Raw genomic sequence first — 56,363 nt, 5'->3', positions numbered from 1 at the left:
CGCTGCCCGCGTAGCCCGGTTCGACCGAAGTCACAGCCGCATTGCGCTGGCTGATGCGCGGCGCATCGAGCGCCTGGTCCATCGGCATGCCGAAGTCGACGTGGTTGACGATGGTCTGCAACACCGTGGTGATGATGGTCGAGCCGCCCGGGCTGCCGATGCTGAAGGCCGGCTTGCCGTCCTTGAGCGCGATGGTGGGCGCCATGCTCGAGCGTGGCCGCTTGCCGGCTTCGGGCACATTCGGGTGCGGGCCGCTGGCGTCGAAATCGAAGTCGGTGAGTTCGTTATTGAGCAGGAAGCCGTAGCCCGGCACCACGATCCCGCTGCCGCCCCAGGATTCGATGGTGAAGGTGTACGCCACCACATTGCCGTCCTTGTCCGACACCGTCAGGTGGGTGGTGTGCGCGCTCTCGGGCGCCAGCTTGATGGTGGCGGCCGGCTGGGTGCGCAGGGGGATGCTCGGATCGTTCTGGTAGCGGTAGGGGTCGCCCGCCGCCACCGCGCCCGGCGCGGCTTTCCGCGTATCGATCAACGCGCGGCGCTCGGCCGCATACTTTTTCGAGAGCAGGCCGGCGAGCGGCGCATCGACGTATTCCGGATCGGCCAGGTAGGCATTGCGGTCGGCGAATGCCAGGCGGCTGGCTTCGATATAGAGATGCTCGGCCTGGGCGCGCGGCAGCGATGCCAGGTCAAAGCCTTCGAGGATGTTGAGCGCATGCGCCACCGTCGGGCCGCCGCTGCTGGGCAGGGGCATGCCATACAGCTCGTAGCCGCGGTAGCTGCTGCGCAGGGCGGGGCGGATGCGCGCCTCGTAGTTGGCGAGATCCGCCATGGTTATCGCGCCGGGACGTACGGCATACCCTTTCGCGACCGGCGGCCGGTTGACGCTCTCGACGATCGCGCGCGCGATCGGCCCTTCATAGAATGCCTTCACGCCGCCTTGCGCGATCTCGCGGTAGGCGCGCGCCATGCCGGGATTGCGCAGCAGCGTGCCGGCGGGGAGTGCCTTGCCCTTGTGCAGGTACAGCTCGCTCGTCGGCGCGAACTGGCGGAATTTCTTTTCGTTCTGTCCCACCAGTTGGCTGAAATTGGCGTTGACCCGAAAACCCTTGTCGGCCACCGCGATGGCCGGCGCCAGCACTTGCGAAAAGCGCATGCTGCCGTAGCGTTCGAGCGCCTCATGCCAGCCGCGCACGGTGCCGGGCACGCCAACCGCCGCGCCGCTGGCCACCGCCGTCTCGAAGTCGAGCGGCTTGCCGTCGTGCTGGAACAGTTGCGGGCCCACGCTGGCAGGCGCCGTCTCGCGGTGGTCGATGGTGATCACGCGTTTGTCCCTGGCCAGGTAGATCACCATGAAGCCGCCGCCGCCGATGCCGCAGCTGAAGGGATCGGTGACGCCCAGCGTGGCGGCTGCGGCCACTGCCGCATCGACCGCATTGCCGCCCGCGTTCAGGATGGCCAGCGCCGACTGCGAAGCCTGTGCGCTGATCGTGGCGACGGCGCCGCCGGTGCCGGTCGCGACCGGCGCAGCCGCAACGCCGTGAAGGGAAACAGCAAGGACCAGGCCGCACGCCAGTGCGGCCCGCGGCAGGCGGCCCGGCGCCATCAGGTGCCGTACATATTGAAGACCACCGGATACGAGGCCGGTTTCTCTTCGGCCATGCCGCGCGGCGGCGGCACGAACGAGGGATCGAGTTCGACGCGCGCGCCGCGCAGGCCCGGCGAGGTAAAGCCAGGTTTTCCCTGCACCAGCCAGAAGCCCTGCGCCACATTGTTGGTGCGCAGGGTGAAGCGGTAGGCCAGCTGGCCGGCCCACATGCAGCGCGCATTGTCCGGGCAGCGGCTGTCGTCGGCGCCCTCGTAGGTGAGGGTCAGGCGCGAGTCCACCGGCAGCTGCGGCAGGTTCAGGGTCTGGCGCTCGCTCAGCGTGTACTGGGCGTCGGGCAGGTGGTCGGGCGTGGCGCAGGCCGACAGCAGGCCGGCGGCGGCGATGGAGAGGACGCAGGGCAGGGTGCGCATCGGTGTCATCCAGGGTTTGACGGGAAACCCATGATAGCAAAACCGCAAGCGGCCAGTCGCGTGACATCGAAAAGACAGGGGATGGTCAAGTCATAAACAGGTCATATTCGGCAGCTATTCTTTTTCCTGTAGTCCAAAACATACCCCTTAACCAAAGTTAGGAATAACAATGCTCAAGAAGATCCTCGCCGGCGCTGCCGCCACGCTCGTGATGACGACCTCGTTCGCCGCCGACATTACCGGCGCGGGCGCGACCTTCCCGTACCCGATCTACGCCAAGTGGGCTGAGAGCTACAAGGCCGCCACCGGCACCGGCCTGAACTACCAGTCGGTTGGCTCGGGCGCCGGCATCAAGCAGATCAAGGCGAAGACCGTGGACTTCGGCGCGTCGGACATGCCGCTGAAAGCGGAAGAGCTGGACAAGGAAGGCCTGATGCAGTTCCCGGCCATCATGGGCGGCGTGGTTGCCGTGGTCAACGTCGAAGGCGTGACCCCAGGCCAGCTGAAGATGACCGGTCCACTGCTGGCCGACATCTACATGGGCAAGATCACCAAGTGGAACGCAGCTGAAATCGCCGCCCTGAACCCAGGCGTGAAACTGCCGGCCGCCGACATCACCGTCGTGCACCGCGCCGACAGCTCGGGCACCTCGTTCCTGTTCACCGACTTCCTGGCCAAGACCAGCCCGGCATGGAGAGAGTCGATCGGCTCCGGCACCACCGTGAAGTGGGCCGTGGGCGTGGGCGGCAAGGGCAACGAAGGCGTCGCCGCCAACGTGCAGCGTATCAAGGGCGCGATCGGCTACGTCGAGTGGGCCTATGCCAAGAAGAACAAGCTGTCGCATACCCAGCTGCGCAACAAGGAAGGCGTTGACCTGCAACCGTCGGACGACGTGTTCAAGGCCGCTGCCGCCAATGCCGAGTGGACCAAGGCCCCAGGCTTCGGCGTGGTGCTGACCGACGGCGCCGGCAAGCAAAGCTGGCCGATCACCGGCGTGTCGTACATCCTGATGCACAAGACCCAGGCCGACGCCAATAAAGGCCAGGAAGTCGTGAAGTTCTTCGACTGGTCGTTCAAGAACGGCGCTCCTGCAGCCGCCGAACTGGACTACGTGCCGATGCCTGCCAGCGTCGTCAAGCAAGTCCAGGACGCCTGGAAAGCCAACCTGAAGGATGCTTCGGGCAAGGCCATCATGTAAGACGCCTGTGTGGCGACCAATCCGGCAGCCAGGCTGCCGGATTTTCTTTGGTGCGGTCGCGGCACCGCTGACCGCACCAATGTAGTTCCTCTTTTTGGGCATCCCATGACAACGGCGAACACGATCGTCCTGGTGATCGACGACAAGCCGGCCATTGCCGAGCTGCTCAAGTTCTCGCTGCACGAGGACGAGTGGGTCTGGCATGACGTGCCGAGCCTGGCGCAAGCCTGGGACTTCATCGGGCGCGAGCGCCCGGAACTATTGCTGCAGGAATCGATGCTGCGCAACGAAGGGGGCATGCGCCTGCTGGCGCGCCTGCGCGGCGACCGCCGCCTGCGCGAGCAGCCGGTGATCCTGCTGGCGGCGCAATGCGCCGAAGGCGAGCGTCCCGCCAGCCTCCCGGCGCCCATCCCCCATCCCGAATTCATTCCCCAGGCGCCGGCCGACCAGGTGCGCGAACTGTCGCCTGAATCGCGCCTGTTGCGCTCGGGCCGCCTGGTGCTCGATCCGCTCAGCTGCAGCGTGCGGGTGGGCAACCACAAGGTCGAGGTCAGGCATGCCGAATACCGGCTGCTGCGCTTTTTGCTGTGCCATCCGGGCCAGGTGTTTTCGCGCAGCCAGCTGCTGGAACAGCTGTGGGAAGCCCACGCCTCGCTCGACCAGCGTACGGTGGACGTGCACGTGCTGCGCCTGCGCAAGGCGCTGGGACGGGCCAAGTCGCTGATCAAGACCGTGCGCGGCGCCGGCTACATGCTGTCGCCGACCTGAACGGCGCTGGGGCCCGCCGTAGCGGGCCTCAGGAAAAATTACGCATGTCACAACGCTGACATGTTTGCTATCTAGACTTGCGGCAACTAGTCCTGATTGTCCGCAATGAGCAAACCTCCCGGCCTCGCCCCCTATCTGGATCCGGCACGCAGCAACCGCTTCCTGGTCCTGCTGTGGCCGCTGTTGGCCGTGCTGTTGTGCGCCGCGCTGTGGGCAGCGACCCTGCTGCGGGTGGAAGCCGAGCAGGAGGGCGTGGCCACCCAGGCGCGCAAGGACGTGGCGGCCTACGCCGAAGCCTACGAGCAGTACATCACGCGCTCGGTGGCGCAGATGGACCAGATCACGATGCAGCTGAAGTTCAGCTGGGAGAATTCGCGCCAGGCGGGCCTGCTCGACGAGATGCGGCGCGACGGCATGTTCACCGACAGCGCCTTCCACGTGGTGGCGGTGCTCGACCGCGGCGGCATCGTGCGCTCCAGCACGCGCGCCGGCCTGATCGGCGCCGACCTGGCCTCGGGCGCCTATTTCAACCACCACCGCGACAATAATTCGACCGCCCTGCGGGTCGGCACCGCGCCGACCCAGTTCGGCAGCGCCGACGACGTGGTGCTGTTTACGCGCCGCCTCGAAACCCGGGAGGAGGAATTCGACGGCCTGGTGCTGATGGCGATCGACGCCCGCTACTTCACGTCCTTCGTCAGCCCGGCCACCATCGGCGCCGGCGGCATCGTGGCGCTGGCCGGTAGCGAAGGGCGCTTGCGGGTCGAGCAGCGCAGCAACGGCGCATCGTTCGTGGACGCGGTCGCGCTGCCGCGCCGCGGCGCCGTCTGGTCGGGCGAGCAGGGCGTGCGCCTGGTCGAGGGCGTCGACGGCTTTGCCGATGGCCAGTTGCGCGTGCTGGGCTGGCGCCAGTCGACCGTGTATCCGCTGGTGGCCCTGGTCGGCTTGCCGCAGCACGATGCGCTGGCGGCCAACAACGGCTACTGGATCGAAAGCCGCGACCGCGCCATCGTCGCCACCCTGTGCCTGCTGCTGCTGGGCGCGGTCGGGGCGGTGCTGGCGCGGCGCGCCGTGGCGCGCGACAAGGAACAGGACGAAGTGCGGCGCGCCTACCGCACCGCCACCGAGAGCGGCAACGATGGCTTCTACATGGCCTCGGCGGTGCGCGCGCGCGACGGCCAGATCACGGATTTCCGCATCGTCGACTGCAACGAGCGCGGCGCCTTCTTCTACGGCGTGACGCGCGACGCGCTGGTCGGGAAAAGCCTGACCGAGATCGACAGCGGCCTGTTCGGCGAAGAACTGCTGTCGACCTACCGCAAGGCGATGGACAGCGGCTTTTATGAGGACGACCGCAAGATGCCGAGCGATAACCGGCTCAACATCAGCTGGGGCCGCCGGCGCCTGGTACGGGTCGGCAACGGCCTGGCGGTGACCCTGCAGGACATCAGCGAGCGCAAGGCCCACGAAGACCAGCTCGAGCGCCTGGCCAACGAAGATACGCTGACCGGCCTGGCCACCCGCCACGCCTTTTTGGAGTGCATGCCGGCCATGCTGGCCGGGGCCCAGGGCGCAAACACCCACGCCGCGCTGCTGTTCATCGACCTCGACGAATTCAAGTATGTGAACGACACCCACGGCCACGCCACCGGCGACCAGCTGCTCAAGGCCGCCGCCGGCCGCCTGCTGTCCCTGCTGCGGCCGAGCGATCAGGTGGCGCGCTTCGGTGGCGATGAATTCGTGGTCTTGCTGTCGCCCTGCGACGGCGAGCGCCAGGCCGCTTCGGTGGCTTCGCGCATCGTGGAAGCCTTCGGCGTGCCGTTCCTGATCGGCGACGAGCTGCACGCCGTGGGTTCTTCGATCGGCATCAGCATGTACCCGCGCGACGGGCTGGATGCCGAGACCCTGGTCAAGCACAGCGACATCGCCATGTACGTCGGCAAGAACGAAGGCAAGGGGCAGTATCGTTTCTTCGATCCCTCGCTGTCGTCGACCCTCAATTCGCGTGCGCGCCTGAAGCAGAACATGCTCGAAGCGCTGGAGGCCGACCAGTTCGTGCTGCACTACCAGCCGCGCGTGGATGCCCGCAGCGGAGAATTGCTGAGCATGGAAGCGCTGGTGCGCTGGCGCCATCCGACCCTGGGCATGGTGGCGCCGGGCGAATTCATCCCGCTGGCCGAAGCCACCGGGCTGATCGTGCGCATCGGCGAGACCGTGATCGACAAGGCCTGCGCCCAGCTGGCCGCCTGGCGCGAGGCCGGCGTGGCGCTGGTGCCGGTCTCGATCAACGTCTCGCCCAAGCAATTCCTGCGCGGCGGCGTGCAGCGCCAGCTGAGCGCGGCGCTGGTGAGGCACCGGGTGCCGGCCAGCCTGATCGAGGTCGAGATCACCGAGTCGGCGATGATGGGCGACCAGGACGACATCCTGGCCGAACTGGCGGCCCTGCGTGCACTGGGCGTGAAGCTGCATGTGGACGATTTCGGCACCGGCTACTCGTCGCTGTCGCAGCTGCAGCGATTGAAGATGGACGTGCTGAAGGTCGACCGCGCCTTCACCACCGAGCTGGCCAACTCGAAAGAGGGCAAGGTGTTCTTCCAGGCCATCGTGTCGATGGCGCACGCGCTGGGCATGTCGGTGGTCGCCGAGGGCGTCGAGACCGCGGAGCAGCTGGCGATATTGCGCCACCTCGATTGCAACGAGGTGCAGGGCTATTACATTGCGCGCCCGGTGCCGGCGGACGAGATGGCGGCGATGATGCAGCGGCGCTATCTGCTCGATGCCGCGGTAGCGTAGTTTAGTAAAGCGCCTAAACTGCGCCTCTTTCGGGCCGGTTGGCGCAATGGTGCAGGCAGCTTGTGCTTAACTTGTCACGGTATCCACTTTCCCGCCCCTGGACCATGAAGATCGTCTTGTCACTTTTCACCGCGCTCGCCGTCCTGTTCGGCAGCGCCGCCGCCGCCCCGATGAACGTCGCCAGCTTCAACCTGCGCTACAACAATCCCCAGGATGGCCCCAATGCCTGGCCGGCGCGCAAGGAGCTGGTCAAGGCGCTGATCCGCCATCATGAGTTCGACATCGTCGGCACGCAGGAGGGACTCGCCGGCCAGGTCGCGGACCTGGCGCAGATGGAAGAATTCGACCACGTCGGCGTCGGCCGCGACGATGGCAAGCAGGCCGGCGAGCATTCGGCCATCTTCTATCGCAAGAGCCGCTTCGCGCTGCTGGACAAGGGCGACTTCTGGCTCAGCGAAACGCCCGAGCGCCCATCGCTCGGCTGGGACGCCACCTGCTGCAACCGCATCGTGTCATGGGCCAAGCTGCGCGAGCGCGGCAATGGCCGCGTGTTCTACGTCTTTTCGGCGCACTTCGACCACGAGGGCGTCGTCGCGCGCCGTGCCTCGGCTGACCTGCTGCTGCGCAAGATCGCGGAAATCAGCCGCGGCGAAGCGGCGATCTGCGTGGGCGACTTTAATTCGACGCCCGATACGCCGCAGATGCAGGTGATGGCGAAAGCCATGCGCGACGCCTTCCAGGTGAGCCAGACGCCGCCGTACGGCCCGGTGGGCACCTACCACGGCTTCCGCTTCGACGCGCCCATGCTCGATCGCATCGACTACGTCTACGTCGACACGCATTTCGAGGTGCTCAAATACGCGGCCCTGAGCGATTCGCTCCACGGACGCTTTCCGTCGGACCACCATCCGGTGGTCGCGCGCGTCGAATTCCGGTAAGTCGCTCAGTCGAGGTCGGCCGCGGCGTGCCGCTCGTGCACCTGGTCGGCCTCCGGGCCGAATGAACGGTTGACCTTGCGTCCGCGGATGACGGCGGGCCGCGCGGCGATCTCGTCGGCCCAGCGTTTCACGTGCTTGTATTCGTGCACCGACAGGAATTCCGCCGCATCGTACAACTGGCCCAGCACCAGGCCGCCATACCAGGGCCAGATCGCCATGTCGGCGATCGTGTATTCCTCGCCCGCAACGAAGCGCTTGTCGGCCAGGTGGCGGTCGAGCACGTCGAGCTGGCGCTTGGCTTCCATCGCATAGCGGTCGATCGGGTACTGCAGCTTTTCCGGCGCATAGGCATAGAAGTGACCGAAACCGCCGCCGACAAAAGGAGCCGAACCCATCTGCCAGAACAGCCAGTTCATGGTCTCTGCACGGGCCACGCCGTCCTTGGGCAGGAAGGCGCCGAATTTTTCGGCCAGGTAGACCAGGATCGAGCCGGATTCGAACACACGCACCGGTTCGGCGCCACTGCGGTCGACCAGGGCCGGAATCTTCGAATTCGGATTGGCCTCGACGAAACCGCTCGAGAACTGCATGCCTTCGTTGATGCGGATGAGCCAGGCATCGTATTCCGCGCCGCTGTGGCCGGCCGCCAGCAGTTCTTCCAGCAGGATCGTCACCTTCACGCCGTTCGGCGTGGCCAGCGAATACAGCTGCAGCGGATGCTTGCCGACCGGGAGTTCCTTGTCGTGGGTCGGGCCTGCGACCGGGCGGTTGATGCTGGCGAAGGCGCCTCCCGACGAGGCGGGTGGGGTCCAGACTTTCGGTGGGACGTAGGATGCTTGGTCAGCCATGTGCTCTCCTTGAACTTGCCGTGACAAAGAATTCATTCTAGCCAAAGGAAGAAAAATCCGTTGGAGAGGCCGCGAAAAGGGCGGGTTGCCCTGCCACTTGCTACAAGATTCGTACAACTTTCCGCATTTACATGGGGAAAAGTCGGCTACCGCTGGCGTCGGCACGGGCGATTTCCTATCCTGTCCGGTCTACCACGAGAAAGACCAGGACATGACGAACCCTTCGCGTCGCGACGCCTTCAAGATCCTGCTGGCCGGCGCCAGCCTGCCGGCGCTGCCCGCGGCGGCGGCATCATCGACCGACTGCCAGGCTGGCGGCCAGGCCTGGCGCCGCGGCATCGAAGGCCAGCGCCAGGCCGACCAGGGCGGCGGCACCTATCTGAACCCCATCCTCGCCGGCGACCATCCCGATCCCACCGTCCTCAAGGACGGCAAGGATTACTACCTGACGTATTCCTCGTTCTATTCCTACCCGGGCCTGGTGATCTGGCACTCGACCGACCTGGTCAACTGGCGCCCGGTCGCGCCGGCGCTGAAGCAACCCCTGGGGACGATATGGGCCGTCGACCTGTGCAAGCACGACGGCCGCTATTTCATCTATATCCCGGCCGCGCCGGACGGCAAGCCGTGGTCGATCTACGCAATCTGGGCCGACCGCATCGAGGGGCCGTGGAGCGACCCGGTCGACCTCAAGATCGCGGACTGCATCGATCCGGGCCACGTGGTGGGAGAGGACGGCAAGCGCTACCTGTTCGTCAACGGCATCCGCAAGATCCGGCTGACCGACGACGGCCTGGCCACTGACGGCAAGCTGGAAAAAGCCTATGAACCGTGGCGTTATCCGGCCGACTGGGTGGTCGAGAACTTCGCGCCCGAAGGCCCCAAGCTGCTGCGGCGCGGCAAATGGTTCTATCTGGTGACGGCGGTCGGCGGCACCGCCGGTCCGGTCACCGGCCATATGGTGATCGCGGCGCGTTCGACCTCGGTCCACGGGCCATGGGAACACTGCCCGCACAATCCGCTGGTGCGTTCGCTGAGCACCGCCGAGCCGTGGTGGTCGCGCGGTCATGCGACGCTGATCGAAGGGCCGGCCGGCGACTGGTGGATGATTTATCACGGCTACGAAAACGGCTACCGCACGCTGGGGCGGCAAACCCTGCTCGAACCGATGGAGTGGACCGACGATGGCTGGTTCCGCGCGCTGGGCGGCGACCTGTCCAGGCCCCTGCCCATGCCCAAGGGCGGCAGGAAGGGTGCAGCCGGTTTCGCCCTGTCCGACGATTTCAGGCGCGATCGTTTCGGTGTCCAATGGAGTTTCCACGATCCGGCGCCGGACGAGATGACGCGCGTACGCTTCACGCAGGATGGCCTGCGCATCGCGGGGCGCGGAAAGTCGCCGGCCGACAGCCGCCCGCTGACTTGTTCCGCCGGCGACCGCGCCTATGAGGTAGAGGTGGATCTCACCCTGGAGGGAGAGGCCGAGGCCGGCCTGCTGCTGTTCTACAGCCAAAAAGCCTTCGTCGGCATCGGTTTCACGCGCGACGAGGTCAAGACCTTCCAGTACGCCGAAGAGCAGGGCTGGGCCCGGGGCAAGCGCAAGACCTCTTCGGTGCGGGTTCGGATGACGAACGACGATCACGTCGTCACCTGGCGCTATTCCCACGACGGCGGCAAGACCTGGACCCTGCACGGCACGCGGATGGAGGTCTCCGGCATCCACCACAATGTGTTCGGCGGCTTCCTGAGCCTGAAAGTGGGCATCTACAGCGCGGGCAAGGGCGCGGTCACGCTGGGCGACTTCCGCTACCGGGCGCTGCCGGCGTAACGACTTGACCTGCCGGATCGGGCGGCCATACTATAGCTGACCTCGTCGTATCCACGGCGGGTAACGCCCATCCAGCACAAATGAACTTGCCTCTCACGCCAGCGGCGCCGCGCCAGGCGCGCCTTGTCCTGTTCGTCGGCTTCCCCGGCATGTGCATGCTCGACATCGCCGGGCCGCAGACCGTGTTCTGGTGCGCGTCGAAAGTGATGCAAGAGCGCGGCCTGCCGGGCTATGTGCGGCACACGGTCAGCCTCGACGGCGGCCTGGTGCAGACCCTGGAAGGCGTCGCGATGCAGACCGAGCGGCTGGACGGTTTCGCGCCCACCGAGGTCGATACCGTGGTCGTGCCCGGCTCGGCGGACATCGTCACCGCGGTGCGCGAACAGCAGGCGCTGGTCGCCTGGCTGCAGCGCCATGCGGGCGAGATGCGCCGCATGTCCTCGGTGTGCACCGGCGCCTTCGTGCTCGCCGCCGCTGGCCTGCTCGACGGCAAACGCGCCGCCACCCACTGGCTGACTTATGACCTGCTGCGCGACACCTATCCGCTGGTCGAGGTGGATCGCGAAGCGATCTTCGTCCAGCATGGCGACACCTGGACCTCGGGCGGCGTCACCGCCGGCATCGACCTGGCGCTGGCGATGGTCGAAGCCGATTGCGGCCGCGAGGTGGCGCTGGCCGTCGCGCGCGAGCTGGTGGTGTTCGTCAAGCGCCCCAGCAAGCAGCCCCAGCTCAGCCGGATGCTGCAGGCCCAGGCCGGCGACGGTCCGCTGTTCGACGAGCTGCATATGTGGATCCTGGCCAATCTCGAACGGACCGACCTGAGCGTCGAGGTGCTGGCCGCGCAGATGCGCATGAGTCCACGCAACTTCAGCCGCGTGTACAAGGACAAGACCGGCCAGACGCCGGCCCGGGCGGTCGAACGCTTCCGCCTGGAGACGGCGTGCCGGCTGCTCGAGGATTCCGGACGTCACCTCGACGGGATCGCCCAGCTGTGCGGATTCAGCGACGAGGGGCGCATGCGCAAGACCTTCCAGCGCCATCTGCACACCTCTCCGAGCGCCTACCGCCAGCGGCTGGCGCCAGTCCCTAGCGTGCCGCCTGCGCCTTGAGCCAGTCGTCGACCTTCACCGTGCCCAGGCGCGCACCGGGACCCGGCACCAGCGTGTCTTCCTGCAGCAGGGCGCCGAAGTAGCGCGCCTGGTCGTCGGCCACGACCTTGCGCTGATCTCCCTTGGCTTGCAGGTAGTGCTGGACCAGGTCGGCCAGGCGCACGCGCTCGGGGCCGGCGATCTCGACCACGCCATTGCGCGGCGCGCCGAGGGTGTAGTCGGCCATGGCCAGCGCCACGTCGTCCGACGAAATGGCCTGGATGTTGGCGGGCGACAGGCGGATTGCATCGCCCTCCGTGCCGGACGCCGCGATCCCGCCCAGGAACTCGAAGAACTGGGTCGAGTGCACGATGGTGTAGGGCAGGCCGGACTCGCGGATCAGCGCCTCTTGCGCGATCTTGCCGCGGAAGTAGCCGCTCTCGGCCAGGCGGTCGGTGCCGACCACCGACAGCGCGACGTGGTGCTTGATGCCGGCCTTCTTCGCCGCGCCCAGCAGGTTGCGGCCCGAGGTGGTGAAGAAGTCCATCACCGCGTCGTCGGCGAACGAGGGCGAGTTGGCCACGTCCACCACGATGTCGGCGCCGGCAAGCGCTTCGTCCAGGCCCTTGCCGCTCATGGTGTCGACGCCGGTGTTCGGGGAGGCGGCCACGGCCTCGTGGCCGCGCTGCTTGAGGATGGCGACCAGTTTGCTGCCGATCAGGCCGGTGCCGCCGATGACGATGATGTTCATGATGTCCTTTCAGATCCCAGAGCGGCTGGGCGCCGTGTGCGACGATTCGCCTCGGTATCGAGTGTAGGAGCGTGCCTGACGCGGCGGTAGGCCCATCCGGGGCGGCACGCTGGTGCATGCCAGGCACCAATCATCGGCCTGCCTTCAGCGCACCAGCGCCACCACGCACACGATGCCCTGGCGCGCCATCTTGGCATAGGGGCAGATGCGCTCGGTATTGCGGATGAGTTCCTCGGCGGTCGCGCGCGGCACCCGCGGCAGGTCGATGCGGATCTCGGCCATCAGGGTGTACAGGCCGTCGACCGGGTCGCGGCCGAAGGTGACCGCGGCGTCGACGGTGGCGTCCTCGAGGGCGATGCCGGCGCGCGTCGCCAGCAGGTTGAGCGCGCCATGGAAACAGGCGGCAAAACCGGCGGCGAACAGCTGCTCGGGATTGGTGCCGCCGCCGGGACCGCCCAGCGCGGACGGCAGGCGCAGGGCCAGTTCGAGGTTGCCGTCGTCGGAACGGGCGATGCCGGAAGCGCGTCCGTGCGCCGCCTCGCCGCCGCTAACCCGCACCGTGGTCGAGTACAGCGGATGGAAATCGTCGCCGACGTATTTGTCGAGCAGGGTGATGGGCGGGGGCGCCAGCCGTTTTTTCAACGCGGTCTCCTGTATTGGTTTTGGCCAGTGTAGGAAGGCGCGGCGCCGGCTGCTAGCGCCGCGCCGGTCACTGTGGTGTATCCCGTCGCGCAACAATCGCGCCGGGCATCAGGCGCCCAAGCCGGTCAGGCAGTGCAGGTCGAGCGCGCGGATGCGCGGGGTGATGTAGTCGATGAAGACCCGGGTGCGCAGCGGCAAGTGGTGCCGGCTCAGGTAGCAGATGTAGTGGCCGCGGTCGTCCGGCGCGTGCTGGGGCAGGCAGGCGACCAGGCGGCCCGCGCGCAGGTGCTCGCACACCTGGTAGCCGGCCATCTGCGCCAGGCCGGCGCCGTCCAGCACTGCCTGCAGCACCAGCTCGGCGTCGTTGAAGCTGTGGTTCGCCATGGGCAGCAGCGTGCGGCGCCGGCCGTTTTCCTTGAATTCCCATTCGCATACCTGGCCCGAGGGCAGGCGCAGGTTGACGCAGCGGTGCCGCGCCACGTCGTCGATCGTCTGCGGCAGGCCATGCGCGCTTGCATAGGCGGGCGACGCGCACACCAGCATCTGCATCGGGATCAGCTGGCGCGCGACCAGCTGGCTGTCGTCCAGGCGGCCGTTGCGGAACGACACGTCGATGCGGTCGGCGATGAAGTCGAGCGGGCTGTCGTCGAGGATCAGGTCGAGCCGGATGTCCGGATAGCCGGCGTGGAAGCCGCGCAGCAGCGGCGCCACGATCTTGCGGCCGAAGTCGCTCGCCGCGTGCAGGCGCAGCTGGCCGCGCGGCACGCCGCAGCGCAGCTCGCGCATCTCTTCCACCGATTGCACGATCCGCTCGACCCCCGGTTTGCAATTGGCGTAGAACAGTTCGCCTTCGCTGGTGAGCGAGGTGCTGCGCGTGGTGCGCAGGAACAGGCGGGTATCGAGCTGCGTTTCCAGTTTCTGCACGCTGCGGCTGACGGCGGAGCGGCCGATGCCGAGGCGCTCGGCGGCGCGGGCGAACGAGCCTTCGTGGACCACGGCGATGAAGGCGAGCACGCCGGCATAGGTGGTGGAAAAGCTCGAGGCCAGCCCATCCATTTCAGGCGCGGCCGGCATCGTTGGGGATGACGGCTGGATGAATTCACCGATCGCGAAGCGTTCGCTCTTCATGGCTTTCTCTCAGGCGCTACTTAGTTGCTCATGTGACTTCCGTCATGGTAGTTGTGGGTGATCTTTTTCGTAAATGACAAATAACAGCCGAATCCCGCCAAGGCTTTGCGAACGGCGCGTGGCGCGGATTGTTGCGTTTGAGGCAGCAGCATGGGGACCGGCGCACGCCTGTTGCGCCCGCAGCATGCGCCCTACACTGGCTCCATATTCACCCATGTACTGAAGGAGAGACCATGTCACGCCTGAGAAAATTCGCCGGCGCCGCCGGCCTGTTGATGACCCTGCCGCTGGCGGCGCCCGTCTGGGCCGCGGCGCTGGACCCCGTCGTCAACGAGCTGTTCAGCAAGGCGCTGGACGACCATCCCGGCAAGGAGGTCCTGATGATCACCGTCGTCTATCCACCGGGCGGCGGCGACCCCGTCCACCGCCACGATGCGCATGGCTTCATCTATGTGCTGGAAGGGACGATCGTGATGGGCGTGAAGGGCGGGAAGGAGCACACGCTGGGGCCAGGCGAGACCTTCTATGAGAATCCGCGCGACCTGCACACGGTGGGGCGCAATGCGAGCAAGACCAAGCCGGCCAAGTTCCTCGTCTTCCTGCTCAAGGACAAGAACAAGCCGTTCTTCATGCCGGTGCATTGAGGCGCAGGCAACAAACAGTTGGCCCAAAAACGTCGTCCCCGTGGAGGCGGGGACCCAAGTACTGCATGCGTAGACTGAACGCTTGCAACCTTGGGTCCCCGCCTGCGCGGGGACGACGGTGGCTGGAGCTGGGTGGCTTAGACGTAAGCCGCCAGCGCGCCTTTCATCTTCTTGAGCGCGGCCGATTCGATCTGGCGGATGCGCTCGGCCGACACGCTGAACTCTTCGGCCAGCGTATGCAGCGTGGCGCCCGAGCCGTCGTCGTTGGCCAGCCAGCGCGCCTCGATGATGCGGCGCGAACGCGGGTCGAGCTTGCCCAGCGCCGTTTCCAGGCCCTCGGACTGCAGGCGGGTGACCTGCTCGGCCTCGAGCACCTTGGTCGGTTCCTGCTGGTCCGACGACAGGTAGGCGATCGGCGAGAACTTGTCGTCTTCGTCGTCGGTCGGCGACTCCAGCGCGATGTCGCGGCCCGACAGACGGGTTTCCATCTCGATCACTTCTTCGCGCTTGACGCCCAGCAGCTTGGCCAGGTCGTCGACCTGAGTCGGCGACATCGCATCCAGGCCGGTCTTGTTGCTGCGCAGGTTGAAGAACAGCTTGCGCTGGGCCTTGGTCGTGGCGACCTTTACGAGACGCCAGTTCTTGAGGATGTATTCATGCATCTCGGCCTTGATCCAGTGCATGGCGTACGACACCAGGCGCACGCCCTGGTTCGGGTCGAAGCGCTTGACTGCCTTCATCAGGCCGATATTGCCTTCCTGGATCAGGTCGGCGTGCGGCAGGCCATAGCCCAGATAGCCGCGCGCGATCGATACCACCAGGCGCAGGTGCGACAGCACCAGTTTTTGCGCCGCGTCGAGATCATGGTCGTCGCGCAGCCGCTTCGCCAGCGAAACCTCTTCTTCGTGCGTGAGCATCGGCAGGCGGTTGACGGCCGAGATATAGGCGTCGATATTGCCCAGATTGCCGGTGAAACCCAGTCCCAGAGCACGACTGCCGGTCGGAACCAATGCGGATTGTGCGGACATATTCATTTCCCTCGTAGTAATCTTGCTGCATCCTTAATGTGCCATAACTTATTGCCTTGTGGCACTAATGTTACGGCTTGTTACCTGGACGCGTGACTTGAATTTCGATTGCCTTGGACCATATATTAGCACTCCCCCGGGGAGAGTGCTAGAAGTGGTCCCGGCGCTTAAGATTGTTCAAAGTATTGCTCTCGGGAATTAAATTGCCGACGGTTCCACTGTAGAGCAGCTCTTGCATGTTCAGTTGATTCGGCTCAAAAGTGAGCCAGGAATGACTGGAATAACGTTAGACACAGCTTACGGCCGGTGAGGCCCGTATTCTGTTGAATGGCGCACGTAGCCACGGCGCAGCCTGTAGGACTTTTGCGCGTGGAAGCGTAGGGGATGGCAGCTAGGCCGTAGGATTCATTGCGGTGTCAAGCGACGTGGTCTTGTCCAGTAGAGGGGCAGGCAGCCACACAGGAGGGCCGCCTCGCCCTGTCAGCAGAGATGGTGATGCTTATTGCGTTTTCAATACCGTCTCGACTATTTTTTCACTGCAACTCTGTAGGACCGCCGTTCAACGCTGGCGCGCCAGGTGACGCCGCACCGACAGCAGGGCGCCGACCAGTCCCAGCCCGGCGCTGACCGCCAGCAGGCCGGCAATCTCCAGTTCACCCAGCGCCGTCAGCTGGAAATTCGAGCCGTACAGGCGGGCGAATTCCCCGATCGCGCCGTTCAGCGGGCGCAGCGCCAGGGTCACCACGCCCAACGCCACCGCGCCAGCGCACAGGCCGAGCAGGGCGCCGGTATAGAAGAACGGACGGTGGATGAAATCGTTGGTCGCGCCCAGCAGTTGCGAGACCGAGATTTCTTCTTTCTGGGTCAGCACCTGCAGGCGGATCGTGTTGAACACGACCGCGATCACGACGATGCCCAAGGTGGCCGCCAGCAGCAGCAGCGCCAGGCGCAGGATGGCTAGCATCGCGGCCAGGCGCTTGACCCAGGCCGAATCGACCTGCACCGTCTCCACGCCCGGCAGTTCGGCCAGGCGTTCGGTGATCAGGTCCACCTGGCCGGCGGCGCCGGCGCTGGCGAAGCCGCCCAGCTTCATCACATAGCTGTCGGGCAGGGGATTGTCGCCCAGGGTTTCCAGCACGTCGCCCAGGCCGCTGCGCTCCTTGAGCGAAGCGAGCGCCTGCTCGCGTGGCACGAAGGCGATCTCCGCCTCGCCCTTGCCCTGTTGTGCGACGAGCTGGCGGATGCGCGGCGCCAGCGCCTCGGCATCGGCGCGGCTGGCGTCGTCGCGCATGAACAGGCTGATCTCGGGATCGACCGACAGTTGCTCGGACAGGGGACGTACATTGTCGAGCAGGGTGATGCCCGCGAACGGCAGGGTCAGCGCGAGCGCGACCACCAGCACGTTGAACAGGAAGCTGCCGGGCGACTTGCGCACCGTCGACAGTGCGGCCCCGAGGGCGAAGCGGTGCTGGCGCAGCCACGGGCTCATGCCGCACCTCCGACCAGTTGGCCTTGTTCGAGGCGGATCACCCGCGCGGCGCTGTCCAGCACTTGCTCGTCGTGGGTCGAAATGACGCAGGTGACGCCGGCGGCGTGGAAGGCGCGCAGCGCGTCCAGCACCTTGTCGGCCGCCACGCGGTCGAGATTGGCGGTTGGTTCGTCGGCCAGGATGATCTGCGGCCGGTTGACGATCGCGCGCGCGACCGCCACCCGCTGCTGTTCGCCGCCCGACAGTTCGAGCGGCATCGCCCTGGCGCGGTCGAGCAGGCCGACCCGGTCGAGCGCGGCGCGGGCGCGCTGCGCTGCGTCCGCGGTGCGTGCGCCCGTCACCAGCAGTGGCAGCATGGTGTTGGCCAGGATGTTGCGGTCATTGAGCAGGCGCTGCTGCTGGAAGATGATGCCGATATTCCGGCGCAGGAAGGGAATCCCGGCCGGCTTGATGCGGCCGATGTCCTGGCCGTTGACGATCACCTTGCCGCTGCTGGGACGCTCGACCGCCGCCACCATCTTCATGAGGGTCGACTTGCCGGCGCCCGACGGGCCGGCCAGGTAGACCAGCTCGCCCTTGGCGATGTCGAGCGAGACGTCGTGCAGCGCATACGCGCCGCGCGCATCGCCGTGGGTGTACTGTTTGGATACCGACTGGAATGCGATCATGGGTCCCCGTTCCGTCAGCCGAGCAGCGCTTCGACGAATTCTTCGGCGTTGAATGGCTGCAGGTCTTCCAGCTTCTCGCCCACGCCGATGAAATACACGGGGATCGGACGGGTGCGGGCGATCGCCGCCAGCACGCCGCCCTTGGCGGTACCGTCCAGCTTGGTCACGACGAGGCCGGTCAGCTGCAGGGCGTCGTCGAAGGCCTTCACTTGCGCCAGCGCGTTCTGGCCGGTATTGCCGTCGATGACGAGCAGGGTCTCGTGCGGCGCGCCGTCCATGCCCTTGCCGATCACGCGCTTGATCTTCTTGAGTTCTTCCATCAGGTGCAGCTGGGTCGGCAGGCGGCCGGCGGTGTCGACCATCACGACGTCGGTGCCGCGCGCCTTGCCCGACTGCACCGCGTCAAACGCGACGGCGGCCGGGTCGCCCGAGGCCTGCGAGATCACGGTGACGTTGTTGCGCTGGCCCCAGACCATCAATTGCTCGCGCGCCGCGGCGCGGAAGGTGTCGCCGGCGGCCAGCAGCACCGACTGGTCGAAGCCTTGCATATGCTTGGCCAGCTTGCCGATGGTGGTGGTCTTGCCGGCGCCGTTGACGCCCGAGATCATCATCACCAGCGGTTCGTGGCGGCCCAGCTCCAGCGGCTTCTGCAGAGGCAGCAGCAGGTCGATCATCAGCTCCTTGAGCGCGGCCTTGACGGCGGCGGCGTCCAGCAGCTTGTCTTCCTTGACCTTGCGCCGCAACTCGCCCAGCAGGTGCTCGGTGGCGTCCATGCCGGCGTCCGACATCAGCAGCGCGGCCTCGAGTTCCTCGTACAGGTCTTCGTCGATGCGGGCGCCGACGAACAGCAGGGACAGGTTGCTCGAGGTCTTCGACAGGCCGGCCTTCAGGCGCGTCATCCACGAGGTCTTCTTTTCAGCCTCGGTGGTCGGGCGTTCGGCGGTTTCGGGGAACAGGTTGGCGCCTTCGTGCAGGACGCTGGCTTCGGCGACCACCGGGGCCGCGGCGATCGGCGCCGGGGCAGGCGCGCGGACGGGCGTGGGGGCGGGTGCGGGCGCAGGCGGCGCGGCCGGCACGACCGGTTCCGGCGCCGATGCGTCGGGCGCTTTTTTTCTCTTGAAGAAGCTAAACATAGTGTCTGGTGGCGGGACTGCGTGCGGACGCCGGCATGGCCGGCGATGAAAAAACTAGCGAATATTTTACCAGAGTAGCAATACAGAGCCCGATTGCACACACGTGTTCAGCTGCCGGCCCTCGCGCTTTCCGCCTGCTTGCGGATCGTGTCCAGCGTGGCGTTCGGGGTGATCAGGTTGCCGTCGTAGCGCAGCTCGATCACGGCCGGCAGCTTGTGCTGGTCGGCGTGTTCGAGGGCGCGCTGCAGCGCCGGCGCGAAATCGGCGGTCCTGTCGACGACTTCGCCATGGCCGCCGTAGGCGCGCGCCAGGGCGGCGAAGTCCGGATTGTGCAGGCCGGTGCCCGACACGCGGCCCGGATAGCTGCGTTCCTGGTGCATGCGGATAGTGCCGAACATATTGTTATTGAAGACCAGGATCACGACGCCGGCGCCATACTGGACGGCGGTCGCCAGTTCCTGGCCCGTCATCATGAATTCGCCGTCGCCGGCGAAGGTCACCACGGCGCGCTCCGGCCACACGATCTTGGCGGCCACACCGGCCGGCACGGCGTAACCCATCGCGCCATTGGTCGGCGCCAGCTGGGTGCGCATGCCGCCGTAGCGATAGAAGCGATGCGCCCACGAGGCGTAGTTGCCGGCGCCGTTGGTGATGATGGCGTCGTGCGGCAGTTGATCCATCAAGTCCTGCACCACCTGCCACAGGTCGAGCGGCACGCCTTCCTTCAGCAACGCGGGCTGGGCCTGCCAGGCGGCCAGCTCCATCTTGGCCTCGGCCACGCTGTCTTGCCAGGCCGTGGCGTCGCTTGGCTCCATCGCGGCCAGCATGGCGCAGGCTTGCGGCATGCCGCTGGCGATCATCAGTTCGGCCTGATAGACGCTGCCCAGTTCTTCCGGGTCCGGGTGGATATGGACCAGGCGCTGGCGCGGCACCGGCGAATCGAGCAGCGTGTAGCCGCCGGTCGTCATCTCGCCCAGGCGCGGGCCGATGGCGATCACCAGGTCGGCCTCTTTGACGCGCGCGGCCAGTTTCGGATTGATGCCGATGCCGACGTCGCCGACGTAGTTCGGATGCGCGTTGTCGAGCAGGTCCTGGAAGCGGAAGGTGCAGCCCACCGGCAAGTGGTTCGATTCGGCGAAGCGGGCCAGGTCGGCGCAGGCCTGCGCGTTCCAGGTGCCGCCGCCCAGCAGCACGATCGGCCGTTGGGCTTCTTGCAGCATGGCGCGCAGGCGGGCGATCTGCTCGCCCATTGGTGCGCCGTGCGATGGCTGGTAGGGGCGGGTGTCGGCGACTGCCGCCGTCGAGACCAGCATGTCTTCCGGCAGCGCCAGCACCACTGGGCCGGGACGGCCGCTGGTGGCAACCTGGAAGGCGCGCGCCATATATTCGGGGATGCGGTCGGCGCGATCGATCTGGGCCACCCATTTCGCCATCTGGCCATACATGCGGCGGTAGTCGATTTCCTGGAAGGCTTCGCGGTCGACGAAGTCGTTGCCGACCTGGCCGATGAACAGGATCATCGGCGTGGAATCCTGGAATGCGGTGTGCACGCCGATCGAGGCATTGGTGGCGCCGGGACCGCGGGTGACGAAGCAGATGCCCGGCTTGCCGGTCATCTTGCCGTAGGCCTCGGCCATGAATGCCGCGCCCCCTTCCTGGCGGTTGATCACGAAACGGATGTTCGAGTCGTGCAGCGCATCGAGCACGTCCAGGTAGCTTTCGCCGGGGACACCGAAGGCGGTGTCGACGCCGTGGACGTGGAGCGCATCGACCAGGAGCTGGCCGCCGGTGCGGGAAGGGTGCAGGGAAGTGGAGGGCATGGGGTGCGTCATCCTTGTCAAAGAGGCTTTCCGGGCATTCTAGGCGAGCGGCCCGGGGACGGCTTTTGAAATGGCGACATCAAATTACAGAAACGGCAAGGCCATGGCAGCGCGACGCCCGGCGCGACCCCGCATCGGGTACAATGCGCCCGTGAAGCAGGCCAGGCAGTCGCTGGTCCACGCCGCAAGGTCGTGGACGGGAGGAAGGTCCGGACTCCACAGAGCGGGGTGACGGTTAACGGCCGTCCGCTGAAAGCCGTCTGGCGCAAGCCAGCGGTATAAGGCGAGGAATAGGGCCACAGAGACGAGCGTATTAAGTTACGGTGAAACGCGGTAACCTCCACCTGGAGCAATTCCAAATAGGCACGCGTTGATGTTGCTCGCGGAGCGTGCGGGTAGGAAGCTTGAGCGCTGGAGTAATCCAGCGCCTAGAGGAATGACTGTCCATGCGTCACCGCAAGGTGGCGTTACACAGAATCCGGCCTATCGGCCTGCTTTACTTATAATTTTAGAGGCGCGTGATCCACGCGCCTTGTCGACGGTCGTCCCGGACCGCTGAGCCCTGGCGTTCCGCACGGCTGAGAGTCCGGAGACGCCATTGACGCAATACATCCTCGCCCTCGACCAGGGCACGACCAGCTCGCGCGCGATCCTGTTCGACCGCGCCGGCCTGCCGGTGGCCAGCTGTCAACGAGAGTACCCCCAATATTTTCCCCAGCCCGGCTGGGTCGAGCACGATCCGCTCGATATCTGGCATAGCCAGCTCGCCTGCGCGCGCGACGCGCTGGCGCAGGCCGGCGTCCAGGCCGCGCAGGTTGCCGCGATCGGCATTGCCAACCAGCGCGAGACCACGCTGCTGTGGGACCGCGCGACCGGCGAACCGGTGGCCAATGCCATCGTGTGGCAAGACCGGCGCACCGCCGGCGCCTGCGATCGCCTGCGCGAGGCGGGCAAGGCTACGTTGATCCAGGAACGTTCGGGCCTCGAACTCGATGCCTATTTCTCCGCCACCAAATTGCAATGGCTGCTCGACCACGTTCCCGGCGCGCGCAGCCGGGCCGACAGGGGCGAGCTGGCCTTCGGCACCGTCGACAGCTGGCTGGTGTGGCGCCTGTGCGGCCGCCACGTCACCGACACCAGTAATGCCGCGCGCACGATGCTGTTCAATATCCACACGCTGGCCTGGGACGAGGATTTGCTGGCGCTGTTCGACATCCCGCGCGCGCTGCTGCCCGAAGTCGTCCCCAGCGCCGGCGTCGTCGGGCTGTCCAATGAGGAATGGTTTGGCCATGCGATCCCGATCGCCGGCATCGCTGGCGACCAGCAGGCCGCCACCTTCGGCCAGGCCTGCCACCGCAAGGGCCTGGTCAAGAATACCTATGGCACCGGCTGCTTCATGCTGATGCATGCAGGTGATTCCGCGCCGGTCTCGCACAACCGCCTGCTGGCGACGGTCGGCTGGACGGTAGCGGGCCGCACCGACTACCTGCTCGAGGGCAGCGTCTTCATGGGCGGCGCCACCGTGCAATGGCTGCGCGACGGCCTGGGCATCATCCGCCAGTCGCATGAGGTCGAGGCCCTCGCCACCAGCGTGCCCGACAGCGGCGGCGTGATGCTGGTGCCGGCCTTCGCCGGTCTCGGCGCGCCGCACTGGGATCCGTATGCGCGCGGCACCATCCTCGGCATGACGCGCGGCACGGGCGCCGCCCATATCGCGCGCGCCGCGGTCGAGGCCATCGCCTACCAGAGCGCCGAGCTGCTGGCGGCGATGCAGAAGGACGCCGCCTGCGCCGTCACCGAGCTGCGCGCCGACGGCGGCGCTGCCCGCAACGACTTGCTGATGCAGTTCCAGGCCGACCTGCTCGGCGTCGAGGTGGTGCGCCCGCGCGTCACGGAGACCACGGCCCTGGGCGCGGCCTATCTGGCCGGCCTGGCTTGCGGCTATTGGGAATCGCTGGAGGCGATCGAGGCGCAATGGCAGGTCGAACGCCGCTATGCGCCGCGCATGGAAGCCGGCCGCCGCGCCGAACTGATGGCGCGCTGGGGACGGGCGGTGGCGCATGCGCGTTCATGGGCCACGCCGGAATGAGGCAATTTGTAGCATTTTCACCACGCTGTTGCATAAAACCAGCAAAATTGAAATAGTCAGCAAAAGTGATGAAAAGCATTTGATTCCGTACGGAAACGATGTATCATATTTTCCGAGTTGAGCAATTCTGTGCGCGTCATGGTGATCGCGCCCTCAACGACTGGAGAAAAAAAATGATGACGACCTCGAACCGTAACCGCGTATTGGCTGCTGTCCTGGCTGCCATCATGCCTTTCACCGGCAGCGCCGCTTTCGCCGCCACCAAGACCGCGACCTTCGACGTGACGATGCGCGTCGTTGCCGACTGCACGATCGCCGCCACCGGCATCGACTTCGGCCAGTCGGGCGTCATCACCGCGGCGATCTCGGGCCAGTCGAACATCAATGTGACATGCACCAACACTACGCCTTACAATGTCGGTCTGGATGCTGGCACCGGCGTCGGCTCGTCCGGCACCTCCCGTTTCCTGAACGGTAGCGGCGCGAACACCGACACCGTGAAGGTCAACCTGTACCGTGCCCCGGGCTCGGGCCTGTGGGGCAATACCCAGGGCACCGACACCCTGGCCGGCACCGGCAACGGCAATGCCCAGAGCCTGACCGTGTACGGCGAAATCCCGGTGCAGAAATCGCCGACCCCGGACAGCTATAAATCGACCATTACTGCGACCATCTACTTCTGATCGGAGTCTGCATGCGAGGTATCCGCTGCGCCGCTTTCGCGGCGGCCCTGTTGAGCTGCACCGTGGCGCAGGGCGCCAACCTGCAGATCTCTCCCGTCTCGATCAGCTTCCAGCCGGGACAGAACTCGGCCGGCATCCAGTTGCAGAACAATGGCGATACGCCCTTGTACGGCCAGGTGCGCGTGTACGCGTGGGACCAGCGCGACGGCGTCGATGCCCTGACCCCGACCACCCAGCTGGTGGCCAGCCCGCCGATCATCGAGATCGCCGCCAACAGCACCCAGACCATCCGCCTGGTGCGCCGCCCCGGCGCCGCCGCGGGCGGGGCCGAGCAGACCTACCGCATCCTGATCGACGAACTGCCGCGCGGCGACAGCCCGCAGAGCAACGTCGCGATCCGCCTCCAGTACTCGGTGCCAGCCTTCGTGCTGCCGGCCGACACCCAGGCCGCGCCGGCCCTTGAATGGAGCACCTTCCAGCGCGCCGGCGCCTGGCACCTGCGCGCCCGCAACAGCGGCGCCCTGCATGCCCAGATCGGCGCCACCAGCGTGCGCGTGGGCGAGCGCACCGTCGAACTGAGCAAGGGCCTGCTGGGCTATGCGCTGCCCGGCCGCGCGCGCGAATGGCAGCTGCCGCCCGACGTGGCCGGCGCCATGCCGGCGCCGCTGGCGATCCAGGCCACCGTGAATACCCGGCCGCAGTCCGCCAGCGCCGCCGTCGCGCGGGACTGACGCCCGTGCCGCGATGCTGACCGGCCGCCTGCCATGGCGGGTGCGGCCACCGGCTTGCCTGCCGGCGGGCGCGCTGGTCCTTGGCCTGGCCCTGAGTCCGATCGCCGCCGCCGTCGCCCAGACCGCGGCGGTGTCCGCATCCGCCCCCTCTGCATCGCCATCTACCGCCGCTCCTGCCGCGCAGCCGGTCGAGCTGTTCCTCGAAGCCAGCATCGACGGCCAGCCCACGGGCCTGCTCGTGTCCGTGTTCCAGCAGGGCGCGAGCTTGCGCATGACGGTCGACATCCTGCGCGAACTGGGCCTGGACCCGGCCCGCTTCGGCGTGGCCGGCCGCAGCGACTTCTTGCTCGACGAGGTGCGGGGCCTGCGCTGGGCCTACGACCCGGCCGCCCAGACCTTGGCCCTGACCCTGGTCGACACCCTGCGCGAGCGGCGCGTGCTGAGCGCGCACACGGCGCGCCCGGCCGGCGAGGCCCAGGCCAGCCGCGGCATGCTGCTCAACTACAACCTGTTCGGCCAGAGCACCGGCCGCTCGCTGGCCGGCACCCTCGACCTGCGCTACTTCGATCAACACGGTTCACTCAACAGCACCGGCGCTGCGGTGGTGCGCGGCGCCGGTCGCGGCTACACCCGCTACGACACCAGCTGGGTGCAATCCTCGCAGGACAAGCTGTCGACCTGGCAGGTGGGCGACATCGTCGCGCCGTCGCTGTCCTGGACCCGCGCCATGCGCCTGGGCGGCATCGAGTGGCGCCGCAACTTCGAGCTGCGGCCCGACCTGGTCACCTATCCGGTGGCCTCGGTGGCTGGTTCCGCCGTGGTGCCCAGCAGCGTCGACCTGTACGTGAACGGCGTGCGCCAGTTCAGCGCCGAGGTGCCGACCGGTCCCTTCGTGGTCGACCAGGTGGCGGGCCTGAACGGCGCCGGCCAGGCCACCGTGATCACGCGCGACGCCCTCGGACGCCAGGTTGCCACCACCTTGCCGCTGTATGTCGACACCCGGCTGCTGGCGCGCGGCCTGTCCGATTTCGCCATCTCGGCCGGCGCGCTGCGGCGCGACTACGGCGTGGATTCGTTCAGCTATGGCGGCCCGGCCGCGATCGCGTCCTGGCGCCACGGCTGGAGCGACACCCTGACCCTCGAAGGGCATGCCGAGGCCGGGCGCGGCCTGGTGCAGGCCGGCGGCGGAGTGCTCAAGCGCATCGAAGGCGCCGGCGTCGCCAGCGCCGCCCTGGCCGCGAGCAGCGGCCGCCATCGCGGCTGGCAGGCCAGCCTCGGCTACCAGTACGTGGCGCCGCGCTTCGCCTTCGACTGGCAGTCGGTGCGCGCCAGCGCCGGCTACGGCGACCTGGGCGTGCTCGAAGGCGTGCCGGTGGCGCGCGCCACCGACCGCGCCAGCCTGAGCACGAGCTGGCGCGGCAACAGCCTGAGCGTCAACCTGATCCAGCTGCGCTTGCCCACGCAGACCGGCCTGGGCCCGGTCACCGACCCGCTCGGCCCGATCGGCGCGCCGGAAGACACGCCGCCCGTCACCCGCACGGTCTCGCTGGGCTGGTCGCGCAGCGTCGGCCAGCGCGGCTACCTGAGCGTCGGCGCCTTCCAGGACCTGGAGCGCCGCACCGAGCGCGGCATCACCGCCACCTTCAGCATGGCCTTCGATTCGCGCGTCTCGTTCAACAGCAACGGCGGCCGCCAGCGCGGCGAGAAGGTGGGCGCGGTGTCGCTGTCGCGCGCCCCCGACTTCGAGGGCGGCCTGGGCTGGGCGCTGCAGGCCGGCACGTCAGGCGCGCAGCGCTACGACCAGGCCCAGGTCCAGTACCTCGGCTCGCACGGCCGCGCCGCGATCTCGACCCAGCGCGTGGGCAACAACCGCAACACCAGCATGGACTTCAGCGGCGCGCTGGTGGCGATGGACGGCGCCGTGGTCGCGGCGCGCCAGGTCGGGCGCGGCTTCGCCCTGGTCTCGGCCGGCGCGCCGGACCTGCCGGTGCTGCAGGATAACCGCCTGATCGGCCGCACCGACGGCAATGGCCGGCTGCTGGTGCCGGAGCTGCAGCCCTATGCCGCCAACCGGATCTCGATCGATCCGTCGTCGCTGCCGCCCGACACCCGGGTCAGCGAAAGCAATATGGACGTGGTGCCGCGCCAGTATGCCGGCGTGGTCGCGCGGTTCGAGATCGAACGCTATGCGGCCGCGACCCTGATGCTGGTGGGGCCGGACGGCAAGGCGCCCGAAGTCGGCACCCGGGCGCGGCTGGAAGGCGGTGCGCAGGACGCCATGGTCGGTTACGATGGGGTGCTGTTCGTCGAGGGATTGAAGGAAAACAACCGCGTGCTGGTCGGCGCCGGCAAGGATGCCTGCGAAGTGCGTTTCGTGTACCGCGCGGTGGCGGGTGAGCTGCCGACCATCGGACCGCTGCAGTGCCGGCCCGTGCCTGGAGAATGAGAATGAATGAAACGACGATGTCTTTGCGAGCAACCGCGCTGCGTGCGCGCCTATTGCGGCTGGCGCTGGCGTTCGCAGCGCTGTGGCTGCTGGCCATTCCCGGCGCCCGCGCCGACAACTGCACCGCCACCATGACCGACATCGACTTCGGCGTGATCAGCCCGCTGGCCAGCACCGATTACACGGCGCGCGGCACGCTGACCGTGACCTGCTTCTGGACCCTGGGACAGTCGCCGCTGCTGCTGCCGGCCGCCAACGTGTGCGTCAACCTGGGCGCGGGCAGCGGCGGCGGCACGGGCGATCCGCGCTACATGAACAATGCCGGCCGGCGCCTGGGCTTCAACCTGTACGCCGATCCCTCGTACACCGCGGCCTGGCTGTGGGGCAGCAATACCAGCACCATCGGCGCCAAGCCGATTTCGGGCACGTTGATCGGCCTGCTGGGGCTGGGCGGGGTGACGCAGAGCGTGACCATCTACGGCCGCATTCCCGCGTCCGCGCTGGCCGGCGTGGGCACGACCGGCAACGTCGATACCCTGTACACGGCCAGCTTCGCCGGCCACGGCACCTTGCAGTACGTGTTCGGCATCGACAAGTCGTGCACGGCTGGCGTCACCGAGGCCTTCTCGTTCCAGGCGCGCGCCACCGTCACCAACAACTGCCTGATCGGTACCAGCAACCTGACCTTCGGTTCCGGCAGCCCGCTGGCCGAGATGCGCGCGACCGCGCCGCTGAGCGTCACCTGCACCGCCGGCAACGCCTACCAGATCTCGCTCAACGGCGGCCAGGCAGGCAATCCGGCCGCGCGCACCATGAAGAACAGCGTCACCGGCGAGACGATGGGTTACCGGATATCGTCCACGCTGAACGGCACGGTTTGGGGTGACGGGACCGGCGGCACCACGGCGTACGGCGGTACCGGCAGCGGCAGCGCGCAGAACGTCATGATGTACGGCCTGGTGCCGCGCCAGCGCGCGCCGACGCCCGGGGATTACCGCGACACGGTGACGGTGCTGCTCACGTTCTGACCAGACAAAAAAATCCCCGCGCGAGACGTGGAACAGCTGGGGTCAGGTCTGACATTTGGACACGAGCTCAGCCTTCAAGAGCGTTTTGTTGTCGAGGCCGTGTCTGAATGTCAGACCTGACCCCGGTGTTGCGTGACCCCGGTGTTGCGCAAAAAAATCCCCGCGCGCGGCGGGGGAGGGCAGGGGTTCAGCGCAGCGGGTCGGACGGCACCGAGTGCAGCCAGCGCGCGTGCACGAAGCGCGCCGCGTAGTCGAGCGCATAACCGAGCAGGCCGATCAGGATGATGGCGGCCGTCAGTTCCGAATACGCCAGGCGGTCGCGCGTATCGAGGATGAAGTAACCGAGGCCGGCGGACACGCCCAGCATCTCGGCCGGCACCAGCACGATCCAGATGATGCCGATCGCCAGGCGCACGCCGGTCAGGATTTGCGCCGTGATCCCCGGCAGCACCAGGCGCCAGATCACTTCCCATTTGGTGGCCGACAGCGAGCGCGCCAGCAGCATCCAGTTGGGGTCGAGCTGGGCCACGCCGGCGGCGGTGCTGAGCATCAGCGGCCACACGGCGGCAAAGGCCAGCAAAAAGTAGACCGGCGCGTCGCCGACGCCCAGCACCATCACCGCCAGCGGCATCCACGACAGCGGCGAGACCATGCGCAGCAGCTGGAACAGCGGCGTGCTGGCCTGGCTGAAGGCTTTCGACATGCCGACCAGGATCCCGAGCGGCACGCCGAACAGGATCGCGAAGCCCAGGCCCACGGCCACGCGCTTCAGGCTGGTGGCCACGTGCAGCCAGATGTCCGGCCCCAGCACCATCACGTGCAAGGCCTTGAAAGTCTCGACTGGCGCGAACATCGCCGCGATCGGCGTGGTCTCTTCAAGCCCCTTGACGCCCCAGGACCACAGCAGCAGCGCGATCGCAAAGCCGGCGACCGGCCACAAGAAACGTCCCAGCATCGTCAGACCGCGATCGTCTCGGTACGCAGCAGGTTGGCCGGCAGGCCGAACTTGGCCGGGCCGCCCACCGCCTGGATCGATTTACGCACGAAGCGGTCGTCCACCAGGTCGCGCGCCACGAACTTCGGATCGAGCTTGGCCAGGAAGCTGATGTCGCCTTCGACCTTTGTCTGGCCGATGGCGCGCACTAGTTCCTCGGTGTACGAGGCGAAGGGGAACGGCTGGAAGTCGATGCGGCGCTGGTTCCACGCCGGGTGGGCCACGATGCGGCGCTTTTCGTAGTCCGAATAATCGGTGGTGGCCAGCACCTTGGTCAGCGCCTGCAGATTGTGCGGCGTGTACTTGTTGGGGCCGGTCGCGGCCAGCAGCTTGGCCGTTTCCACCTGGTTCGAACGCGACCACAGCTGGGCGTTGACGATGGCATTGGTCACGCGCTGCGACCACTCCGGCTTGTCGTTCAGGTCGCGCTCGGCCAGGAAGGTCACGCAGCAGGCGTGGTTCTTCCAGACGTCGCCCGAGAACCGCAGCACCTTGCCGATCTTCGCATTCTCGGCCGCCGCATTGAACGGCTCGGCCACGATATAGCCGGCGATCGACTTGGTCGCCAGCGCCGACACCATCTCGGACGGCGCCAGCACAATGAGATTGACTTCATTGGGCTTGAGCGCGGCGCCGCGTGCGCGGGTGACCACGCTCAGCTTGTTTGCGGTCAGGATCTTCTGCAGCAGGATGTTGTGGATCGAGTACCAGAACGGGATCGCGACCGTCTTGCCGCCCAGGTCGGCCACCGAATTGATCTCGTTCTGCACCGTCAGCGCCGAACCGTTGATGTGGTTCCAGGCCACCACCTTGGCCGGGAATTTCGAACCGTAGCGCACCCACAGGGTCGCCGGCGACAGCAGGTGGATCACATTGACCTGGCCGGCCACGAAAGCCTCGATGATCTGGGCCCAGCTGCGGAACAGGCGCGGCGTCTCGACCTTCAGGCCCTGCTGCTCGAACAGCTTGCGGCCGTGCGCCACCAGCAGCGGCGCGGCATCGGTGATCGGCAGGTAGCCGATCTTGACCGGCTGGTCGTCGCCCTTGAAGTTCTGCGCTGCGGCGTCGCCCGCGAACAGCAGCGGCGACGCCGCGGCCGCGCCGGTCAGGGCCGACATGCGCAGGAAGTCGCGCCGGGTCATGCCGCAATCGCAGTCGGAAGAAGCGCAGATGTGGATCGAGTCGTTCATGGGTTTTCCTTTTATTTATTGTGCTTGCGTGGTTCGAAACGTCAGGCGCCTTCGCGCAGCGCCTTGATGATCTCCAGGCGCAGCCCGGCCACGCCCTCGGCGTATTCGTGGCGCGGCCGCGGCAGGCCGACCTTCCATTCGCGGACGATTTTTCCTGGCTGGCCGGGCTGGACCGCCATCAGCAAAATGCGGTCGGCGACCAGGATCGCTTCGTCGATATCGTGGGTCACCAGCAACACGGCGGTATGCCAGCGGTGTACCAGGTCGACCAGCAGGGTCTGCATCTCGGCGCGCGTGATCGCGTCCAGCGCCGAGAACGGCTCGTCGGCGAACAATAGCTCGGGCTGGCGCGCCAGGGCGCGCGCCAGCGCTACGCGCTGGGCCTGGCCGCCGGACAGCTGGGCCGGATAGGCATGCGCGCGCGCCGCCAGGCCGACCGCTTCAATGGCCTCGACCACCCGCTGCTTGCGCGCATCGCGGGCGATCGCCGGCTGGCGCGCGAAGTCCAGGCCGAAGCCGACATTGCCTTCGACGTTCAGCCAGGGCAGCAGGCTCGGTTGCTGGAATACCAGCGCCGCGCGCGGGTGTGGTTCCAGCAGCGGCTCGCCCAGGAAGCTGACCTGTCCGGCCTGGGCCGGGCTCAGGCCCGCCAGGCCGCGCAGCAGGGTCGACTTGCCGCAGCCGCTGCCGCCCAGCAGGCAGACGATCTCGCGCTTGTCGATGGTCAGCGAAATATCGTCGACCACGGTCTTGCCGCCGTAGCCGATGCGCAGGCCGGAGGCCGACAGCGCGGTCGCGCCTTGTTCGAGCACGGGCGCCGTCATGCCGCGGCGTGCTTCGCGAGTTCGACCTGCAGCTGGGTCAGGCTCGGGGTGACGATCGGGATGAAGGCCGATTCTCGCCAGCGGCGCGCGAAGCTGCGGTCGCGGTCGACCAGGTAGGCGCGGCCGCCGCTGGCCTGCAATTCGAGCATTACGGCTTGCTGGACGGATTCGGCCAGCGCGATGCGCAGCCGGAACATCGGCGCCGCGGCGGTCTTGAAGCGGCCATCGGCCACGCCATCCTTCAGCTGTGTCACCAGGTGTTCCAGTGCCACTTGCTGGGCCACGATCCGTTCGAGCAGCGGGCCGCGCATGGCGGTCGACAGCGCATGCGCCGCGCGCAGGCTGGCGCGCGCCAGACCGATCGACAGGCCGCACTGCAGGCCCAGGAAGGACGGACGCACGCCCGGCAGCCAGGCGCGCGCGTTCGGATGCAGCACTTCGCCTTCACCGATCTGCACGCCCTCGATCTTGACGGCGGCGGTATTGCTGCCGCGCAGGGCCATCAGTTCGAGGTCGGGACTGCGCGTGACGCCGGCGCTGTCGCTGATGAAGGCGACCACCGCGGGCGGCAGGTCGCCGGCGGAATTGACGGCGGCGGCGGCGATGAAGCCTTCCTTGCGCAGGTTGGTGATCCAGGCCAGCGAACCGTCGAGCTGCCAGCCGGCGTCGTTCGGGGTGGCCGTGATCTGCAGCGATTCGATCCCGGACAGGAATTTCATCGCGTTCGACAGGCCGGTGGCGCCGGCGAATTCGCCGCGCATGAGCGGGCCAATCCAGCGCGCGCGCATGGCTTCGTTCGGGCTTTGCAGCAGGTATTCGATGAAGGTGCGCTGGCCCCAGAACACGAAGGCGGCGGTGACCGAATGCTCGGCCACGGCGGCGATGGCGTCGATCGCGTCGATCGTGGCGCCGCCGCTGCCGCCCAGTTCGTGCGGTACGCCGACGGCGAACAGGCCGGCGCCGGCCAGGCGCGGCACGACTTCGCTCGCCAGCGCGGGCGTGCTGTCCAGTTCATCCGCATTGGCCTGCAGCCACTCGGCCAGGGCTGGCGGCAGCGTCGTTTGTTCGCCGTTTGACATCAGATGGCTCCGCTGGCGAAGGGCTGCAGCTGCGGGTTGATCGCGCTGCCGGCCAGGGTGTTGGCGAAGTTGCACAGGGTGGCCAGGCTGATGCCCAGCACGACTTCCAGCGCCTGCTGGTCGTTGTAGCCGGCGGCCTTGAAGGCGGCCAGGGCGTCGTCGCTCACGCCGCCGCGGGTGGCGATGACGGCTTCCGAGAAGCGGCGTACGGCATCCAGTTTCGCGTCGCCGGTATCCTGGCCTTGCTGCATGGCGCGCACGGTTTCGACCGGCAGTTGGGCCTTCTTGAGGGCGATGGCGGTGTGGCCGGCGATGCAGAAGTCGCAGCCGTGGATGCGGGCGGCGGTGATCTGCACGACTTCGCGTTCCGGCAGCGTGAGGCTGGTCTCGGCGTTGATGCCCGACACCGTCATATAGGTCTGCAGCGCCTGCGGCGAATTGGCCAGCACGCCGATCAGGTTCGGCAGGAAGCCGTTGTTGGCGACGGCCTTGTCCACGAACGGACGGCTGCCTTCAGGGGCGGTTTCTTGGGTATGCAGGGTCAGGCGGGACATGGCGGCTCTCTCTATTAAAGCGTTGGGTCCGTCATTTTAGCGGCGAATGAAAAACACGTTTGGGCATACCCGTCCTTGTTTTCTGCTCGATCGTCCGAATCGTCCCGATCGGCGGTGTCTTGACGTGGACGTGGCGGCCGCGCCGGAAGGTGCCCGGATGCTCGCCCATCACCTTATGGAAGGCGCGCGAGAACGCTGCGTAAGAGTTGTAGCCGACGTGGCCGGCAGTGCGCTCGACGGTCTCGCCGCCGTGCAGGTGCTGGGCCGCGATTTTCATGCGCAGCAGCAACAGGAACTGCGCCGGCGCCTGGCCGCTGGCCTCGCTGAAGTGTTTATAGAAGCTCGAGCGCGACATATGGGCCGCGCGCGCCATGTTCTCGGTCGACCAGTCCGATCCGGGCTCCTGCATCATGCGGTCGAGCAGGGGCGAGAACTCGGGGCGGCTGGCCACGGCCAGCAGGCCGGTGGCGATATCTTGCTGGCGCGCCACGTGGCGGATGACATAGAAGAACATCAGCTCGGCCAGGCGCGCAACCAGCGGCGACGGTGCGTCGGGGTCGCGCGCCGGTTCCAGCAGCATCAGTTCGAACAGCGCGTTCAGGGCCTGCAGCGACGGGTCGTCGGCGCGCAGCACCAGGCTGTCCGGGAAGGAGTCGGCGATCAGCGTGCTGAGCGCGCTGCGAAAGTGGAAGAAGCCGCAGGCCAGGGCGGTGGCGTCCGGCGCCGCCTGGCCGAGCTGCTGCATCGGCAGGCCGGGGCGGGCGCTGGCGGGGTCTGGGTCGGGACTGAGAAAGTGCGGCGTGTCGCGCAGCATGAATACGCCGTCGCGCGCCCGCAAGTGGACCGGCGCGCGGCCCTCGGCGTGCAGGTAGCACTCGCCATGCAGCACCAGGTGGAAGCTGCCCAGGCCGCGGCCGGCGGTGGACGCCTGCCAGCGGCCGCAGTACTGGCCCAGGTGGAACACCGACGCTTCCAGCTGTACGCTGTCGATCAGCCAATGCACTAGGCGGTCGGCATTGTCCGCGCTTGCGTGGGTGTCAAGGGTAGGGGCGGAATGATTCACTCAGCCATTATCGACGGCGCCTGTCCAGCGGCCTACGAAGAAAAGCTGATATGCAAATAAGGAAAACGTCTTAGAAGTAGACGGTAACGCGGCGTGCGTCCAGGTCGGCGCTGCGCTGGGAAGGTGCGGCGCTGGAATCGAGCAGGTAGGGCGTGCCCGGGCTGGCGCAGGCGACGTCCACCGAGCGGGCGACGCTGACCGAGCAGGTGGCGACGATCTCGAAACGCGCCTCGAAGCTGGCCGACACCACGCGCGCGTCCGCCACGGCCGGCAGGGCCAGGGTGACGGCGGCCAGGCTGGCCGCGAGGAGACGGGATGCGCGCAACATGATGGTGGAAGCCGAAAATTGCCGGGTAAATAGTCGATGAACCCATCATAGCGGCTTTGTCGGTGGCTTGCGCGCGGCCGCACCGGCACCGGTGCGACTGATATCAATTGTGTATTTTTGCTTTTGCGGGATTGTTCAACAGATGACGGACGCCGCGATATGCCGGCGGCGCCAATGCACGCGTTTGCGTTATCGTATTATTATGAAACTATTCGGATTTGCGGAATTGGCGCTGAAATTAGAGAAGTGTCTCTAAAGGAAATATTTGTTTCTCAATGACAACGTTTCAGCCCAGCAGGCCGTGGACCGCGTCGAGCAATTCCAGCGGACTGAACGGTTTGACCACGTACAGGTCGGCCCCGGCCGCCATGCCGGCCGCGATATCGCTTTGCTGGCCGCAGGCCGACAGCAGGATGACCTTGGTTGTTGCATGGCGCGGATCGCGCCGCAGCTCAGCGCATACGTCGAGGCCGCTGGCACCGGGGCCGAGCCAGATGTCGAGCACGACCAGGTCGGGGTGCTCGTCGGCAAGCCGGGCCAAAGCCTGCTCGGCATTGGACGCTTCGACGATGCGTCCCAGCGATTGCAGGGTGAGCGAGATCAACAGGCGCAGTTCGTCCTGGTCGTCGACGACGAGGATCGTCCTGCTCATGGTCTCGTACGCGCCTCGACGGGCGAATGGGGTGTTGCTTGCGGTGACGGGAATGCGGACATGACAGCTCCCTGATGGACCGGACGCGCGCTGCGCCGATGCTCCAGCATAGCAGTTTAAGTTTACGCGCGCACCAGGCCGTTCTCGACGGCGCTGCGCAGTTCGCCGAAAGGCACCGGCTTGGGGAAGACTGGAATGTCGGTGGGCAGGCCCATGGCCTTGATCGTCGCACGGTCCAGGCCGCTAACGACGATCATGTTCATGCCGGCCGTGCCGCTGTCTTCGCGCAGGGTGCGGATCATGCGGAAGCCGTCCATGCCCGGCATGTTCAGGTCGCTCACCAGGAGGTCGGGGCGCTGTTCGCCAATGCGGATCAGGGCTTCGAAGCCATTATTCGCCTTGACCACCTCGAAGTCCAGGCCCCAGCCCGCCATCTCGAGTTCGTACAGGCGCAGCATCAGGGGATCGTCGTCGACCACCAGCACCCGCGGCTTGCCCGGCGCTGGCGCGCTGACTGGCGCCGGAGGCGCGCCGATGGCGATACGCCGGCCGTCGACCAGGCGGTTCACCGATTCCACCGTGATGCGACGATGGCCGCCGGCGGTGCGCCAGGCCTGCAGCGTGCCGTTTTCCACCCACAGCTGCACCGTGCGGTGCGAGACGCCAAGGGTGGCCGCGGCCTCCTTGGTCGAGCAATAGTCCGCGGCATTGTAGGTCGATGCCGGCTGCAGGTTGGTTGGGGTGTTCATATTTTCCGATCTTACGTTTTTAGTTTCCCAAAGTCAAAATAGTTAACTGTGGATAGTGCGTAGTCCGCCACAGTTGTAAGCATCCGCCGGCTGCAGTCGGCAGCGCCGATAACCGCAAGTTCGATAGCTGGATGCCCATACAGTGGTCTGTTTGACTCAATAGTTGTTTCTTTACGTCAATATTTTTCTTCTCATTGACGTTGCTCAAACGTAAACATCGTCTGTACAACTCAGGCCTTTCATTCACTCCTACGGCTAAGTCCCTAATTTTAAGGAACATTTTGTTGAGTCGGGTGCCGCGCACCTGCGCCTAAGTCCTTGGTTTCATTGGAAAAAGTCGGATTCGTCAATCGTGAATTCGCTTGACCGTCAACATTGCTTCCACTAAAGTGGGAAACGGTGTGAAAAAGTGTCGATTTGTGGGAGGGTTGTGGGGTAACTCCTTCGGCTCCCGGCGTCCGGCAAACAACGACAAACAACTCTCCAAAGCTAGGTAAATACGTGTTCCAGGGCGCGTCCGCGATCAATCTCGATGCAAAAGGCCGAATGTCGATTCCGGCCAAGCACCGTGACGCCCTTACGCTTCAGTGCGAGGGCCGCATGACCTTGACCAAACACCCCCATGGCTGCCTCCTTTTCTTCCCGCGCCCGGTATGGGAAGAGCACCGTAAGCAGATTGCTGCCTGGCCCATGTCGGCCCGTGCGTGGCAGCGCATTTTCCTCGGCAACGCCGTCGATGTCGAGCTCGACAGCGCCGGCCGCGTGCTGATCTCGCCCGAACTGCGCGCCGCGGTCGGGCTCGAGAAGGAAGTGATGATGCTCGGCATGGGCACCCACTTCGAAATCTGGAATGCCGCCAAGCTGGCCGATGACGAGGCCGAGGCCGTTGCCGGTGGCATGCCCGATGTCCTTTCCAATTTCTCTTTCTGAGGCGCCGATGACGGATTCCTTGACGGTGCCTGAGTACCAGCATCGAACGGTGCTGCTTGACGAAGCGGTCGATGCGCTCAACCTCGCGGGCGCACGCGCTGACGGCATCTATATAGATGGCACTTTCGGACGGGGCGGCCACAGCCGCCTGTTGTTGTCGCGCCTGGGCCCGCAAGGGCGCCTGATCGCGTTCGACAAAGATCCGCAAGCGATTGCCACTGCATCACACATCGACGATCCGCGCTTCACGATCGTCCACGACAGCTTTGCAACGATGCACGACGCGCTGGCCGCGCGCGGCATCCCCCGGGTCGACGGCATCCTGCTCGACCTGGGTATCTCGTCGCCCCAGGTGGACGACGCCAGCCGCGGCTTCAGCTTCCGCAACGATGGCCCGCTCGACATGCGCATGGATACCACGCGCGGCATGTCGGCTGCCGAGTGGATTGCGACCGCGGAGCAACCTCAATTGGAAAAGGTGATACGCGATTATGGAGAAGAGCGGTATGCTTTTCAGATTGCAAAGGCGATTGTTGCTCGCCGCGCAGTCGAACCAATTTCAAGCACACGACAGTTTGCCGCAATCGTGGCAAGCGCGGTCAAGGGCTGGGAAAAAGGCAAGGATCCGGCAACCAGGACCTTTCAGGCTGTCCGGATTTTCATCAATAAAGAGCTTGAGGACCTCGAGGCAGGGCTGATCGCGGCCTATGGCATGCTGGCGCCGGGCGCGCGCATGTCCGTGATTTCCTTCCACTCGCTGGAAGACCGCATGGTCAAGCAATTCCTCGCCTCCAAGGCCAAGGTCGAGCAACCCGACCGCCGCCTGCCGATCCGCGCCGTCGACCTGCCGCAGCCCGAGATGAAGCTGATCGACAAGATCAAGCCGTCCGCGACCGAAGTATCGGAAAACCCGCGCGCCCGCTCGGCGGTGCTGCGCGTGGCCGAACGCCTGGGGACGCCTGCATGAGCGTCAAGCTGAACGTGCTCCTGACCACCTTGCTGGTGGGATGCGCGCTATCGGTGGTCAACGCCCGCTACCAGGCGCGCCACCTGCTCATCGAGCTCGAGCGCCTGCAGCAGCACGCGCGCCAGCTCGACATCGACTGGGACCAGCTCCAGCTCGACCAGTCGCGCCTGGCCAAGAACGAGCGTATCGAGCAGATCGCCCGTTCCCAGCTCGAGATGGCGCCATTGAGCCCGGCCCGGACCCAGTACCTGACGGAGGGCGCTCCATGATGCGTGGCGGCGCCAAGAACAGCAATGCGCGGGTGGCCGCGTCGAAAGGCGTGGCTTTCTCGAAAAGCCCGGTGCTGGCCGTGCGCCTGCCCGACTGGCGTTCGCGCCTGGTGCTGTTCGTCCTGTTCGCGGCTTTCGCCGCGCTGGCCGTGCGCGCGGTGTGGCTGCAGGGCGTATCGAACCAGTTCCTGCAAAAGCAGGGCAAGAGCCGCTACGAGCGGACGCTCGAACTGCCGGCTACGCGCGGCCGCATCCTCGATCGCAATGGCGCCGTGCTGGCCACTTCGCTGCCGGTGCGCGCGATCTGGGGCATTCCCGAAGACGTGCTGCAGGCGCCGCCGGAAAAGCTGCGCGCGCTGGCGAACCTGCTCGAGATGCCGGAAACCGAGCTGCGCAAGAAGCTCGACTCCGACCGCACCTTCGTCTACCTGAAGCGCCAGGTCGAGATGCCGATCGTCGACCAGATCCTGGCGCTCAAGATCGACGGCATCGACACGCGCAAGGAATACAAGCGCTTCTACCCGCAGGGCGAAGTGATGACCCACGTGGTGGGCTTCACCAACGTCGAGGACAAGGGCCAGGAAGGGATGGAGCTGCAGCACCAGAAGACCCTGATGGGCGTGGCGGGAAGCCGCCGCGTGATCAAGGACCGCCTCGGCCACATCGCCGAAGACCTGGGCATGTTCCGTGAGCCGCACCAGGGCCGCGACCTGACCCTGTCGGTCGACAGCAAGCTGCAGTACATCGCCTTCACCAGCATCAAGAACGCGGTCGAGAAGTTCAATGCCAAGGCCGGCGCCGCCGTGGTGCTCGACGTGCAAACGGGCGAGGTGCTGGCCCTGGCCAACTACCCGACCTATAACCCGAACGACCGCTCCAAGCTGACCGGCGAGCAGCTACGCAACCGCGTCATCACCGACACCTTCGAGCCGGGTTCGACGATCAAGCCGCTCACCGTGGCCCTGGGCCTGGAAACCGGCCGCGTCACGCCCGACACCGTGTTCGACAATAATCCGGGCTATATGATGGTGACCGGCCGCCGCATCCGCGATTTCCACAATTACGGCGTGCAGACCGTCAGCGGCATCATCCAGAAATCGTCGAACCTCGGTGTGGTCAAGATCGCCCAGATGATCCCGCAGCAGGAAATGTGGGAGCTGTACACCAAGGTCGGCTACGGCCAGGCGCCGCGCTTCGGCTTCCCCGGCGCCGCCGCCGGCCGTGTGCGTCCCTATAAAACCTGGAAGCCGGTGGAATACGCCAATATGGCCTTCGGCCACGGCCTGTCGGTGTCGCTGCTGCAGATGGCGCGCTCCTATATGATCTTCGCCCGCAACGGCGACATCATCCCGCTGTCCTTCGTGAAGGTGGATGAGCAGCCAGTGGGCCAGCAGGTGATCTCGCCCAAGACCGCGGCCCAGGTGCGCACCATGCTCGAATCGGTGGTCGGCCCGGGCGGCACCGCCTCGCGCGCCCAGGTCGCCGGCTACCGCATCGGCGGCAAGACCGGCACCGCCGAGAAGATCGTCAACGGCCGCTACTCGCGCACCAACAATATCGGTTACTTCGCCGGCATCGGGCCGATGTCCAAGCCGCGCTTCATCATCGCGGTGATGGTCGACGATCCGACCGGTCCCCTGCGCACCGGCGGCTTCGTCGCCGCGCCGACTGCGGCCGACCTGTTTTCCAATGCGCTGCGGGCCGCCAACGTGCCGCCCGATTCATCGATCACGGACATCATCATTCCGGAAGTTCCTCTAGAGGAGAGCATGTGATGGCCCCGAGCCTGCACGACACCATCGAATGGATTCGCGCCGCCGCCCCAGGCGGCCGTCTCGTTTCCGACTCGCGCCGCGTCAAGCCCGGCGACGTGTTCTTCGCCTACCCGGGCGAGGCCGCTGACGGTCGTCGCTACATCGAAGCCGCCATCGAAGCTGGCGCCGCCGCCGTGGTGCACGAAGCCGAAGGTTTCAGCTGGGACGCCGCATTCAGCGTGCCGCACCTGGCCGTGAGCGAGCTGAAAAAGAACGCCGGTCCGATCGCGCACGCGGTGCTGGACTATCCTGACCGCGCCATGTTCACCGTGGCCGTCACCGGCACCAACGGCAAGACTTCGTGCGCGCTGTGGACCGCGCAAACCCTGGCGCGCCTGGGTGAAGCGGCCGCCGTGATCGGCACGCTGGGCGTGGGCCTCATCAAAGGCAAGACTTCGGGCGAGCGGCAATTCGACGTCACCGGCTACACCACGCCGGACGCGGTGCTGCTGGCCCAGAAACTGGCCGACCTGAAACAATCGGGCGCCAGCGCGCTCGCCATTGAAGCCTCGTCGATCGGCCTGGTGCAGGAGCGTACGGCCGGCATGCACGTCGACGTCGCGATCTTCACCAACCTGACGCGCGACCACCTCGACTTCCATGGCGACATGGAAAGCTACGAGGCGGCCAAGATCAAGCTGTTCGAATGGGATGGCCTGAAACACGCGGTGGTCAATCTTGACGATCCGGCCGGGCAGCGCCTGGTGGCGCACTTGCGCATCAGCTTCCCGTCGCTGGCGGTCACCGGCTACACCATCGCCGCCGCCGAGGCGCACGATGGCGTGGCCGTGCTGCGCGCCGGCGGCATGCGCAGCAAGAATGCTGGCACCGAGTTCCAGGTCGAAACCCCGCAAGGCAACGCGACCGTGCGCACCCAGTTGGTGGGCAACTACAACGTCAGCAATACGCTGGCGGTGCTGGGCGCGCTGCTGGCCAAGGGCGTGGCTCTCAAGGCGGCGGTCGATGCGATCGAGACCCTGGTGCCGGCGCCGGGCCGCATGCAGCAGATGGGCGGGTCGGATGCGCCGATGGTCGTGATCGACTACGCACACACGCCGGACGCGCTGGAAAAAACCCTCGACGCCTTGCGCCAGGTGGCGACGGACCGCGGCGGCCAGCTGTGGTGCGTGTTCGGCTGCGGCGGCGACCGCGATCCGGGCAAGCGCCCGCAGATGGGCCGCATCGCGCAAGGCGCCGACCAGGTGCTGGTCACCAGCGACAACCCTCGCAGCGAGGAGCCAAGCAGCATCATCGCCCAGATCGTGGCCGGCATGGACACGTCGCAGCCTGCGCGCGTACAGACGGTCGAAGACCGCGCGGCCGCCATCCTGCTGGCGGTGAAGCAGGCCGCCAAGCAGGACGTGATCCTGCTGGCAGGGAAGGGCCATGAGCCCTATCAGGAAATCAAGGGTCGCAAGATGCCGTTCTCGGATACGGACCACGCCTCGCTGGCATTGACGGCTCGGCTCACCATGTTGAGGACGCATTGATGCGCGGATCGTTGCAACAGCTGGTCGAAGCGATTCCGGGCGCGCGCCTGGTCGGGCTTGACGCGTCCTTCGAGGGCGTGTCGACCGACAGCCGCAAGGTCGATGGCGGCGCGCTGTTCGTCGCGCTGGTGGGCGAGACCTTCGACGCCCATGACTTCCTCGACCAGGTTGTCGCACGCGATGTCGCTGCGGTCGTGGTGTCGCGCCTGCCGGAAGGCTGGACCTTGCCGGCGATCGTGGTGCCTGACACCCTGGTGGCGCTGGGCCGCATCGCCCACGCCTGGCGTAAGCAGTTCGACATCCCGCTCATTGGTGTCACCGGCAGCAATGGCAAGACGACGGTCAAGGAAATGATCGCATCCATCCTGGCCGCCGCCGTGGGAGAAGACGCGCGGCTGGCGACCCAGGGCAATTTGAATAACGAGATCGGCGCGCCCTTGACGCTGTTCCGCCTGGATGCCTCGCACCGCGCGGCCGTTGTGGAGCTGGGCATGAACCATCCGGGCGAGATCGGCCGCCTGAGCGCGATCGCGACGCCGACCGTGGGCCTGGTGAACAACGCCCAGCGCGAGCACCAGGAATTCATGCACACCGTCGAGGCGGTGGCGCGCGAGAACGGTTCGGTGCTGCAGGCGCTGTCGAACGATGGCGTGGCCGTGTTCCCGGGCGACGATACTTATACGGACCTGTGGCGTGGCCTGGCCGCCTGCGAAGTCATCACCTTCGGCCTGTCTGACGCCTGCGACGTGCGCGCGACCTATACCAGTAATGGTTTCGGCAGCGACCTGCAGGTCACGGCGCGCGGTGCGCAATTCGGCATCGCGCTGGCGGCAGCCGGCGAACACAATGTGCGCAATGCGCTGGCGGCGATCGCGTGCGCGCTCGGCGCCGGCATCGAGCAGGCCGCCATCGTGCGCGGCCTGGTAGCCTTCGCCCCGGTCGGCGGCCGCCTGCAGCGCAAGACCGCTGCAAACGGTGCGACCGTCATCGACGACACCTATAACGCGAACCCCGATTCGATGCGGGCCGCGATCGACGTGCTGGCGGCCTATCCGGCGCCGCGCATCCTGGTCGTGGGCGATATGGGCGAAGTCGGCGCGCAAGGAAAAGAATTTCACGAAGAAATCGGTGCTTACGCAGCTTCGCGTGGCATCGACACCGTGCTCGCGACGGGCGAGCTGGCGCGCCACCTGGTTGCGTCGGGAGCGCGGCATTACGAGCAGTTCGACGAATTATTGGCAGCACTGGATGAAAAACTGGGCGGCAATACCAATTCGACTGTGCTGGTGAAGGGCTCGCGTTTCATGAAGATGGAGCGCGTAGTCCAGCACCTGACCGGATCAACCACCATTGGCAAGGGCGCCCACTAATATGCTTCTCTGGCTCGCACAATACTTCCAGGACTATATCGGTCCTCTGCGCGTGTTCAACTACATCACGTTCCGCGCGGTGTTCGCCACCATCACCGCCATCACGATCGGCCTGGTCGCCGGCCCGATCGTCATCCGCAAGCTGACCGAACTGAAGGTCGGCCAGGCGGTGCGCACCTATGGTCCGCAAAGCCACCTGACCAAGCACGGCACCCCGACCATGGGCGGCGTGCTGGTGCTGATCGCGATCGGCGTCTCGACGCTGCTGTGGTGCGACCTGTCGAACCGCCTGATCTGGCCGGTGCTGGTGGTGACCTTCGGCTTCGGCGCGGTGGGCTGGGTCGACGACTACCGCAAGGTGGTCTATAAAGACCCGGAAGGCATGCGCTCGGGCGAGAAATACTTCTGGATGTCGCTGGTCGGCATCACGTCGGCGCTGTACCTGGCGTTCGCGCTGTCGGCCGCCTCGCCATGGGAAGCCATGGGACTGTTCTACGCCTGGGTGCAGTCGGGCTTCTCGATGGACCTGCCGCCCAAGGCCGACCTGATCGTCCCGTTCTTCAAGAGCATCAGCTATCCGCTGGGCGTGTGGGGCTTCATCGCGCTGACGTATTGCGTGATCGTCGGCTCGTCCAACGCCGTCAACTTCACCGACGGTCTCGATGGCCTGGCCATCATGCCGACCGTGATGGTGGGCGGCGCGCTGGGCCTGTTCGCCTACCTGACCGGCAGCGTGACGTTCTCCAAATACCTGCTGATCCCGTACATCCCGGGCGCGGGCGAACTGTTGATCTTCTGCGGCGCGATGGCCGGCGCCGGCCTGGCCTTCCTGTGGTTTAACGCGCACCCGGCCCAGATGTTCATGGGCGACGTCGGCGCGCTGGCGCTGGGCGGCGCGCTCGGCACCATCGCCGTCATCGTGCGCCAGGAAATCGTGCTGTTCATCATGGGCGGCATCTTCGTGGCAGAGACCCTGTCGGTGATCATCCAGGTCAGCTATTTCAAGTACACGAAGAAGCGCTACGGCACCGGACGCCGCGTCTTCCTGATGGCGCCACTGCACCACCATTTCGAACAAAAGGGCTGGAAGGAGACCAAGGTCGTGGTCCGCTTCTGGATCGTGACCATGGTGCTGATCCTGGTCGGCCTGTCGACGTTGAAACTGCGCTGAGATGAACTACGACGGCAAACACGCATTGGTACTGGGCCTGGGTGAATCCGGGCTGGCGATGGCGCAATGGCTGGCGCGGGCCGGCGCACGTGTGCGCGTGGCCGATACGCGCGATGCACCCCAGCGCCTGGCGGCGCTGCGCGCCGCCGTGGCGGATGTCGAGTTCATTGCAGGAGAGTTCAATGCCGCGCTGCTCGATGGCGTCGACTTCGTTGCCGTCAGTCCGGGCCTGGCGCCGAATCGTGAGCTGGTCGACATCATCCCGGCCGCTGCCGAGCGTCGCGTGCCAGTGTGGGGCGAGATCGAATTGTTCGCGCAGGCGCTCGCGCACCTGCGTGAAACGAGCGGCTACACGCCGAAGGTCATCGCGATCACCGGCACCAACGGCAAGACCACGGTGACCAGTCTGACCGGCCTGCTGTGCCGCCGCGCGGGCCTCACCACGCGCGTGGCCGGCAATATCAGCCCGGCCGCGCTGGACGTGCTGCGCGAAACGATCGATGCGAATGACTTGCCGCAGGCCTGGGTGCTGGAACTGTCCAGCTTCCAGCTGCACACCACCTTCAGCCTGCAGGCCGATGCCGCCACGGTGCTGAACCTGAGCCAGGACCACCTGGACTGGCACGGCAGCATGGACGCCTATGCGGCGGACAAGGCGCGCATCTTCGGCGCCGACACGGTGCGCGTGCTGAACCGCGACGATGCGCGCGTGATGCGCATGACGGCAGTCGATACCCCGTCCTACACCTTTGGCACCGGCGAGCCGGTGGACGCCAACAGCTTCGGCCTGCTCGAAGAGCGCGGCGTGCTGTGGCTGGCCAATGCCGTGCCGGGCGAAGAGATCGAGAAGAAACGCAAGAAAGGCGAAGTGGCCGAGCCAGTGGACGCCATCGTCAACCGCCTGATACCGGCCGATGCGCTGAAGATTCGCGGCCTGCACAATGCGTCGAACGCGCTGGCCGCGCTGGCCCTGTGCCGCGCCTGCGGCCTGCCGCTGGCGCCGCTGCTGCATGGCCTGCGCGAATACGCGGGCGAGCCGCACCGTGTCGAACTGGTCGCCACCATCGACGGCGTCGACTACTACGACGACAGCAAGGGCACCAATGTCGGCGCCACCGTGGCCGCCTTGACCGGCCTGGGCAAGGCCTTCACCGGCGCCGACCAGCAAATCCTGCTGATCGCCGGCGGCGACGGCAAGGGCCAGGACTTTTCGCCGCTGGCGCATCCGGTCGCGGATCATGTGCGCGCCGTGTTGCTGATCGGCCGCGATGCGCCGGCCGTGCGTGCCGCCATCGAGCCGACCGGCGTGCCGGCCTTCGACCTGGACGACCTGCCGCAGGCGGTGCGCCGCGCCGCGGGTCTCGCGCGCGCCGGCGATGCCGTGCTGCTGTCGCCGGCCTGCGCCAGCCTCGACATGTTCACCAATTACGCGCACCGCGCGCAGGTGTTCGTCGACACGGTGCGCGAGATCGCTTTGGACAAGGGACAGGAGATCTGATGGCCTTCCAGCTTCCGTTCAAGTTCTCCGGCCTTGCTTCCGACGCCACCGTCGACGGCCGCAGCAAGCCGTCGAAGATGATGGACTACGACCAGCCGCTGGTATGGGTCACCTTGCTGCTGATGCTGCTCGGGATGGTGATGGTGTATTCGGCCTCGATCGCGCTGCCCGATTCGCCCAAGTTCCGCTACCTGGAAGACCGCAACGAATACTTCCTGTACCGCCAGGCGATGTACATCATCGTCTCGATGGTGGCCGCCGCGGTGGTGTTCCGGATCCCGATCGCGGTGTGGCAGAAGTACGCGCCCATGCTGTTCATCGGCACCCTGGTGTTGCTGGTACTGGTCCTGATCCCCGGCCTGGGTGTATCGGTCAACGGCGCGCGCCGCTGGCTGTCGCTGAAAGTCATGAACCTGCAGCCGTCCGAGATCATGAAGATCGCGGTGGTGCTGTACGCGGCCGACTTCACGGTGAGGAAGCAGGAATACATGCACAAGCTCACCAAGGGCTTCTTGCCGATGATGGTCGCGATCGGCCTGGTCGGCGCCTTGCTGCTGCTCGAGCCCGACCTGGGCGCCTTCGGCGTGATCGTCTGCATCGCCATGGGCATCCTGTTCCTGGGCGGGATCAATATCGTCTGGTTCGGCGGCATCGGCGCGCTGCTGGTGGTGATCTTCAGCGCGATCATCGCGCTGTCGCCATTCCGCCGCGCGCGCATGTTCGCCTACCTCGACCCGTGGGAAGAAGGCAATGCACTGGACAAGGCCTATCAGTTGACGCACTCGCTGATCGCCTTCGGGCGCGGCGAATTCTTCGGCGTGGGCCTGGGCGCCTCGGTCGAGAAGCTGCACTACCTGCCGGAAGCGCACACCGACTTCATCATGGCCGTGATCGGCGAAGAGCTGGGCCTGGTCGGCGTGCTGGTGGTGGTGGCCATGTTCTACTGGCTGGTCAAGCGCGCCTTCGACATCGGCCGCCAGGCGATCGCACTAGACCAGACCTTCGCCGGCCTGGCCGCGAAGGGCATCGGTATCTGGATCGGCGTGCAGACCTTCATCAATATGGGCGTGAACCTGGGCCTGTTGCCGACCAAGGGCCTGACCTTGCCGCTGATGAGCTTTGGCGGCTCGGGCGTCATGTTCAACTGCATCGGCCTGGCGATCCTGCTGCGGATCGACTACGAAAACCGGGTGCGGATGCGCGGAGGCAGGACATGACCAAGCGTTTGATGATCATGGCTGCAGGAACGGGTGGCCACATCTTCCCCGGCATCGCGATCGCGCAGACCATGCGCGCGCGCGGCTGGGAAGTGAGCTGGCTCGGCACCGCCCACGGCATGGAAACCGACCTGGTGCCGAAGGCCGGCATCCCGATGGACACCATCGACTTCGCCGGCCTGCGCGGCAAGGGCCTGGCCCACACCGTCAAGGGCGCCTTCAAGATGGCGGCCAGTTTCATTACCTGCCGCCGCTATCTTGGTAACCGTCGTCCCGACGTGGTGCTGGGCATGGGCGGTTACGTCACCGTCCCGGGCGGCATGATGGCGCGTTCGCGCGGCATCCCGCTGGCGCTGGTGAATGCCGACGCCGCGCTGCTGTTGTCGAACAAGACGCTGGCGCCGGTCGCGCAGCGGGTGCTGTTCGGCTTCCCGGCCGATTTCGGCAAGGCGGCCGGCAAGGCGGTGGTCACCGGCAACCCGGTGCGCCAGCAGATCCTTGACCTGCCGGCGCCCGCCGCGCGCTTCGCTGGCCGCAGCGGCCCCTTGCGCGTGCTGGTCGTGGGCGGCAGCCTGGGGGCGAAAGTCCTCAACGACAGCGTACCGGCGGCCCTGGCCCTGATCGACCCGGCCACCCGTCCGATCGTGACCCATCAGTCGGGCAAGAAGAATATCGATGCGCTGCGCGCGTCTTATTTGCAGGCCGGTGTCAACGCAAACGTGGTCGACTTCATTGATGACATGGCCGCCGCCTACGCGAATGCCGACCTGGTGATCTGCCGCGCCGGCGCGATCACGGTGTCCGAACTGACGGCGGCCGGCGTGGCCAGCGTGCTGGTGCCCTTCGTCGCCAGCACCACCAGCCACCAGCGCGACAACGCGCTGTGGATGGACAAGCAGGGCGCGGCTGTGCACTTGGCGCAGGGAGAACTCAATCCGCAGCGGCTGGCGAGCCTGCTGCAAGACACGGCGCGCGAGCGTTGCCTGGCGATGGCGCAGGCTGCGCATGGCGTGGGCAAGCGCGACGCCAACGAGGCGATCGCGCAAGAACTGGAACGACTGGCAGGACAGAACCAATGAAACACAAGATCAAGAACATCCACTTCGTGGGCATCGGCGGCAGCGGCATGAGCGGCATCGCCGAAGTGCTGCTCAATCTCGGCTACCAGGTGTCCGGCTCGGACCTGGGCAGCAATGCCGCCACCCAGCGCCTGGCCGGCCTGGGCGCGACCGTCCACCTCGGCCACCTGGCCGAGAACGTGAGCGGCGCCGACGTCGTCGTGACCTCGACCGCCGTCAATGAGTCGAACCCGGAAGTAATCGCCGCGCGCGCCAACAAGACGCCCATCGTTCCACGCGCGATCATGCTGGGTGAACTGATGCGCCTGAAGCGCGGCATCGCGATCGCCGGCACCCATGGCAAGACCACCACCACCAGCCTGGTGGCGTCGGTGCTGGCCGCCGGCGGACTGGACCCGACTTTCGTCATCGGCGGACGCCTGACGGCGGCTGGCGCCAACGCGGCCCTGGGCAGCGGCGAATACATCGTGGCCGAAGCCGATGAGTCGGACGCCTCGTTCCTGAACCTGTCACCGATGATCGAAGTGATCACGAACATCGACGCCGACCACATGGACACCTACGAACACGACTTCGAGAAACTGAAGGCCGCGTTCGTGAACTTCACGCACCGCATGCCGTTCTACGGCCGTGTGATGCTGTGCATCGACGACCCTCACGTGCGCTCGATCCTGCCGCAGGTGACCAAGCCGGTCACCACCTATGGCTTTTGCGAAGAAGCCGAAGTGCGCGCGCTGGACGCCTATGCCGAAGGCACGCAGATGCATTTCACGGTGCGCCAGGAAGGCTATCCGGACACCAAGTTCGTGCTGAACCAGCCCGGCATGCACAATGTTCTCAATGCCTGCTCGGCGATCGCGATCGCGCGCGAGATCGGCATCGAGGACGCTGCCACCGCCCAGGGCCTGCTGGAATTCCGTGGCGTCGGCCGCCGCTTCACGCGCTACGGCGAGGTGCCGCTGGCGGCCGGCGGCAGCTTCACCCTGGTCGACGACTTCGGCCACCACCCGGTCGAGACCGAGGTGACCCTGGCCGCCGCGCGCGCCGCCTATCCGGGCCGGCGCCTGGTGCTGGCCTTCCAGCCGCACCGGTTCAGCCGCACGCGCGACCTGTTCGAAGACTTCGTGAAGGTGCTGGCCACGCCCGACGTGCTGCTGCTGGCCGAGGTGTATCCGGCCGGCGAGGCGCCGATCGTGGCCGCCGACGGCCGCGCGCTGGCGCGCGCGCTGCGCACCGCCGGCAAGACGGAACCGATTTTCGTGGAAGCGATCGCCGATATGCCGGCCGCCATCCTCAATGTGGCGCGCGACGGCGACGTCGTGCTGACCATGGGCGCCGGCTCGATCAGCGGCGTGCCCAACCAACTGACCAATGCAAAAGGCTAACATCGTGACCACCACTCCTACCCTTGATGCAGCCGCTTTCGGCAAGGTCGGCGTGCTGTTCGGCGGACGCTCCGCCGAGCGCGAGATCTCGCTCATTTCCGGCAACGGCGTGCTGCAGGCCCTGAAAAGCCGCGGCATCGACGCCCATGCCTTCGATCCGGGCACGCAAAGCCTGGCCGACCTGGCCGCGCAACAATTCGATCGCGTGTTCATCGCGCTGCACGGCCGCTACGGCGAAGACGGCAGCCTGCAGGGCGCCCTCGAACTGCTGGGCATTCCCTACACCGGCAGCGGCGTGATGGCGTCCAGCGTCGGCATGGACAAGATCACCACCAAGAAGATCTGGCTGCAGGAGAACGTGCCGACCCCGCGCTACGTGACCATCGATGCGGACACCGACCTGGATGCGGTGGTGGCCGGCCTGGGCCTGCCGCTGATCGTCAAGCCGCCGCTCGAAGGATCGAGCATCGGCATCACCAAGGTCACGCAAGCCGACCAGCTGAAGGAAGCGGTCGCGCTGGTGACCAGCATGGACGAGGCGGTGCTGGCCGAGGAATTCGTCACCGGCCGCGAATTCACCGTAGCCGTGCTGGGGCAGGGCGCCAGCGCCCGTGCGCTGCCGATCGTCGAGATCGTGGCCCCGGAAGGCAAGTACGACTACCAGAACAAGTACTTCACCGACGACACCGTGTATCACTGCCCGGCGCCGCTGCCGGAAGAGCTGACCCACGAGATCCAGCGTCATGCGGTGAACGCCTACCGCGCCCTGGGTTGCGAGGGCTGGGGCCGGGTCGACGTGCTGGTGCGCGAAAGCGATATGCGTCCCTTCCTGCTGGAGGTGAACACCTCGCCCGGCATGACGACCCATTCGCTGGTGCCGATGGCGGCGCGCGCGGTGGGCATCGCGTATGAAGACCTGTGCGTCGAGATCCTGCGTTCGGCGCGGCTCAAGATGGGCCACAAGGCTAAAGGATAAATCCAGATGTGGCATGACGTCCGGGCCCTCAACGCGACCGCCAGTTTCATGACGGCGGTGACGGTGCTCGCCGCCCTGATCTCGGGCGTGTGGTGGCTGTCGCAGCGCCCGATGTTCTCGCTCGGCTCGGTGACAGTGGAGAGCATGTACGGGATCGAGTTGAAGCACGTGAATGAACTCACCGTGCGCAACGGCGTGCTCGGCAAGATTCGCGGCAACTTCTTCACCGCCGACCTGGAACAGGTGCGCGCGACTTTCGAGACCGTGCCCTGGGTGCGCCGCGCCACCGTGCGCCGCGAGTGGCCCAATGCGCTGGTGGTCGAGGTCGAGGAACACGAGGCCCTCGGCACCTGGGGCGAGGATGGCCGCCTGTTGTCGGTGAAGGGCGACGTGTTCACCGCCAACGTGGCCGAGACCGAGGATGAACAGGCGTTGCCGGCCTTCGACGGTCCGGTCGGCAGCGAAAAGGAAGTGCTGGCCCGCTTCAACGAACTGCGCACGGCGTTCGCGCAGGTGGAGCTGGTGCCGCAAGAGCTGTCGCTGTCCAACCGGTATGCCTGGACCGTAAGGCTGGACAACGGCATGAGCGTCGCACTGGGACGCGAGCAGGATCGCAACACGCTACGAAAACGCGTGCAGCGCCTGGTCGGCGTCTATCCGCAGCTGGTCGCCCGGCTGCAGGAGGGCCGTATCGACACCATCGATATGCGCTATCCGAACGGACTGGCCCTGTCGTCGGCGGCACTGACCGTGCCGCTCGATGCGACGAAGCCGGTCAAGGCGGCGAAGAAGCCCAAGGAATCACCCAAACATGCAGCACCCAATAAAACAACCAAGCAAATCTGAAGCAGGCGAACAGCAATGACAAAAGACGCGAAAAACCTGATCGTCGGCCTCGACATCGGCACCTCCAAGGTGGTGGCCGTGGTCGCCGAGGTGATGTCCGACGGACGCCACGAGGTGATCGGGCTGGGTCAGCACGAGTCGAAAGGATTGAAGAAGGGCGTGGTCGTCAATATCGAGGCCACGGTCGAATCGATCCAGCGCGCGCTCGAGGAAGCCGAGCTGATGGCGGACTGCAAGATCCGCAACGTCTACGCTGGCATCGCCGGCAGCCATATCCGTTCGTTCAATTCGAGCGGGATGGTGGCGATCAAGGACAAGGAAGTGACGGCCACCGACGTGGCGCGCGTGATCGAGACCGCCAAGGCGGTCAACATCCCGACCGACCAGCAATTGCTGCACACGGTACCGCAGGAATTCATCGTCGACAACCAGGAAGACGTGCGCGAGCCGATCGGCATGAGCGGCATTCGACTGGAAGTACGGGTGCACATCGTCACCGGTGCGGTGTCTGCGGTGCAAAATATTGTAAAGTGCGTGCGCCGTTGCGGGCTCGAGGTCTCGGACCTGATCCTGCAACCGATGGCGTCCGCCGACGCGGTGCTGACGGTCGACGAAAAAGAACTGGGCGTGGTCCTGATCGACATCGGCGGCGGCACCACCGACATCGCGGTGTTCTCGGACGGCGCGATTCGCCATACGGCGGTCATCCCGATCGCCGGCGACCAGATCACCAGTGACATCGCAATGGCCTTGCGCACGCCGACCGGCGAGGCGGAGGACATCAAGATCCGCTACGGCGTGGCCAAGCAGGTATTGGCCGATCCGGGCGAGACACTCGAAGTGCCAGGTCTCGGCGACCGCGGCCCACGCGCATTGTCGCGCCAGGCCCTCGCAGCCGTGATCGAGCCTCGGGTGGAAGAACTGTTCGCCATGGTCCACCAGGCCGTGCGCGAATCCGGCTACGAAGGCGTGCTGTCCTCGGGCATCGTGCTGACGGGCGGCAGCTCGATCATGCCGGGCATGATCGAGATGGCGGAAGACATCTTCCTCAAGCCGGCGCGCCTCGGCACGCCGGACTACCGCGGCCAGCTGGCCGACGTGGTGCGCAGCCCGCGCTATGCGACGGTGCTCGGCCTGCTGCTCGAAGCGAAGAAACAGTACCTGCGCGGGCATATCGTCACGCGCCAGGACGGCTCGGTGAAGGCAGTCTGGCAACGAATGAAGGAGTGGATCGCTGGGAACTTCTGATTCAGCCACAAATAAAGCACTTGGTAACAAATTAGGTAGCGAAAATTCATCACGGGTTACAAGTTTTTACATACAATCGCAGTTACCGGTTTGAGGCAGCGAACCAGCAACGCCAAGGCCTCTTCCCTGGAACCGCATTCTGAGAATAGGGAGTTCATCATGGAGTTCGATATGGTCGATAACGCAGCACTGGGAACCGTGATCAAGGTCGTTGGCGTCGGTGGCGCCGGCGGCAACGCGGTTCAGCACATGATCAATAAAGGTGTGTCCGGTGTCGAGTTCATCGCCGCCAACACGGACGCACAGGCGCTGGCTGTTTCCAGCGCCAACAACATCATCCAGATCGGCGATTCCGGCCTGGGCGCAGGGATGCGTCCGGAAGTCGGCCGCCAGCTGGCCGAGCAGTCGCGCTCGCGCATCGAGGATGCCCTGCGCGGCGCGCACATGGTCTTCATCGCCGCCGGCATGGGCGGCGGCACCGGCACCGGCGCCGCGCCGATCGTGGCCGAAGTGGCCAAGACCATGGGCGCCCTGACCGTGGCAGTGGTCTCCAAGCCGTTCTCCTACGAAGGCCAGAAGTGCATGGACGTGGCCGAGGAAGGCCTCGAAGAACTGACCAAGCACGTCGACTCCCTGATCGTCATCCTGAACGAGAAGCTGGAAGACATCTACGAAGACGAATCGATGCTCGACTGGATGCAGCACGCCGACGATGTGCTCAACAACGCGGTGGCCGGTATCGCCGAGATCATCAACGTGCCGGGCCACATCAACGTCGACTTCAATGACGTCAAGACCATCATGGGCGAGCAGGGCAAGGCCATGATGGGCACCGCGACCGCATCGGGCGTGGACCGCGCGCGCATCGCCGCCGAACAGGCTGTCGCTTCGCCGCTGCTGGACGGCATCGACCTGTCGGGCGCCAAGGGCGTGCTGGTCAACGTGACCGCCAGCCGTGGCCTGAAAGGTAAAGAGATCAAGGAAGTCATGGCCGCCGTGCGCGCCTTCGCGGCGCCTGACGCCTCGATCGCCCAGGGCATCGCCTACGACGACGCGATGGGCGACGAGATCCGCGTGACCGTGGTCGCGACGGGCCTGGGCAAGAACAAGAAGTCGATCCAGCTGGTCCAGCCGCAGCAACAGCTGCGCACCGGCACCTACGACGCGCCGGTGATGCAGGGCGCTGCGGCGGTAGCAGGCGGCCTGACCGCGGGCAAGGCCAGCGCCGACGCCCTGGGCGGCATGAAGCAGCCGGCCGTGTGGCGCCGCGAGCAGGCATCGGAGCAGGTGCAGGCGATGCAGCGCAATGGCGTCGAGACCTATGACATTCCGGCGTTCCTGCGCAAGCAGGCCGACTGATTCGGGCAGTCGTTCGCGAAAAGAGGGCCAGCGCAAGCTGGCCTTTTTGTTTGCACAGCACGAAAATCACCCACGATCCGCACCGCCAGCACGTCGTACCCGCGGAGGCGGGTACCCGAGGCCGATGAGCAGCCGCTACGCTCGACGCAAGAGGCAGCGCACGCAAACTTGGGTACCCGCCTTCGCGGGTACGACGTGCAGAAGCCGCGGGTCGCAAGTTGTCGTCACCGCCAGCACACCCATTCCAGATCAGCGATAATGGCAAGATTCACAAAACATCAACAGGAGAACAGCATGACCATCCAGATCGGCGACCGACTGCCGGAAGGCACCCTCGCGGAATTCATCGAGAACGAGACCGAGGGCTGCAGCCTGGGCCCGAACACCTTCCAGGTGGCGGACCTCGTCAAAGGCAAGAAGATCGTGATCTTCGGTCTGCCAGGCGCCTTCACCCCCGGCTGCTCGGTGCAGCACGTGCCGGGCTTCGTCAAGCATGCCGACGCCATCCGCGCCAAGGGCGTCGATGAAATCTGGTGCATCTCGGTCAACGATGCCTTCGTGATGGGCGCCTGGGGCCGCGACCAGAAGGCCACCGGCATCGTGCGCATGATGGCCGACGGTAACGCCACCTTCACCAAGGCCCTCGGCCTGGACAACGACTTCTCGGCCCACGGCATGGGCACGCGCTCGAAGCGCTATTCGATGCTGGTCGAGGATGGCGTGGTCAAGACCCTGGACATCGACGCCAAGGGCATCGACGCCTCGAGCGCCGAATCGATGCTGCAGAAACTGGGCTGATTCCCGGCCGTATCCGCACTTGACGAACGGCGCTGCGGCGCCGTTTCTTCCTTATGATTATCAATACCGAAACCCCCGACCAGCCCGAAGTGCGGGCCATGCTGGACAAGCTGGACGCCTATTGCGCCGCGCTGTACCCGGCTGAGAGCAACCACCTGATGGACATCGACGCGCTGCTGGCCGGCGACGTGCTGTTCCTGGTGGCGCGCGACATCGACGGCGCGGCGGTCGGCTGCGCGGCCCTGGTCAACCGCGGCGCCTATGGCGAAGTGAAACGAATGTACGTGGACGAGGCGCGCCGCGGCCTGGGGACGGGAAAGAAGCTCCTGGAACACCTGGCGATGTTCGCGCGCATGTCGGGCCTGGGCGAGCTGAAGCTCGAAACGGGCATCCACCAGCCGGCGGCGATCGCGCTGTACGAAGGTTTCGGCTTCAGCCGCTGCGCGCCCTTTGGCGATTACCAGCCCGACCCCTTGAGCCTGTTCATGGAAAAATGGCTATGACAGCGAGAGGGGGCAACCTGTACAGCATCTACGCGATGCTGCTCGCCGTCTTCATGTTCGCCCTGATGGACACGGCGATGAAGCTGCTGGCGGCACGCTATCCGGCGATGCAGGTGGCGGCGCTGCGCGCCATGTGTTCCTTGCCGCTCGTTGCCGCCTACGTGGCCTGGCGCGGCGCCTTCACGGGCGTGTTCCAGGTGCGCTGGCCGATGCACTTCCTGCGCGGCGTGCTCGGGATCATGATGCTGGCCCTGTTCGCCTTCGGCCTCAAGAGCCTGTCGCTGGCCGAGGCCTATTCGATCTTCTTCATCGCGCCGGCCCTGATCACGGCGCTGTCGGTCCTGTTATTAAAAGAGCGGGTCAACCTGGCGCGCTGGGTGGCGATCGCGGTAGGCCTGGGCGGCGTGCTGGTCGTGCTGCGCCCGAGCGGCGCCGGCTTTTTCACCATCGGTGGCCTGGCGGTGCTGGGGGCGGCCGCCTGCTACGCGGTGTCGGCGATCACGGTGCGGGTGCTGGCGCGCAGCGATCGCAGCGAACATACGGTGTTCTGGCTGATCGTCATGATCGCGGTGGGCGCCGGCCTGCTGGCGGCGCCGGGCTGGGTGCCGATTCCGGCCAGCGAGATCCCGCTGCTGTGCGGCCTGGCGGTGTCGGGCTTCATCGGCCAGCTGGCGATCACCGAGGCGTTTTCGCGCGGCGAGGCCTCGAGCGTGGCGCCGTTCGAATATTCGGCCCTGGCCTGGGGCGTGGGCCTGGACTGGCTGCTGTGGCGCGCGCTGCCCGACGGCTGGACCATGGTGGGCGCGGCCATCATCATCGGCAGCGGCCTGTATCTGATCCGCCACGAAAAAGAGCACGTCGAAGCCGAGCATCCATGATGTGTCGCTCGCGCGCCACCACCGCCGGGCCAATCGGGGGAGGCGGCGGCAAGCATGTAAACGCTGGGCTATAATCGGCCCATGCTGAAACAAAGAACCATCAAGGAACTGGTCCGCACCACGGGTGTCGGCCTGCACTCCGGCCGCAAGGTCGAACTGACCCTGCGCCCGGCCGCGCCCGATACCGGCATCGTGTTCCGCCGCGTCGACATGGACCCGATCGTGGCCATCCCGAGCTCCGCCCACGTGGTGGGCGATACCCGCATGGCCTCGGTGCTGATCAAGGACGACGCCCGCGTTTCGACCGTCGAGCACGTGATGTCGGCCTGCGCCGGCCTGGGCATCGACAACCTGTTCATCGACGTCACGGCCGAGGAAATCCCGATCATGGACGGTTCGGCATCGTCCTTCGTGTTCCTGCTGCAGCAGGCCGGCGTCGAAGAGCAAACCCCGCTGCGCAAGTTCATCCGCGTGCTCAAGGACGTCGAAGTGCGCCAGGGCAGCGGCGCCAACGAGAAATGGGCGCGCCTGTCGCCGCACAACGGTTATAAACTCGACTTCTTCATCGAATTCAACCACCCGGCGGTGGACGGCACCATGCAGCGCGCCACCGTCGATTTCGGCGACATCACCTATGTGCGCGACGTGGCACGCGCGCGTACCTTCGGCTTCATGCAGGACGTGGAAAGCCTGCGCGGCATGGGCCTGGCGCGCGGCGGCTCGTTCGAGAACGCGATCGTGATGGACGAATACCGCATCCTGAACACCGACGGCCTGCGCTACGAGGACGAGTTCGTGCGCCACAAGATCCTGGACGCCATCGGCGACCTGTACCTGGTCGGCCATCCGCTGCTGGCCAGCTATACCGCGCACAAATCGGGCCATGCGCTCAACAACGAGCTGCTGCGCGCGCTGCTGGCGCAGCCGGATTCGTACGAAATCGTTACCTTCGACGACCTGGGCACGGCGCCGCCTTCGTATGTGCGGCAGATGACGCGGGAGTGGGCGCAGAGCTGAGCCTGCCACTCTGCACGGAATACGACGATGGCTGCGGGTCCCGGTAGGGACCGCAGCCATTGTCTTTTTTACTTCCTCTTCGCCGCCAGCGCCTTGAGCGCCGCCACCAGATCCCGGTTCTGCTGCGTATCCGGCAGCGACTCCGCCAGTTCCTCGAAGGCCTGCACCGCGCGCGGCGGCAGCTCGAGCGTGCGCATCTCGGGCCGGTCGGGCAGGGCGCGGGTCACCTGCAGCTTGATCTTGGTCGATTCCACCTGCCAGCCCTTCTGCAGCAGGGTCGCTTGCAGCTTCGGCATCAGCTGCTTGAGGCGCGCCGCCAGCGCCGAGCTGGGCACGGCCAGGGTCAGGACGCCCTCCT

Annotated in this window: 52 protein-coding genes and 1 other RNA gene (2 of these 53 only partly in view); 32 read left to right on the top strand and 21 right to left on the bottom strand. The window is 66.3% G+C overall.

Features of this window, described 5'->3' with window-relative positions; genetic code table 11:
• Together ggt and SOM28_RS12370 are read right to left on the bottom strand one after the other, a co-directional pair.
• Nucleotides 1–1,606, bottom strand: the 5' portion of a protein-coding gene (ggt, locus tag SOM28_RS12375) for a gamma-glutamyltransferase (RefSeq protein ID WP_320468290.1). The gene continues 167 nt to the left of window position 1, outside the view; 1,606 of the gene's 1,773 nt are visible here — the first part of the coding sequence; its start codon is at nt 1,604–1,606; the stop codon falls past the left edge of the window.
• Nucleotides 1,606–2,019 carry a hypothetical protein gene (locus tag SOM28_RS12370; RefSeq protein WP_123070115.1) on the bottom strand — a complete coding sequence of 138 codons (414 nt, stop codon included), beginning with the start codon at nt 2,017–2,019 and terminating at the stop codon, nt 1,606–1,608. Before SOM28_RS12370 ends, ggt begins: the two co-directional genes overlap by 1 nt.
• Nucleotides 2,020–2,188: 169 nt before the next feature.
• Here SOM28_RS12370 and pstS point away from each other — a divergent pair, with 169 nt between their 5' ends.
• The 4 genes from pstS to SOM28_RS12350 all read left to right on the top strand — a co-directional run bounded on the left by pstS (nt 2,189) and on the right by SOM28_RS12350 (nt 7,716).
• Complete coding sequence (gene pstS, locus SOM28_RS12365) at nt 2,189–3,217, top strand: phosphate ABC transporter substrate-binding protein PstS (RefSeq protein ID WP_320468289.1); 1,029 nt, start codon at nt 2,189–2,191, stop codon at nt 3,215–3,217.
• A 105-nt stretch (nt 3,218–3,322) separates the two neighbouring features.
• Nucleotides 3,323–3,985: a winged helix-turn-helix transcriptional regulator gene (locus SOM28_RS12360; protein WP_320468288.1), complete on the top strand. Its 663-nt coding sequence runs from the start codon at nt 3,323–3,325 to the stop codon at nt 3,983–3,985.
• 105 nt (nt 3,986–4,090) lie between these two features.
• The gene (locus SOM28_RS12355) at nt 4,091–6,778 is read left to right on the top strand and encodes a bifunctional diguanylate cyclase/phosphodiesterase (RefSeq protein ID WP_320468287.1); all 2,688 of its coding nucleotides are present in this window, start codon (nt 4,091–4,093) and stop codon (nt 6,776–6,778) included.
• 116 nt (nt 6,779–6,894) lie between these two features.
• Nucleotides 6,895–7,716, top strand: coding sequence for an endonuclease/exonuclease/phosphatase family protein (locus SOM28_RS12350; protein ID WP_320468286.1), 822 nt, complete (start codon nt 6,895–6,897; stop codon nt 7,714–7,716).
• Between the two features lie 5 nt (nt 7,717–7,721).
• Here the strand turns inward: SOM28_RS12350 and yghU are convergent, their stop codons facing one another.
• The gene (gene yghU / locus SOM28_RS12345) at nt 7,722–8,564 is read right to left on the bottom strand and encodes a glutathione-dependent disulfide-bond oxidoreductase (RefSeq protein ID WP_123070110.1); all 843 of its coding nucleotides are present in this window, start codon (nt 8,562–8,564) and stop codon (nt 7,722–7,724) included.
• Between the two features lie 211 nt (nt 8,565–8,775).
• On the opposite strand from yghU, the gene SOM28_RS12340 reads away from it, so the two are divergent.
• Both SOM28_RS12340 and SOM28_RS12335 read left to right on the top strand, forming a co-directional pair.
• The gene (locus tag SOM28_RS12340) at nt 8,776–10,389 is read left to right on the top strand and encodes a family 43 glycosylhydrolase (protein WP_320468285.1); all 1,614 of its coding nucleotides are present in this window, start codon (nt 8,776–8,778) and stop codon (nt 10,387–10,389) included.
• An 80-nt stretch (nt 10,390–10,469) separates the two neighbouring features.
• Nucleotides 10,470–11,498, top strand: coding sequence for a GlxA family transcriptional regulator (locus SOM28_RS12335; RefSeq protein WP_320468284.1), 1,029 nt, complete (start codon nt 10,470–10,472; stop codon nt 11,496–11,498).
• Here SOM28_RS12335 and SOM28_RS12330 read toward each other — a convergent pair.
• The 3 genes from SOM28_RS12330 to SOM28_RS12320 form a co-directional block, all read right to left on the bottom strand.
• Nucleotides 11,476–12,228, bottom strand: coding sequence for an SDR family oxidoreductase (locus tag SOM28_RS12330; protein WP_320468283.1), 753 nt, complete (start codon nt 12,226–12,228; stop codon nt 11,476–11,478). The two genes, SOM28_RS12335 and SOM28_RS12330, sit on opposite strands and share 23 nt — an antisense overlap.
• A 144-nt stretch (nt 12,229–12,372) precedes the next feature.
• A complete protein-coding gene (locus tag SOM28_RS12325; protein ID WP_147933708.1) occupies nt 12,373–12,870 on the bottom strand; it encodes an Ohr family peroxiredoxin in 498 nt (165 codons plus the stop codon).
• 108 nt (nt 12,871–12,978) lie between these two features.
• Nucleotides 12,979–13,944, bottom strand: coding sequence for a LysR family transcriptional regulator (locus tag SOM28_RS12320; protein ID WP_320468401.1), 966 nt, complete (start codon nt 13,942–13,944; stop codon nt 12,979–12,981).
• A 287-nt stretch (nt 13,945–14,231) separates the two neighbouring features.
• On the opposite strand from SOM28_RS12320, the gene SOM28_RS12315 reads away from it, so the two are divergent.
• Nucleotides 14,232–14,642: a cupin domain-containing protein gene (locus SOM28_RS12315; RefSeq protein WP_123070104.1), complete on the top strand. Its 411-nt coding sequence runs from the start codon at nt 14,232–14,234 to the stop codon at nt 14,640–14,642.
• Nucleotides 14,643–14,779: 137 nt separating this feature from the next.
• Here the strand turns inward: SOM28_RS12315 and rpoH are convergent, their stop codons facing one another.
• The 5 genes from rpoH to SOM28_RS12290 all read right to left on the bottom strand — a co-directional run bounded on the left by rpoH (nt 14,780) and on the right by SOM28_RS12290 (nt 20,780).
• Nucleotides 14,780–15,670 carry an RNA polymerase sigma factor RpoH gene (gene rpoH, locus SOM28_RS12310; protein ID WP_147933710.1) on the bottom strand — a complete coding sequence of 297 codons (891 nt, stop codon included), beginning with the start codon at nt 15,668–15,670 and terminating at the stop codon, nt 14,780–14,782.
• 559 nt (nt 15,671–16,229) lie between these two features.
• Nucleotides 16,230–17,159, bottom strand: a complete 930-nt coding sequence (ftsX, locus tag SOM28_RS12305; RefSeq protein WP_123069412.1) for a permease-like cell division protein FtsX — start codon at nt 17,157–17,159, stop codon at nt 16,230–16,232.
• Nucleotides 17,156–17,827, bottom strand: a complete 672-nt coding sequence (locus SOM28_RS12300; RefSeq protein WP_109344952.1) for a cell division ATP-binding protein FtsE — start codon at nt 17,825–17,827, stop codon at nt 17,156–17,158. The genes ftsX and SOM28_RS12300 overlap by 4 nt, the downstream gene beginning before the upstream one ends.
• A gap of 14 nt (nt 17,828–17,841) precedes the next feature.
• A complete protein-coding gene (gene ftsY / locus SOM28_RS12295) occupies nt 17,842–18,960 on the bottom strand; it encodes a signal recognition particle-docking protein FtsY (protein WP_123069411.1) in 1,119 nt (372 codons plus the stop codon).
• A gap of 107 nt (nt 18,961–19,067) precedes the next feature.
• Nucleotides 19,068–20,780, bottom strand: a complete 1,713-nt coding sequence (locus tag SOM28_RS12290) for a thiamine pyrophosphate-binding protein (protein WP_320468282.1) — start codon at nt 20,778–20,780, stop codon at nt 19,068–19,070.
• A gap of 153 nt (nt 20,781–20,933) precedes the next feature.
• On the opposite strand from SOM28_RS12290, the gene rnpB reads away from it, so the two are divergent.
• The 6 genes from rnpB (at nt 20,934) to SOM28_RS12260 (ending at nt 27,757) form a co-directional block, all read left to right on the top strand.
• Nucleotides 20,934–21,282, top strand: an RNA gene (rnpB, locus tag SOM28_RS12285) — RNase P RNA component class A.
• 96 nt (nt 21,283–21,378) lie between these two features.
• Entirely contained in the window at nt 21,379–22,869 is a 1,491-nt protein-coding gene (gene glpK / locus SOM28_RS12280; protein WP_320468281.1) for a glycerol kinase GlpK, read from the top strand.
• Nucleotides 22,870–23,042: 173 nt separating this feature from the next.
• Nucleotides 23,043–23,552, top strand: a complete 510-nt coding sequence (locus SOM28_RS12275; RefSeq protein ID WP_123069408.1) for a Csu type fimbrial protein — start codon at nt 23,043–23,045, stop codon at nt 23,550–23,552.
• A gap of 11 nt (nt 23,553–23,563) precedes the next feature.
• Entirely contained in the window at nt 23,564–24,283 is a 720-nt protein-coding gene (locus tag SOM28_RS12270; protein ID WP_320468280.1) for a fimbrial biogenesis chaperone, read from the top strand.
• Nucleotides 24,284–24,296: 13 nt separating this feature from the next.
• Complete coding sequence (locus SOM28_RS12265; RefSeq protein ID WP_320468279.1) at nt 24,297–26,729, top strand: fimbria/pilus outer membrane usher protein; 2,433 nt, start codon at nt 24,297–24,299, stop codon at nt 26,727–26,729.
• A gap of 17 nt (nt 26,730–26,746) precedes the next feature.
• Nucleotides 26,747–27,757, top strand: coding sequence for a Csu type fimbrial protein (locus SOM28_RS12260; RefSeq protein ID WP_320468278.1), 1,011 nt, complete (start codon nt 26,747–26,749; stop codon nt 27,755–27,757).
• Between the two features lie 187 nt (nt 27,758–27,944).
• Here SOM28_RS12260 and SOM28_RS12255 read toward each other — a convergent pair whose 3' ends face one another.
• The 9 genes from SOM28_RS12255 to SOM28_RS12215 all read right to left on the bottom strand — a co-directional run bounded on the left by SOM28_RS12255 (nt 27,945) and on the right by SOM28_RS12215 (nt 35,190).
• Nucleotides 27,945–28,712, bottom strand: coding sequence for an ABC transporter permease (locus SOM28_RS12255; RefSeq protein WP_183407402.1), 768 nt, complete (start codon nt 28,710–28,712; stop codon nt 27,945–27,947).
• 2 nt (nt 28,713–28,714) lie between these two features.
• On the bottom strand, nt 28,715–29,941 hold the full coding sequence (locus SOM28_RS12250; RefSeq protein WP_123069404.1) for an ABC transporter substrate-binding protein: 1,227 nt from the start codon (nt 29,939–29,941) through the stop codon (nt 28,715–28,717).
• 41 nt (nt 29,942–29,982) lie between these two features.
• A complete protein-coding gene (locus tag SOM28_RS12245) occupies nt 29,983–30,765 on the bottom strand; it encodes an ABC transporter ATP-binding protein (RefSeq protein ID WP_320468277.1) in 783 nt (260 codons plus the stop codon).
• On the bottom strand, nt 30,762–31,844 hold the full coding sequence (locus tag SOM28_RS12240) for an acyl-CoA dehydrogenase family protein (RefSeq protein WP_320468276.1): 1,083 nt from the start codon (nt 31,842–31,844) through the stop codon (nt 30,762–30,764). Before SOM28_RS12240 ends, SOM28_RS12245 begins: the two co-directional genes overlap by 4 nt.
• The gene (locus tag SOM28_RS12235; protein WP_071360305.1) at nt 31,844–32,398 is read right to left on the bottom strand and encodes a carboxymuconolactone decarboxylase family protein; all 555 of its coding nucleotides are present in this window, start codon (nt 32,396–32,398) and stop codon (nt 31,844–31,846) included. Before SOM28_RS12235 ends, SOM28_RS12240 begins: the two co-directional genes overlap by 1 nt.
• A gap of 31 nt (nt 32,399–32,429) precedes the next feature.
• Nucleotides 32,430–33,401, bottom strand: coding sequence for an AraC family transcriptional regulator (locus SOM28_RS12230; protein ID WP_320468275.1), 972 nt, complete (start codon nt 33,399–33,401; stop codon nt 32,430–32,432).
• 130 nt (nt 33,402–33,531) lie between these two features.
• Nucleotides 33,532–33,789: a hypothetical protein gene (locus tag SOM28_RS12225; protein WP_123069399.1), complete on the bottom strand. Its 258-nt coding sequence runs from the start codon at nt 33,787–33,789 to the stop codon at nt 33,532–33,534.
• 286 nt (nt 33,790–34,075) lie between these two features.
• Nucleotides 34,076–34,441, bottom strand: coding sequence for a response regulator transcription factor (locus SOM28_RS12220; RefSeq protein WP_123069398.1), 366 nt, complete (start codon nt 34,439–34,441; stop codon nt 34,076–34,078).
• 122 nt (nt 34,442–34,563) lie between these two features.
• Nucleotides 34,564–35,190, bottom strand: a complete 627-nt coding sequence (locus SOM28_RS12215; RefSeq protein WP_123069397.1) for a response regulator — start codon at nt 35,188–35,190, stop codon at nt 34,564–34,566.
• A 501-nt stretch (nt 35,191–35,691) separates the two neighbouring features.
• Here SOM28_RS12215 and mraZ point away from each other — a divergent pair.
• The 19 genes from mraZ (at nt 35,692) to lpxC (ending at nt 56,005) form a co-directional block, all read left to right on the top strand.
• Nucleotides 35,692–36,120, top strand: a complete 429-nt coding sequence (gene mraZ, locus SOM28_RS12210) for a division/cell wall cluster transcriptional repressor MraZ (RefSeq protein ID WP_123069396.1) — start codon at nt 35,692–35,694, stop codon at nt 36,118–36,120.
• Nucleotides 36,107–37,087 (top strand): 16S rRNA (cytosine(1402)-N(4))-methyltransferase RsmH, encoded by a 981-nt coding sequence (gene rsmH, locus SOM28_RS12205; RefSeq protein ID WP_320468400.1) that lies wholly within the window; start codon nt 36,107–36,109, stop codon nt 37,085–37,087. The genes mraZ and rsmH overlap by 14 nt, the downstream gene beginning before the upstream one ends.
• A complete protein-coding gene (gene ftsL, locus SOM28_RS12200) occupies nt 37,084–37,356 on the top strand; it encodes a cell division protein FtsL (RefSeq protein WP_123069394.1) in 273 nt (90 codons plus the stop codon). The genes rsmH and ftsL overlap by 4 nt, the downstream gene beginning before the upstream one ends.
• A complete protein-coding gene (locus tag SOM28_RS12195) occupies nt 37,353–39,131 on the top strand; it encodes a peptidoglycan D,D-transpeptidase FtsI family protein (protein WP_320468274.1) in 1,779 nt (592 codons plus the stop codon). Before ftsL ends, SOM28_RS12195 begins: the two co-directional genes overlap by 4 nt.
• Nucleotides 39,131–40,660, top strand: coding sequence for a UDP-N-acetylmuramoyl-L-alanyl-D-glutamate--2,6-diaminopimelate ligase (locus SOM28_RS12190; protein ID WP_320468399.1), 1,530 nt, complete (start codon nt 39,131–39,133; stop codon nt 40,658–40,660). Before SOM28_RS12195 ends, SOM28_RS12190 begins: the two co-directional genes overlap by 1 nt.
• Nucleotides 40,660–42,030 (top strand): UDP-N-acetylmuramoyl-tripeptide--D-alanyl-D-alanine ligase, encoded by a 1,371-nt coding sequence (locus SOM28_RS12185; protein WP_320468273.1) that lies wholly within the window; start codon nt 40,660–40,662, stop codon nt 42,028–42,030. Before SOM28_RS12190 ends, SOM28_RS12185 begins: the two co-directional genes overlap by 1 nt.
• Nucleotide 42,031: 1 nt before the next feature.
• Nucleotides 42,032–43,201: a phospho-N-acetylmuramoyl-pentapeptide-transferase gene (gene mraY / locus SOM28_RS12180; RefSeq protein WP_123069390.1), complete on the top strand. Its 1,170-nt coding sequence runs from the start codon at nt 42,032–42,034 to the stop codon at nt 43,199–43,201.
• A gap of 1 nt (nt 43,202) precedes the next feature.
• The gene (gene murD, locus SOM28_RS12175) at nt 43,203–44,699 is read left to right on the top strand and encodes a UDP-N-acetylmuramoyl-L-alanine--D-glutamate ligase (RefSeq protein ID WP_320468272.1); all 1,497 of its coding nucleotides are present in this window, start codon (nt 43,203–43,205) and stop codon (nt 44,697–44,699) included.
• Entirely contained in the window at nt 44,699–45,916 is a 1,218-nt protein-coding gene (gene ftsW, locus SOM28_RS12170; RefSeq protein WP_123069388.1) for a putative lipid II flippase FtsW, read from the top strand. The genes murD and ftsW overlap by 1 nt, the downstream gene beginning before the upstream one ends.
• On the top strand, nt 45,913–46,995 hold the full coding sequence (gene murG, locus SOM28_RS12165) for an undecaprenyldiphospho-muramoylpentapeptide beta-N-acetylglucosaminyltransferase (RefSeq protein WP_320468271.1): 1,083 nt from the start codon (nt 45,913–45,915) through the stop codon (nt 46,993–46,995). The genes ftsW and murG overlap by 4 nt, the downstream gene beginning before the upstream one ends.
• A complete protein-coding gene (murC, locus tag SOM28_RS12160) occupies nt 46,992–48,380 on the top strand; it encodes a UDP-N-acetylmuramate--L-alanine ligase (RefSeq protein WP_123069387.1) in 1,389 nt (462 codons plus the stop codon). Before murG ends, murC begins: the two co-directional genes overlap by 4 nt.
• A 4-nt stretch (nt 48,381–48,384) precedes the next feature.
• Complete coding sequence (locus tag SOM28_RS12155) at nt 48,385–49,356, top strand: D-alanine--D-alanine ligase (protein ID WP_320468270.1); 972 nt, start codon at nt 48,385–48,387, stop codon at nt 49,354–49,356.
• 6 nt (nt 49,357–49,362) lie between these two features.
• Nucleotides 49,363–50,202 carry a cell division protein FtsQ/DivIB gene (locus SOM28_RS12150; RefSeq protein ID WP_320468269.1) on the top strand — a complete coding sequence of 280 codons (840 nt, stop codon included), beginning with the start codon at nt 49,363–49,365 and terminating at the stop codon, nt 50,200–50,202.
• Nucleotides 50,203–50,217: 15 nt separating this feature from the next.
• The gene (gene ftsA / locus SOM28_RS12145) at nt 50,218–51,450 is read left to right on the top strand and encodes a cell division protein FtsA (protein WP_005668243.1); all 1,233 of its coding nucleotides are present in this window, start codon (nt 50,218–50,220) and stop codon (nt 51,448–51,450) included.
• Nucleotides 51,451–51,609: 159 nt separating this feature from the next.
• Nucleotides 51,610–52,809: a cell division protein FtsZ gene (gene ftsZ / locus SOM28_RS12140; RefSeq protein ID WP_123069384.1), complete on the top strand. Its 1,200-nt coding sequence runs from the start codon at nt 51,610–51,612 to the stop codon at nt 52,807–52,809.
• A gap of 294 nt (nt 52,810–53,103) precedes the next feature.
• The gene (locus tag SOM28_RS12135; protein ID WP_123069383.1) at nt 53,104–53,607 is read left to right on the top strand and encodes a peroxiredoxin; all 504 of its coding nucleotides are present in this window, start codon (nt 53,104–53,106) and stop codon (nt 53,605–53,607) included.
• A 53-nt stretch (nt 53,608–53,660) separates the two neighbouring features.
• Nucleotides 53,661–54,110, top strand: coding sequence for a GNAT family N-acetyltransferase (locus SOM28_RS12130; protein ID WP_320468268.1), 450 nt, complete (start codon nt 53,661–53,663; stop codon nt 54,108–54,110).
• Nucleotides 54,107–54,988, top strand: a complete 882-nt coding sequence (locus SOM28_RS12125) for a DMT family transporter (RefSeq protein WP_229414921.1) — start codon at nt 54,107–54,109, stop codon at nt 54,986–54,988. Before SOM28_RS12130 ends, SOM28_RS12125 begins: the two co-directional genes overlap by 4 nt.
• 81 nt (nt 54,989–55,069) lie before the next feature.
• The gene (gene lpxC / locus SOM28_RS12120) at nt 55,070–56,005 is read left to right on the top strand and encodes a UDP-3-O-acyl-N-acetylglucosamine deacetylase (RefSeq protein ID WP_123069381.1); all 936 of its coding nucleotides are present in this window, start codon (nt 55,070–55,072) and stop codon (nt 56,003–56,005) included.
• A 68-nt stretch (nt 56,006–56,073) separates the two neighbouring features.
• Here the strand turns inward: lpxC and SOM28_RS12115 are convergent, their stop codons facing one another.
• Nucleotides 56,074–56,363, bottom strand: partial view of a DciA family protein gene (locus SOM28_RS12115; RefSeq protein ID WP_320468267.1) — the 3' portion only. Its footprint extends 202 nt past the window's final position; 290 of the gene's 492 nt are visible here — the last part of the coding sequence; its start codon lies off the right edge, out of view; the stop codon is at nt 56,074–56,076.

The sequence above is a fragment of the Massilia sp. CFBP9026 genome (assembly GCF_034045165.1).
Classification (GTDB): domain Bacteria; phylum Pseudomonadota; class Gammaproteobacteria; order Burkholderiales; family Burkholderiaceae_D; genus Telluria; species Telluria arenae.
The sequence above is the reverse complement of the archived record's forward strand: the minus strand, read 5'-3'. Positions and strand labels throughout refer to the sequence as shown.

What these genes read in the sequence shown, in the direction of transcription:
- SOM28_RS12130 (WP_320468268.1), top strand. Translation starts at nt 53,661, where the DNA reads ATGATTATCAATACCGAAACCCCCGACCAGCCCGAAGTGCGGGCCATG.
- SOM28_RS12265 (WP_320468279.1), top strand. Translation starts at nt 24,297, where the DNA reads ATGCTGACCGGCCGCCTGCCATGGCGGGTGCGGCCACCGGCTTGCCTG.
- SOM28_RS12370 (WP_123070115.1), bottom strand. Translation starts at nt 2,019, where the DNA reads ATGCGCACCCTGCCCTGCGTCCTCTCCATCGCCGCCGCCGGCCTGCTG.
- ftsA (WP_005668243.1), top strand. Translation starts at nt 50,218, where the DNA reads ATGACAAAAGACGCGAAAAACCTGATCGTCGGCCTCGACATCGGCACC.
- SOM28_RS12330 (WP_320468283.1), bottom strand. Translation starts at nt 12,228, where the DNA reads ATGAACATCATCGTCATCGGCGGCACCGGCCTGATCGGCAGCAAACTG.
- SOM28_RS12275 (WP_123069408.1), top strand. Translation starts at nt 23,043, where the DNA reads ATGATGACGACCTCGAACCGTAACCGCGTATTGGCTGCTGTCCTGGCT.
- SOM28_RS12320 (WP_320468401.1), bottom strand. Translation starts at nt 13,944, where the DNA reads ATGCCGGCCGCGCCTGAAATGGATGGGCTGGCCTCGAGCTTTTCCACC.
- SOM28_RS12245 (WP_320468277.1), bottom strand. Translation starts at nt 30,765, where the DNA reads ATGACGGCGCCCGTGCTCGAACAAGGCGCGACCGCGCTGTCGGCCTCC.
- ftsZ (WP_123069384.1), top strand. Translation starts at nt 51,610, where the DNA reads ATGGAGTTCGATATGGTCGATAACGCAGCACTGGGAACCGTGATCAAG.
- SOM28_RS12195 (WP_320468274.1), top strand. Translation starts at nt 37,353, where the DNA reads ATGATGCGTGGCGGCGCCAAGAACAGCAATGCGCGGGTGGCCGCGTCG.
- SOM28_RS12235 (WP_071360305.1), bottom strand. Translation starts at nt 32,398, where the DNA reads ATGTCCCGCCTGACCCTGCATACCCAAGAAACCGCCCCTGAAGGCAGC.
- SOM28_RS12290 (WP_320468282.1), bottom strand. Translation starts at nt 20,780, where the DNA reads ATGCCCTCCACTTCCCTGCACCCTTCCCGCACCGGCGGCCAGCTCCTG.
- SOM28_RS12355 (WP_320468287.1), top strand. Translation starts at nt 4,091, where the DNA reads ATGAGCAAACCTCCCGGCCTCGCCCCCTATCTGGATCCGGCACGCAGC.
- murD (WP_320468272.1), top strand. Translation starts at nt 43,203, where the DNA reads ATGAACTACGACGGCAAACACGCATTGGTACTGGGCCTGGGTGAATCC.
- ftsX (WP_123069412.1), bottom strand. Translation starts at nt 17,159, where the DNA reads ATGAGCCCGTGGCTGCGCCAGCACCGCTTCGCCCTCGGGGCCGCACTG.
- SOM28_RS12225 (WP_123069399.1), bottom strand. Translation starts at nt 33,789, where the DNA reads ATGTTGCGCGCATCCCGTCTCCTCGCGGCCAGCCTGGCCGCCGTCACC.
- yghU (WP_123070110.1), bottom strand. Translation starts at nt 8,564, where the DNA reads ATGGCTGACCAAGCATCCTACGTCCCACCGAAAGTCTGGACCCCACCC.
- SOM28_RS12240 (WP_320468276.1), bottom strand. Translation starts at nt 31,844, where the DNA reads ATGTCAAACGGCGAACAAACGACGCTGCCGCCAGCCCTGGCCGAGTGG.
- SOM28_RS12190 (WP_320468399.1), top strand. Translation starts at nt 39,131, where the DNA reads ATGGCCCCGAGCCTGCACGACACCATCGAATGGATTCGCGCCGCCGCC.
- rpoH (WP_147933710.1), bottom strand. Translation starts at nt 15,670, where the DNA reads ATGTCCGCACAATCCGCATTGGTTCCGACCGGCAGTCGTGCTCTGGGA.
- SOM28_RS12220 (WP_123069398.1), bottom strand. Translation starts at nt 34,441, where the DNA reads ATGAGCAGGACGATCCTCGTCGTCGACGACCAGGACGAACTGCGCCTG.
- SOM28_RS12260 (WP_320468278.1), top strand. Translation starts at nt 26,747, where the DNA reads ATGTCTTTGCGAGCAACCGCGCTGCGTGCGCGCCTATTGCGGCTGGCG.
- murG (WP_320468271.1), top strand. Translation starts at nt 45,913, where the DNA reads ATGACCAAGCGTTTGATGATCATGGCTGCAGGAACGGGTGGCCACATC.
- SOM28_RS12300 (WP_109344952.1), bottom strand. Translation starts at nt 17,827, where the DNA reads ATGATCGCATTCCAGTCGGTATCCAAACAGTACACCCACGGCGATGCG.
- SOM28_RS12135 (WP_123069383.1), top strand. Translation starts at nt 53,104, where the DNA reads ATGACCATCCAGATCGGCGACCGACTGCCGGAAGGCACCCTCGCGGAA.
- pstS (WP_320468289.1), top strand. Translation starts at nt 2,189, where the DNA reads ATGCTCAAGAAGATCCTCGCCGGCGCTGCCGCCACGCTCGTGATGACG.
- lpxC (WP_123069381.1), top strand. Translation starts at nt 55,070, where the DNA reads ATGCTGAAACAAAGAACCATCAAGGAACTGGTCCGCACCACGGGTGTC.
- SOM28_RS12360 (WP_320468288.1), top strand. Translation starts at nt 3,323, where the DNA reads ATGACAACGGCGAACACGATCGTCCTGGTGATCGACGACAAGCCGGCC.
- ftsY (WP_123069411.1), bottom strand. Translation starts at nt 18,960, where the DNA reads ATGTTTAGCTTCTTCAAGAGAAAAAAAGCGCCCGACGCATCGGCGCCG.
- SOM28_RS12340 (WP_320468285.1), top strand. Translation starts at nt 8,776, where the DNA reads ATGACGAACCCTTCGCGTCGCGACGCCTTCAAGATCCTGCTGGCCGGC.
- SOM28_RS12335 (WP_320468284.1), top strand. Translation starts at nt 10,470, where the DNA reads ATGAACTTGCCTCTCACGCCAGCGGCGCCGCGCCAGGCGCGCCTTGTC.
- SOM28_RS12250 (WP_123069404.1), bottom strand. Translation starts at nt 29,941, where the DNA reads ATGAACGACTCGATCCACATCTGCGCTTCTTCCGACTGCGATTGCGGC.
- SOM28_RS12315 (WP_123070104.1), top strand. Translation starts at nt 14,232, where the DNA reads ATGTCACGCCTGAGAAAATTCGCCGGCGCCGCCGGCCTGTTGATGACC.
- SOM28_RS12215 (WP_123069397.1), bottom strand. Translation starts at nt 35,190, where the DNA reads ATGAACACCCCAACCAACCTGCAGCCGGCATCGACCTACAATGCCGCG.
- SOM28_RS12185 (WP_320468273.1), top strand. Translation starts at nt 40,660, where the DNA reads ATGCGCGGATCGTTGCAACAGCTGGTCGAAGCGATTCCGGGCGCGCGC.
- ftsL (WP_123069394.1), top strand. Translation starts at nt 37,084, where the DNA reads ATGAGCGTCAAGCTGAACGTGCTCCTGACCACCTTGCTGGTGGGATGC.
- SOM28_RS12270 (WP_320468280.1), top strand. Translation starts at nt 23,564, where the DNA reads ATGCGAGGTATCCGCTGCGCCGCTTTCGCGGCGGCCCTGTTGAGCTGC.
- ftsW (WP_123069388.1), top strand. Translation starts at nt 44,699, where the DNA reads ATGGCCTTCCAGCTTCCGTTCAAGTTCTCCGGCCTTGCTTCCGACGCC.
- murC (WP_123069387.1), top strand. Translation starts at nt 46,992, where the DNA reads ATGAAACACAAGATCAAGAACATCCACTTCGTGGGCATCGGCGGCAGC.
- mraY (WP_123069390.1), top strand. Translation starts at nt 42,032, where the DNA reads ATGCTTCTCTGGCTCGCACAATACTTCCAGGACTATATCGGTCCTCTG.
- SOM28_RS12125 (WP_229414921.1), top strand. Translation starts at nt 54,107, where the DNA reads ATGACAGCGAGAGGGGGCAACCTGTACAGCATCTACGCGATGCTGCTC.
- SOM28_RS12255 (WP_183407402.1), bottom strand. Translation starts at nt 28,712, where the DNA reads ATGCTGGGACGTTTCTTGTGGCCGGTCGCCGGCTTTGCGATCGCGCTG.
- SOM28_RS12150 (WP_320468269.1), top strand. Translation starts at nt 49,363, where the DNA reads ATGTGGCATGACGTCCGGGCCCTCAACGCGACCGCCAGTTTCATGACG.